Genomic DNA, 57,671 nt, shown 5'->3' on the forward strand with positions numbered 1-57,671 from the left:
CACGTCATCGGCTCCACGGTGATGCCCTGCCGCGTCGGGCGGTCCGTGCTCGGGCTGTCGTCGGTGTAGACCTGCAGGTAGCCGTGCGTGCGGTCGACCCAGAGCTCGGCGGTGATGCCGTCCGGCCGGGCGAAGCGCACCACGGCATCGCCGTCGGGACCGCGGGTCAGGTCGGTGAAGGCGGTGTCCATCTCGGTGGCGCCGATCGGCCGGGCCCGCCGGTAGTCGTACTGGGTGCCCTCCACCGAGGCCTTCCCGGTCGGGATCAGCCGGTCGTCGACCAGGTAGTGGGTGCTGGCGGGCAGCTCGAGGACGATGCCGTCGATGCGGTCCGCGCCCGCGGCCAGGTAGGTGTGGTTGGCGGTGCCGAACGGGGCGGCGGTGCGGCCGACGTTCTTCGCCGTCAGCGTGCTGCGCACCCCGGTGCCGTCCACCGCGAACTCGATCCGGAACGCCAGCTGGAACGGGTAGCCGTAGGTCGGCGGCAGCAGGTACTCCAGCTCCACGCGGTCGGCGCGGTGCGCGACGGGCTGCCACTCCACGAAGCTCATCAGCCCGTGCAGCGCGGCGTCGCGCTCCGGCTCGTTGATCGGGACCTGGAGCTCCTGGCCGTCGAAGGTGTAGCGGCCGTGGTCGATCCGGTTGGGCCACGGCAGGATCGTCTTGCCCCGGTAGCCCTCGCCGACCTCGTCGGGACCGTGCGTGAGCAGCAGCTCCCGCCCGTCGACCTGCCAGGACAGCAGCGTCGCCGACACCCCGGCGATCACCGCGCGCTGCCGCCCGGAGCGGATCTCGTACAGCCGTCCGACCGCGGTCGGCGCCCCGCCGGGCGGCCGGGCCGCGGCCGGTCCGGCCAGCGCGACGGCGGTGGTGGCGCCGGCGGCGGTGGCCAGCGCTGCGCGTCTGCTGAAGCGTCGCATCGTGCTTCCTCCAGTGCGGGTGGCCGGGAGCGAGCGGGGCTGGATCCACAGTGGCCTGCGGGGGTGGGGGTCGCCAGTCGGCGTCAGGGGGTGCCCGCGTCGATGGCCGCCAGGTTGTCGGCGCGGACCGACGCCAGGTCCGGCTTGAGGATCCGGCGGTCGTAGGTCAGGAAGCCGTTGACCTCGTTCTCCACGTCGGTGGTCTGGGTGTAGATCGCCGCGGAGAGCCCGTTGGCCCCGATGATCCGCACCAGCTCGTCGCTGACCTCGCCGTAGCGGCGGGTCAGCGCCTCCCGGCTGTCGGTCATCTCGTAGGCGCCCGGCTCGCCCGGCCACAGGTGGCCCTCCTCGACCAGCCCGAGCCCGCCGTACTCGCCGTCCACCACCGCGCGGCCGTCCCGCACCTCGGGGCGGCCCGGCCCGACGTAGGTGTGGTCGTCGTAGATGTCCCCGGCCCCGCTGTCGGGCAGCGAGTAGCAGCAGTTCACCCCGCTGCTGATGTCGATGAGGCGGGTGGGGTCGGCGCGCCGCGTCAGCTCGGCGACCTCGGCGGTCTCGAACTCGCCCCAGCCCTCGTTGAACGGCACCCACGCCACGATCGAGGTGACGCTGCGCAGCTGGTCGATCATGGCGGTCAGCTCGGTGCGGAAGTTGGCGCGCGCCTGCTCGCTCGGCGGCGGGTTGCTGCCCGGCGGGTCGGCGAGGTCGATCGGCAGCGACGGCATGTCCTGCCACACCAGCAGGCCCAGCCGGTCCGCCCAGTGGTACCAGCGGGCCGGTTCGACCTTGACGTGCTTGCGGACCATGTTGAAGCCCAGCCGCTTGGTGACCTCCAGGTCGTAGCGCAGCGCCTCGTCGGTCGGCGCGGTGTAGATGCCGTCCGGCCAGTAGCCCTGGTCCAGCGGCCCGTGCTGGAACAGGATCTCGCCGTTGAGCGCCAGCCGCGGCCGCCCCTGCTCGTCGGGCAGCAGCTCGACGGTGCGCAGCCCGGCGTAGCTGCCGACCTCGTCGCCGGAGTCGACCAGCCGCACCCGGATGTCGTAGAGGTACGGGTCGTCCGGGGTCCACAGGTGCGGCTCGGCCACCGGCAGCCGCAGCGGGGTGCCCGCCCGGCCGGTGGCCCGGGCGACCTCCTGGCCGTCGCGGTCCAGGACGACGGCTTCGAACCGCTGCCCGCCGCGGGCGGTGGTGTGCGCGGTGAGGTCGAAACCGGTCAGGTCCGGGGTGATGTCGAGCTTGGCGACGTGCTCCTGCGGCACCGGCTCCAGCCACACGGTCTGCCAGATCCCGGAGGCCCCGGTGTAGAGGATCCCGCCCGGCCGGTTGCGCTGCTTGCCCACCGGGTGCGGGTTGGCGTCGTTGCGGTCCTCCACGGCCACCTCGACCTGCTGCTCACCGCCGGGGGTGAGGGCGTCGGTGATGTCCGCGCTGAACGAGGTGTAACCGCCCTCGTGCACCGCCACCGGGCGGCCGTTGACCGACACCTCGGCCTTCTGGTCGACCGCGCCGAAGTGCAGCAGCACCCGCTGCCCGGCCCAGTCCGGCGGCAGCTGGAAGGTGCGCCGGTAGAGCATGTGGTCGTCGTGGCGCTGGATGCCCGACAGCCCCGATTCCGGCGGGTAGGGCACCAGGATCTGCTCGGTGGTCTGCTCCGGCGGCGTGCTCCCGGCGCCGTAGGCCCACAGGCCGTTGAGGTTCAGCCAGCGGTCCCGGGTCAGCTGCGGCCGCGGGTACTCGGGCAGCGCGTTGTCCGGACCGACCTGGTCGGTCCACGGCGTGGTCAGCGGCGGCGGCTTCGGCCGCCAGGGATCAGCGGCGGCCACGGCGGGCGCGGGGATCCCGGCGGAAGCCGCGAACAGCGCGGTGAGCAGCAGGGCGCGCAGCAACAAGGTTGCCTCCAGATCGGGGGAGCTGCCAGCTGGGGACCCGGCCCTCCGGAGGTGGCGCGGCGCGCGATCTCACCTGGGATCGCAGCATCGGCGAGGGGGCGGTTCCCGCCGTGGGACCGCTGCCCGCACCGCCGCTCGAGCCCATGCCGGAACCACTCCTCACCGCCGGGGCGATCTTGAACGAACACGGAGCACCATCAATCCACAACAATGACCATGAACGCACGGACAGTCAACGCGGCCGAAAGAGGGCCCGCAAATCGGAGCAGCGGCGTGGATCCGCTGGGCGCAGCGGGGTTACGTTGTTGGCCCGCTTCAGCTTTCCGGCGATGTTGCCGAGCCCAGGAGGGTGTGGACGTGACCGAGTCCCGCAGTACCGCTACCGAGACGTTCCTGACCGCACGGGACTTCCTGCTGCGGCACCGCACCGACTACGACACCGCCCGGCGGGAGTTCCGGTGGCCGCGACCGGCCGAGTTCAACTGGGCGCTGGACTGGTTCGACACCATCGGCGAGCGGCGGGACGGCACCGCGCTGTGGATCGTCGAGGCCGACGGCTCCGAGCGCAAGGTGTCCTTCCGCACCATGACGCGCCGGTCCAACCAGGTGGCGAACTGGCTGCGCGGGCTCGGCGTGGCCCGCGGCGACCGGCTGGTGCTCATGCTGGGCAACCAGGTGGAGCTGTGGGAGACGATCCTGGCCGCGATGAAGCTCGGCGCGGTGATCATCCCGGCCACGCCGCTGCTCGGTCCGGCCGACCTGCGCGACCGCATCGACCGGGGCCGCGCCAAGCACGTGGTGACCACTTCGGCCGATGCGCCGAAGTTCGCCGACGTGCCGGGCGACTACACCCGGATCGCGGTCGGCGAGCCGGTTCCGGGTTGGACGTCCTATGCGGACAGCGCCGGGGCGGCCGAGGAGTTCGCGCCGGACGGCCCCACCCGGGCCGACGACCCGATGCTGCTGTACTTCACCTCCGGCACCACCGCGCTGCCGAAGCTGGTGGCGCACACCCACACCTCCTACCCGGTCGGGCACCTGTCCACGATGTACTGGATCGGCCTGGAGCCCGGCGACGTGCACCTCAACATCTCCTCGCCGGGGTGGGCCAAGCACGCCTGGAGCAACGTCTTCGCGCCGTGGAACGCCGAAGCCACCGTGTTCATCTACAACTACGAGCGGTTCGACGCCGCCGCGCTGATGGCGCAGATGCAGCGCTGCGGGGTCACCAGCTTCTGCGCCCCGCCGACGGTGTGGCGGATGCTGATCCAGGCCGACCTGACCACCCTGGCCACCCCGCCGTCCAAAGTGGTCGGTGCGGGCGAGCCGCTGAACCCGGAGATCATCGAGCAGGTCCGGCGGGCCTGGCGGGTGACCATCCGGGACGGCTTCGGCCAGACCGAGACCAGCGTGCTGGTGGCCAACACCCCGGGGCAGCAGGTGCGGCCCGGGTCGATGGGGCGGCCGCTGCCCGGGTTCGAGGTCGAGCTGCTCGACCCGGTCACCGGCGAGCCCGCCGACGAGGGCGAGATCTGCCTGGTGCTGCAGCCGCGCCCGGTGGGCCTGATGACCGGCTACGCCGACGACACCGAGCGCACCGCGGAGGTGACGCGGGGCGGCCACTACCACACCGGTGACGTCGGCTCCCGCGACGCGGACGGCTACATCACCTACGTGGGCCGCACCGACGACGTGTTCAAGGCCTCCGACTACCGGATCTCCCCGTTCGAGCTGGAGAGCGTGCTGCTGGAGCACGAGGCGGTCGCGGAGGCGGCGGTGGTCCCGGCGCCGGATCCCATCCGGCTGGCGGTGCCGAAGGCCTACGTGGTGCTGGCCGGGCAGCACCGGCCGACCCGGGAGACCGCGCTGTCCATCCTGCGGTTCGCGCGCGAGCAGCTGGCGCCGTACAAGCGGGTGCGGCGGTTGGAGTTCGCCGAGCTGCCGAAGACGATCTCGGGCAAGATCCGCCGGGTCGAGCTGCGCCACCGCGAGGACGCCTCGGCCGACCGCGCCGGGGAGTTCCGCGAGGAGGACTTCCCCGAGCTGAAGGGGTGATGGTCGGGTGGCGCGCGCCCCGGGTGCGTGCCACCCTTCAACTCGGCCTTCCGGCGCGGTCCGGTGGGCCGGGCGGGGGAATCGAACCGGGGGGTGGTGCGGCGGGCGGGGGCCCGTCTTCGCGAAGGGGGTCGCGTCGTGAGGCCCGGCATCGTAACATCCGGGGTCCGCGTCGCGATGGAATGGCTGAAAAGGGAAGAGGTCAACCGCCGCGGCGCCGTATTTTCGAATTCTTGTCAGCGCGCGGGTTGCGGAATTTTCAGTTGTCGTGGTAAGCGGTTGCGCGCGTATTATACACAACCTGGTGACGTTCTGCACGCACCAAATCGTTACCCTCCGCGCAAATGCTCCGAATTGGTGCTGGTAGCGGCGCACTCATTTACCCTGGGTGACTTTCCGAATCACGCTATCATCGCATTCCGGTGATTAGCGTCACACGTTTGTACGCTTGCTTTGAGATCTCCTTCGCCTAGGTTGGTTAACCGACGCAGGAATTCCGCGTCAGCGCCGATCGGCAAGGGTGCCGATCGAGTGCGATCGGCGTTGCGCTTGCGGCCTTGAGCGTTTCTCGGCTGCCCGCGCCGATCTGAGGTGTTGCCTTTTTCGCAGTGGCGACCCGGCACGGCCACGGACGGGCTCGGGTGCGGATTTCGCGCGTGCTCGAGTTGTGTGCGGTGGCGCATGACCAACGTGAGTGGTGGGAGTGAAGCATGGCCAAGAGCGTGGACGACCTGGACTCCAGCGCAGGCTCCGGAACTCCGGATACCGCCGATCTGGTGGCGCGCGAGGAGCAGGTGTTCGGCGAGAACCCGTTGGAAGTGCGCGAGTCTGACCACTACACCCACGAGTACGTCGGCAGCTTCGTGGAGAAGTGGGACGAGCTCATCGACTGGAAGAAGCGCTACGAGAGCGAGGGCTCCTTCTTCATCGATCAGCTCAAGGCCCGCGGTGTGCGCTCGGTGCTCGACGTGGCCACCGGCACCGGTTTCCACTCGGTGCGGTTGCTGGAGGAGGGCTTCGACGCGGTCAGCGCCGACGGCAGCCCGCAGATGCTGGCCAAGGCCTTCAGCAACGGCCTGACCTACGGCGGGCACATCCTGCGCGTGGTGCACGCGGACTGGCGCTGGCTGAATCGTGACGTCCACGGCGAATACGATGCGATCATCTGCCTCGGGAATTCGTTCACGCACCTGTTCTCGGAGCGGGATCGGCGCAAGGCGCTCGCCGAGTTCTACGCGATGCTCAAGCACGACGGCGTGCTGATCATCGACCAGCGGAATTACGACGCGATTCTGGACAACGGATTCTCCTCGAAGCACACCTACTACTACGCCGGTGAGGACGTTTCCGCGGAACCGGATTACATCGACGAGGGGCTGGCCCGGTTCAAGTACACGTTCCCGGACAAATCTGAATTCTTCCTGAACATGTACCCGCTGCGGAAGAACTACATGCGGCGGCTCATGCGCGAGGTCGGCTTCCAGCGGATCGACACCTACGGCGACTTCCAGGAGACCTACCACGACGACGAACCGGACTTCTTCATCCACGTCGCGGAGAAGAAGTACCGGCCGGACGAGGAGCTCTCCGACGTCTACTCGACCGCGGTGCACACCGCCCGCGACTACTACAACTCGGCGGACGCGGACAACTTCTACTACCACGTCTGGGGCGGCAACGACATCCACGTCGGCATCTACCAGACACCGGACGAGGACATCGACTCCGCGTCCCGCCGCACCGTCGAGCGGATGGCCGCCAAGGTCGAGATCACCCCGGACACCCGCATCCTCGACATCGGGTCCGGCTACGGCGGCGCCGCCCGCCACCTGGCCCGGACCTACGGCTGCAAGGTGTCCTGCCTGAACCTCAGCGAGGTGGAGAACGCCCGCAACGTCGAGTTCAACCGGGCCGCCGGGCTCGACGAGCTGATCGAGGTCCGGGACGGCTCCTTCGAGGACATCCCGTTCCAGGACAACGCCTTCGACATCGTCTGGTCGCAGGACGCGATCCTGCACAGCGGCGACCGGGAGCGGGTGCTGGAGGAGGTGACCCGCGTGCTCAAGGGCGGCGGCTCCTTCATCTTCACCGACCCGATGGCCGCCGACGGGGCCCGCACCAAGGACCTCGGGCCGATCCTGGACCGGCTCAACCTGGACACCATGGGTTCGCCGTCCTTCTACCGCCGCGAGCTCGCCCGGCTCGGCCTGCAGAACTTCGAGTTCGAGGACCTGACCGAGTTCCTGGCCGTTCACTACGGGCGCGTCCTGGAGGTCCTGGAGAGCCGCGAGGCCGAGCTCGCGGACAAGATCAGCGACGAGTACCGGACCAAGATGAAGACCGGTCTGAAGAACTGGGTCTCCGGTGGCAAGGCGGGCAACCTCGCCTGGGGCATCATCCACGCCCGGGCCTGAGACCCCCCGGTGCCGTAATTGGTCACCGCCGTACGCAAGGATCACAGCCGCAGCAGTGTGAGGTGAGGAGCAGTCGTGAGTGAGATCAACCGCAGGTTGTTCACCAGTGAATCGGTGACCGAGGGACACCCGGACAAGATCTGCGATGCGATCAGCGACGCCGTGTTGGACGCGTTGTTGGCCCAGGACCCGAAGTCGCGGGTGGCGGTGGAGACCCTGGTGACCACCGGTCAGGTGCACGTGGCCGGTGAGGTCACCACCCAGGCCTACGCCGACATCCCGACCATCGTGCGGGACAAGATCCTGGAGATCGGCTACGACTCCTCCGCGAAGGGCTTCGACGGTGCGTCCTGCGGCGTCAACGTCGCGATCGGGTCGCAGTCCCCGGACATCGCCCAGGGCGTGGACACCGCGCACGAGACCCGCGTCGAGGGCGCGGAGGACGAGATCGACAAGCAGGGCGCCGGCGACCAGGGCCTGATGTTCGGCTACGCCTGCACCGACACCGACGAGCTGATGCCGCTGCCGATCGCGCTGGCGCACCGCCTGTCGCGGCGGCTGACCAAGGTCCGCAAGGACGGCGTGCTGCCCTACCTGCGGCCCGACGGCAAGACCCAGGTGACCATCGAGTACGCCGGTGACCAGGCCGTTCGCCTGGACACCGTGGTGCTGTCCACCCAGCACGCCGCCGACATCGACCTCGAGGGCATGCTGGCCGGCGACATCAAGGAGAAGGTCATCGACCCGGAGATCGAGCGGGTCGGGCTGGACTCCTCGGACACCCGGCTGCTGGTCAACCCGACCGGCCGGTTCGTGGTCGGCGGTCCGATGGGCGACGCCGGTCTGACCGGCCGCAAGATCATCGTCGACACCTACGGCGGCATGGCCCGCCACGGCGGTGGCGCGTTCTCCGGCAAGGACCCGTCGAAGGTGGACCGCTCCGCGGCCTACGCCATGCGCTGGGTGGCCAAGAACGCCATCGCCGCGGGCCTGGCCAGCCGGATCGAGGTGCAGGTCGCCTACGCGATCGGCAAGGCGGCCCCGGTGGGTCTGTTCGTGGAGACCTTCGGCACCGAGAACGTCGACCCGGTCAAGATCCAGGCCGCGATCAACGAGGTCTTCGACCTCCGCCCGGCGGCCATCGTGCGTGACCTGGACCTCCTGCGGCCGATTTACGCGCAGACCGCCGCGTACGGTCACTTCGGACGCAGTGACGTGGACCTGCCGTGGGAGCGCACCGACCGCGCCGAGGCGCTGAAGAGCGCCGCCGGCATCTGATCGATCGCCGAAGCTGGCGCGCGGACTGCGGGGCGCGGGGGACCGTGCCCCGCAGTCCGGTGTGACGGCCGTCCATGTGGAGAGCTTCGGGGCGGGCCCGCCCCCTGGTAAAGGAGTAGTGCAGTGCGGATTGCGGTGACCGGATCCATCGCCACCGACCACCTGATGTCCTACCCCGGTAGGTTCACCGAGCAGCTCGTCGCCGACCGCCTGGAGCAGGTGTCGCTGTCGTTCCTGGTCGACGAGCTGGTGTTGCGCCGCGGCGGGGTGGCCCCCAACATCACCTTCGGCCTCGGGCAGCTGGGCGTCGGCTCGATCCTGGTCGGCGCCGTCGGCCGCGACTTCGACGACTACCGCTCCTGGCTGGAGCGGCACGGCGTGGACACCGCCTCGGTGCACGTCTCGGAGACCAAGCACACCGCCCGGTTCCTGTGCACCACCGACACCGACTTCAACCAGATCGCCTCGTTCTACGCCGGTGCGATGGCCGAGGCCCGCGACATCGAGCTCAAGCCGGTCGCCGACCGCGTCGGCGGGCTCGACGTGGTGGTCGTCTCCGCCAACGACCCGGACGCGATGCTGCGGCACACCCAGGAGTGCCGGGACCGCGGCTACCGGTTCATCGCCGACCCCGGCCAGCAGCTGGCCCGGATGGACGGCGACGGGATCCGCAAGCTGGTCGAGGGCGCGGAGTACCTGTTCACCAACGAGTACGAGCACGGCCTGCTGCTGCAGAGCACCGGCTGGAGCCACGACGAGGTGCTCGACCGGGTCGGCAGCTGGGTGACCACGCTGGGCCCGAAGGGCGTCCAGGTGGAGTCCAAGTCGCACCCCACCGTGCAGGTGGTCCCGCCGAAGGAGAAGCAGAAGGGCGACCCGACCGGTGTCGGCGACGCGCTGCGCGCCGGGTTCCTGGCCGGACTTTCCCACGATCTGGGACTGGAGCGATCGCTGCAGCTCGGGTGCGCCCTGGCCACCGTCTCGCTGGAGGCCGACGGCCCGCAGGAGTACCAGGTGGAGCGCGAGTCGTTCCTCGCCCGGTTCGCCGAGGCGTACGGTGACTCGGCTGCGGGCGAGGTCGGGGCGAAGCTCCGCTGAGCAACGGGGAGTAGGCACGGCAATGGCAGATCGGCAGAACGATCCGAGCGGGTTCCTGACCGCCCTCGGCGAGCGCGTCCTCGTCGCCGACGGCGGGATGGGCACCGCGTTGCAGGGCTTCGACCTGACGTTGGACGACTTCGCCAACCTGGAGGGCTGCAACGAGATCCTCAACGTGACCCGGCCCGACGTGGTGTCCTCGATCTACCGGGGCTACCTGGAGGCGGGCTCGGACGCGATCGAGACCAACACCTTCGGCGCGAACTGGGCCAACCTCGCCGAGTACGGCATCCCGGAGCGCATCCGGGAGCTCGCGGAGAAGGGCTCGGCGCTGGCCCGCGAGGCGGCCGACGAGTACGCCGCGCCGGAGCGGCCGCGGTTCGTGCTGGGCTCGGTCGGACCGGGCACCAAGCTGCCGACGCTGGGGCACGCGCCCTACGCGCAGCTGCGCGACGCCTACCTGGAGCAGGTCCTGGGCATGCTCGACGGCGGCATCGACGCGGTGCTGGTCGAGACCTCGCAGGACCTGCTGCAGACCAAGGCCGCGATCATCGCGGCGAAGCGGGCGATGGCCCGGTCCGGGCGGCGGGTGCCGATCATCGCGCAGGTCACCGTGGAGACCACCGGCACCATGCTGGTCGGCTCGGAGATCGGCGCGGCGCTGACCGCGCTGGAGCCGCTGGGCATCGACCTGATCGGGATGAACTGCGCGACCGGTCCGGCGGAGATGAGCGAGCACCTGCGGGTGCTGGCGCAGAACTCCCGGATCCCGCTGTCGGTGATGCCCAACGCCGGTCTGCCGGAGCTGGGCCCCAACGGCGCGGTGTACCCGCTGCAGCCCGACGAGCTGGCCGAGGCGCTGGTCGGGTTCGTCAACGACTACGGGGCGCGGCTGGTCGGCGGCTGCTGCGGCACCACCACCGAGCACGTGCGCGCGGTGGCGGAGGCGGTCCGCGGCCTCAACCCCGCGCCGCGCACCCCGGAGCACATCCCGGCGGTCTCGTCGGTGTACCAGTCGGTGCCCTTCGAGCAGGACGCCTCCATCCTCAACATCGGCGAGCGGACCAACACCAACGGCTCCAAGGCGTTCCGCGAGGCGATGCTGGAGGGCCGCTACGACGACTGCGTGGAGATCGCCAAGGCCCAGACCCGCGAGGGCGCGCACATGCTGGACCTGTGCGTGGACTACGTGGGCCGGGACGGCACCGTCGACATGCGGGAGCTGGCCTCGCGGCTGGCCACCGCCTCGACGCTGCCGATCATGGTCGACTCCACCGAGCCGGAGGTGATCCAGGCCGGGCTGGAGCACCTCGGCGGCCGGTGCGCGATCAACTCGGTCAACTGGGAGGACGGCAACGGGCCGGGCTCCCGGTACGAGCGGGTCATGCAGATGGCCGTCGAGCACGGCGCCACCGTCGTGGTGACCTGCATCGACGAGGAGGGCCAGGCGCGCACCGCGGAGTGGAAGCTGCGGGTGGCCGAGCGGCTGATCGAGGACATGACCACCAACTGGGGTCTGGAGAAGTCCGCGATCATCATCGACTGCCTGGTCTTCCCGATCACCACCGGTCAGGAGGAGGTCCGCAAGGACGGCGTCGAGACGATCAACGCGATCCGGGAGCTCAAGAAGCGCCACCCGGAGGTGCAGACCACGCTCGGCCTGTCCAACGTCTCCTTCGGCCTCAACCCGGCCGCGCGCCAGGTGCTCAACTCGGTGTTCCTGCACGAGTGCCGGGAGGCCGGGCTGGACACCGCGATCCTCAACGCCTCCAAGATCCTGCCGATGAGCAAGATCGACGAGGAGGCGCGCAACGTCGCGCTGGACCTGGTCTACGACCGCCGCCGCGAGGGCTACGACCCGCTGCAGAAGCTGATGCAGCTGTTCGAGGGCCAGACCGCGAAGTCCAGCAGCGCCTCGCGCGCCGAGGAGCTGGCCAAGCTGCCGCTGTTCGAGCGGCTGGAGCGGCGGATCGTCGACGGCGAGCGCAACGGCCTGGAAGCCGACCTGGACGCCGCGATGGCCGAGAAGCCGCCGCTGGCGATCATCAACGAGAACCTGCTCGCCGGGATGAAGGTCGTCGGCGACCTGTTCGGCTCCGGGCAGATGCAGCTGCCGTTCGTGCTGCAGTCCGCCGAGGTGATGAAGGCCGCGGTGGCCTACCTGGAACCGCACATGGAGAAGGACGACTCCGGCGGCAAGGGCAAGCTGCTGCTGGCCACGGTCAAGGGCGACGTGCACGACATCGGCAAGAACCTGGTCGACATCATCGTGTCCAACAACGGCTACGACGTGGTCAACATCGGCATCAAGCAGCCGATCAGCGCCATCCTCGAGGCCGCCGAGGAGCACCAGGTCGACGCCATCGGCATGTCCGGGCTGCTGGTGAAGTCCACGGTGATCATGAAGGAGAACCTGGAGGAGATGAACTCCAGGGGGCTCGCCCAGAAGTACCCGGTGATGCTCGGCGGTGCGGCGCTGACCAGGTCCTTCGTCGAGAACGACCTGGACGAGATCTACCAGGGCGACGTGCGCTACGCCAAGGACGCCTTCGAGGGCCTGCACCTGATGGACCGGCTGATGGCCATCAAGCGCGGGGACAGCCCCGAGGAGGACGCCGCCGAGGAGGCCAAGAAGGCCGAGCGCAAGGCCCGCCGCGAGCGGTCGCTGCGCATCGCCGAGAAGCGCAAGGCCGATCAGGGCGAGGAACCCGGCTACGACGACACCACGCGCTCCGACGTGGCCGCCGACGTGCCGGTGCCCACCCCGCCGTTCTGGGGCTCCAAGGTGGTCAAGGGCGTCGCGGTCGCCGACTACCTGGCGCTGCTGGACGAGCGGGCCACGTTCTTCGGCCAGTGGGGCCTGCGCGGCGCCAAGAAGGGCGAAGGCCCCTCCTACGAGGAGCTGGTCGAGACCGAGGGCCGTCCCCGGCTGCGGCACTGGATCGACGAGCTGTCCACCGCGGGCATCCTGCAGCACGCGGCGGTGGTCTACGGCTACTTCCCGTGCGTGACCGAGGGCAACCACCTCGTCGTGCTGGACAAGGAGGAGCCGGACGCCCCGGAGCGCTGCCGGTTCTTCTTCCCGCGGCAGAAGCGCGACCGGCGGCTGTGCCTGGCCGACTTCTTCCGCACCCGGGAGCAGGCGGAGCAGACCGGCCAGGTGGACGTGCTGCCGATGCAGCTGGTGACCATGGGCCAGCCGATCGCCGACTACGCCAACGAGCTGTTCGCCAAGAACGCCTACCGGGACTACCTGGAGGTGCACGGCCTGGGCGTGCAGCTCACCGAGGCGCTGGCCGAGTACTGGCACCGCCGCGTCCGCCGCGAGCTGGCCTGGTCCAGCGGCGGCACGGTGGCCCAGGAGGACCCCGAGGACGTGCGGGAGTTCTTCAAGCTCGGCTACCGCGGCGCGCGGTACTCCTTCGGCTACGGCGCGTGCCCGGACATCGAGGACCGGGCCAAGATCGTCGACCTGCTGGAGTCCGAGCGCATCGGCGTGGTCCTGTCGGAGGAGTTCCAGCTCCACCCCGAGCAGTCCACCGACGCGATCGTCGCCCACCACCCGGAAGCCAAGTACTTCAACACGTGACGCACTGATCGGTGCAGGTCGGAGCCCCTCGGAGGGCGCTACCCTGCACAGAAGCCCGATTCGCGAAGACCTGACATGATCGGGAAACCAGAAAGGAAGCCATGAGCGCGAAGCTGCAGAAGGTCAACGGCCTGGAGTTCGCCGTCAGGGATCTGGCGCTGGCCGAGGCCGGGCGGCACCAGATCCGGTTGGCCGAGCACGAGATGCCGGGCCTGATGGCGACCCGCGAGGAGTACGCGGCCTCCCAGCCGTTGAAGGGCGCGCGGATCGCCGGCTCGCTGCACATGACCGTGCAGACCGCCGTGCTGATCGAGACCCTGGTCGCGCTGGGCGCCGAGGTCCGCTGGGTGTCCTGCAACATCTTCTCCACCCAGGACGAGGCCGCCGCGGCGGTCGTCGTCGGCCCGAACGGCACCCCGGAGGCGCCCGCCGGCGTCCCGGTGTTCGCCTGGAAGGGCGAGACGCTGGAGGAGTACTGGTGGTGCACCGACCAGCTGTTCCAGTTCGGCGAGCAGGGCCCGAACATGATCCTCGACGACGGCGGTGACGCCACCCTGCTGGTGCACAAGGGCGTCGAGTTCGAGGCGGCCGGTGCGGTCCCGCAGGCCTCCGCGGACGACCCGGAGGAGTACAAGGTCATCCTGGAGACGCTGCGCAACAGCCTGGCCTCCGACGGCAAGCGGTTCACCAAGATCGCTTCGGAGATCAAGGGCGTCACCGAGGAGACCACCACCGGCGTGCACCGGCTCTACGAGCTGGCCAAGTCCGGTGAGCTGCTGTTCCCGGCGATCAACGTCAACGACTCGGTCACCAAGTCCAAGTTCGACAACAAGTACGGCTGCCGCCACTCGCTGATCGACGGCATCAACCGCGCCACCGACGTGCTCATCGGCGGCAAGGTCGCCGTGGTCTGCGGTTACGGCGACGTCGGCAAGGGCTCGGCGGAGTCGCTGCGCGGCCAGGGCGCCCGCGTGATCGTCACCGAGATCGACCCGATCTGCGCGCTGCAGGCGGCGATGGACGGCTACCAGGTCACCACCCTGGAGGAGGTCGTCTCGATCGCGGACATCTTCGTCACCACGACCGGCAACTTCAACATCATCACCGCCGACCACATGGCGCAGATGAAGCACAACGCCATCGTGGGCAACATCGGCCACTTCGACAACGAGATCGACATGGCCGGGCTGGAGAAGATCCCGGGCATCAAGAAGCAGGAGATCAAGCCGCAGGTCCACGAGTACGCGTTCCCGGACGGGCACTCGATCATCGTGCTGTCCGAGGGCCGCCTGCTGAACCTGGGCAACGCCACCGGCCACCCCAGCTTCGTGATGTCGAACTCCTTCACCAACCAGACGATCGCCCAGATCGAGCTGTTCACCAAGCCGGGCGAGTACGACAAGCAGGTCTACGTGCTGCCCAAGCACCTGGACGAGAAGGTCGCCCGCCTGCACCTGGACGCCCTCGGCGTCAAGCTCACCAAGCTGACCAAGGAGCAGGCCGCCTACATCGGCGTGGACGTCGACGGCCCCTACAAGCCGGACCACTACCGGTACTGAGTCGTCCATGTCTTAAGGAGCCCTGCTCGTCCTGCGTGGCGGTGCGGGTAGCGGAACCTCAGAGGCTTTCTCGACTCCGGGATCCCGGACTTGAGTACCGAGGCGTACGCGGCGTCCGGGCTGTCCTCGCGAGAAAGCCTCTGAGAACCCGCGGCGGTGCAAGTGCCGTAGGTGGGTTATGCGCATGCGGCACCTAGCGGTCGGTGCCGGTCGAGCGTCGCGGTCGCTGTTTACCGCCGAAAGCGCCTTCGGCGCTTGCCTGACGGTTGTCCGCTCGGCTCGCCGCTGCGGGCTCCGTGTCCGTGAGCGGTTTGGGGCGCTATGACACCCCAAAGCGCTCACGGGCCTTGGCCGGGCCAAATCGCCTGCCGCGCTGGACGAGCGGTTCTGCCGCTTGACGAGACCAAGCTGGGAATGAGGGAGGCCAGGAATGACCAAAGTCATCGACCGGCTGCGCCCCGGCAAGACGGTGTTCTCGGTGGAGTTCTTCCCGCCGAAGACCGACGAGGAGGAACGCCACCTGTGGCGGGCCATCCGGGAGCTGGAGCCGCTGGACCCCGCCTACGTGTCGGTGACCTACGGCGCGGGCGGGTCCAGCCGGGACCGCACGGTGCGGACCACGGGGCGGATCGCCAGCGACACCACCCTGGTGCCGGTGGCGCACCTGACCGGGGTGAACCACTCGATCGCCGAGCTGCGGCACGTCATCGGGTCGTACGCGGCCGAGGGCATCACCAACGTGCTGGCGATCCGCGGCGACCCGCCGGGCGACCCGCTGGGCGAGTGGATCCCGCACCCGGAGGGCATCACCTACGCCGACGAGCTGGTCCGGCTGGTGCGCGAGTGCGGTGACTTCAGCGTGGGCGTCGCGGCGTTCCCGCACATGCACCCGCGCTCGCCGGACCTGGAGTCCGACATCAAGCACATGGTCAACAAGCTGCGGGCCGGGGCCGACTTCTCGGTGGCGCAGATGTTCCTGGAGCCGGAGTACTTCCTGCGGCTGCGGGACCGGTTGGCGCAGCGCGGCTGCCACCAGCCGCTGCTGCCGGGCATCATGCCGATCACCACGCCGAAGGTGCTGGGCATGACCACCCAGCTGAGCAACATGACGATCCCGGACGAGGTGTCCGCGGTGCTGGACCCGCTGCGCGAGGACCCGGCCGGGTTCCGCGAGGCCGGGCTGGAGATCACCACGCGGCTGTGCGAGAAGCTGATCGCCGAGGGCGTTCCGGCGCTGCACTTCTACAGCCTCAACCGGGCCAAGGCCACCCGCGAGGTGCTGGCCAACCTCGGGCTGATCGACGGCGTGCTCAAGGCCGCCTGACCAGCTGCACCGAACGACCCCGCCGCCCCGGTCCGACCGCCGGGGCGGCGGGGTTTTTCGCTTGCACCGCAGGTGAATCCGGTCACAGGTCGCTGCTCGGTCGAATGCGCGGTGTCATCGGCCGAGGTGGCCGGGACCGGATCCGCGCTGCTCGGCTGCACCATGTGGGTTACCCGGCACTGCTCCGAGCACACGCAGCGGAGCGATCAACGTCCGGGCCGCGTTCTCGTCCCGCCGGAGTGTTTTCCGTTCCGCCTCCCGCTCGGCTAAAGTCGGCGCATTCGCCGCTCGCGGGTCGGTCCACTTCGGACTCGGCTGGCGGTGCAACGGCGCACTGGCGTGAACTGGACGTGGTGGACGTCGGATTCGGAAGCGGATTTTTCCGGTCGTGCCGAACGCCGTCCGCAACAGGGGAGGACGAGAACGATGTCGGTGCCGCCAGCAGCGCCCGAACCGCGCGTCATCGCAGGTGAGGAACCCGCGGTCGAAGATGAATTGTTTTCCGAATTCGCGGATCTGCCGTTCGGCGGGCTCGCCGCGGAGATCATCGGCGGGCTGTGCCGATCGCTGGGCGTTCCCGGTTCGGGAGCAATTCGCTGACCGGCGTTCCGGACGATTCCGGTGCGTCGTCGATCGCTGAGGTGTGCCGATGATGACGAGTGGGATCAGCACGATCGACTGGGCCTTCCTCTGCGTGGAGCGGGAAACCGCGCCGATGCACCTCGGCGCGGTCGCGGTGTTCGCCCCGCGCGGCGAGGCGGACCGCTTGCGGCTGCTGGAGCTGCTGGCCGAGCGCGCCCGGCGGATCGCGCGGCTGCGGCTGCGCCTGCACCGGTCCTGGATGCAGCCGTGCTGGACCGAGGTGCCCCGGTTCGACGCGACCGCGCACGTGCACGGCCACCAGGTGCCCGCGCCGGGCGGTCGTGCGGAGCTGGCCGAGCTGGTCGCCGAGCTGACCGCCGAACCGCTGGACCGGACCCGACCGCTGTGGGAGCTGCACCTGATCACCGGGCTGGAAGACGGCCGCTTCGCGGTGCTGGTGAAGTTCCACCACGCGCTGGTCGACGGCCGCGACGCGGTGCAGGTCGGGCTCGGACTGCTCGACGGCTCCGCACCGGAGCGCAGCGCCGCCCACCCGCCGCGCAGCCCGATCGGCGAGGTGGTGGGCCTGCTCGGCCGTCCGCAGCAGCTGCTCGGCACGGTGCGCTCGACACTGGCGAAGTCGGGGGAGTCGCTGGGCATCGCCTCCTCGGTGGTGCGCAGCGTGCGGTTCCCGCCGCCGGACTCGCCCCTGCGCGCGTCCGGCTCCGCCGCGCGCCGGGTCGCGCTGGTGCCGCTGGACCTGGCCGAGCTGCGCCAGATCCGCGCCCGGCACGGCGGCACCACCAACGACGTGGTGCTCGCGGTGATCGCCGGGGCCCTGCGCCGCTGGCTGACCGCCCGCGGCCACGACCTCGGCGAACTGCCGGTGCGCGTGCTGGTCCCGGTGTGCAGGCGGCGGGCGAACCGGCCGAACGGCGGCAACAACCAGCTGTCCGGCTACCTGTGCGAGCTGCCGCTGGCCGAGCCCGACCCGGTCGCGCGGTTGCGGGCGATCCGGGCGGAGATGGCGCGCAACAAGAGCGCGGGGCCGCAGCGCGGACCGGGGGCGTTCCCGGTGCTGGCCGGGCGGGTGCCGCAGCTCGTGCACCAGGTGGCGGGCCCGCTGGCCGGGCAGGGCGCGGCGCTGCTGTTCGACGCGGTGATCACCAACGTCCCGCTGCCGAACTTCCCGGCGACCCTGGACGGTGCCGAGCTCGCCGAGCTCTACCCGGTCGCACCGCTGGCCGCCGGGCACGCGCTGGCCGTCGCGGTGTCGCAGTTCAACGGCGCGGTGCACGTCGGGGTGCAGGCCAACCGCGCCGCGGTGCCGGACCTGGAGGAGTTCCGCGAGGGCCTGCCGCTGGCGGTGGCCGAGCTGGCGGACGGCGGTTGAGCTGTGGGCGGAACCGAGCGCGCCGCGCGGCCGGACTTCAGGTGGTTGTATGGGGGCATGGACCTTGTGGTGCGGACTGAGCACGGTGCGGTGCGGGGGAGCGCCGACGGAGAGCTGAGCGTTTTCAAGGGGATTCCGTACGCGGCACCGCTGGACGGCGCGCGCCGGTTCCAGGCCCCGGAGCCGCCGGAGCGGTGGGAGGGGGTGCGGGACGCGTCCACCTTCAGCGCTGCCGTGCCGCAGCCCCCGATCCTGCCGGGCATCCCGTCGCTGTGGAATCCCGGTGACAGCGCGGAATCCCTGACGCTGAACGTGTGGACGCCCGATCGCGGCGGCGGGCTGCCGGTGCTGGTGTGGATCCACGGCGGCGCGTTCCTGGGCGGGTCGGGCAACGAGTACGACCCGTCGCGGCTGGCGCGGGCCGGTGCGGTCGTGGTGACGGTGAACTACCGCGTCGGCTACGAGGGGTTCGGCTGGGTGGCCGACGCCCCGGCCAATCGCGGGATCCTGGACCAGTTGGCGGCGTTGCGGTGGGTGCAGGACAACATCGCCGGGTTCGGCGGCGATCCGGGCAACGTGACGATCTTCGGCGAGTCCGCCGGTGGGACCTCGGTGGCGACCCTGGCCGCGGGTTCGGCCCGCCACGGGTTGTTCCGCCGTGCGATCTCGCAGAGCCTCGGTTCGCTGTTCTGGGCGGAGGACGAGTTCCGCAAGGGCAGCGATCTGGTCGTCGGGCAGCTGGGCGTGCCCGCGACGGCGGAGGCCCTGGGCGGGATCGCGCCGGAGACGATCCACGCCGCGCAGACGGCGGCGATGGCGGAGATCAACGAGAACCGGGCGGCCTGGACGAACTCGACGCCGTACGCGGTGGTCTTCGACGGCGAGGTCCTCGACGACGTCCCGTGGGAGATGCTGCGCCGCGGCTCGGGGCGGGAAGTCGACCTGATCTGCGGGTACAACACCGACGAGGCCCGGATGTTCACCGCGGACATGCCCGCGGCGGCCAAGGACCCGGCGCTGCTGGCGCGCGGCCTGCGGCTGGACCCGTCGGCGGTGGACCAGTACCGCGCCGGGTACCCGGCGGCCGACGACGCCGAGCTGTACGCGGTGATGCTCAGCGACCAGCTGTTCCGGATGCCGTCGCTGTGGAGCACCGAAGCGCACGCGCGGGCGGGTGGGCGCAGTTACCTCTACGAGTTCGCCTGGCCGAGCCCGGCCCGCGACGGCGCGCTGGGCGCGTGCCACGGGCTGGACGTGCCGTTCACGTTCGGCGTGTTCGACGACGTCTTCGGCAAGATGATGCTCGGCGACCCGCCGCCCGCCGACTTCGAGGTCCTCTCGGCGGAGCTGCGCGCCTCCTGGATCTCCTTCGCCACCACCGGTGATCCGGGCTGGCCGGAGTACGGCGATGATCGTCAGGTCCGGATCTGGAACGTGCCGTCGACGGTGGTCGCGGACCCGATCAAGGCGTCGCGGGAGATCTGGCAGACCCGCTTTTCGGCCTGACGGCGCGCGTTTCGTCCGGCCACCGTGCTTACATGGTGGTATGGATCTCGTGGTTGCCACCCGCAGCGGTGCTGTGCGGGGCGTTTCCGCCGACGACGTGAACGTCTTCAAGGGGATTCCCTACGCAGCACCGCTGGACGGCGCGCGCCGGTTCCAGGCACCGGCGGCTCCGGAACCCTGGGAAGGGGTGCGGGAGGCGACGGCGTTCAGCGCCTCGGTGCCGCAGACGACCTTGGTGCCCGGTGCGCCGCCGGTGTGGACTCCCGGCGCTGACACCGACTGCCTCAGCCTCAACGTGTGGTCACCGGACCTCGGTGCCCGGCTGCCGGTGATGGTGTGGATCCACGGCGGCGTCTACATTGGCGGCACGAGCGACAGCCCGGCCTTCGACGGCACCAGGTTGGCGAAGGACGGCGTGGTCGTGGTGACGGTGAACTACCGCGTCGGCTACGAGGGTTTCGGCTGGGTGGCCGACGCTCCGGCCAATCGCGGGATCCTGGACCAGTTGGCGGCGTTGCGGTGGGTGCAGGACAACATCGCCGGGTTCGGCGGCGATCCGGACAACGTCACGATCTTCGGCGAGTCCTCCGGTGCCAGTTCGGTGGTGACGCTGGTCGCGGGCTCGGCGAAGCAGGGGCTGTTCCGCCGCGGAATCGCGCAGAGCGTCGGTTCGGTGTTCTGCGGTGCGGAGGAGAACCGCAAGCTCGGCGAGCTGATCCTCGGGCGGGTCGGCGCGCAGCCGACCGCCGAAGCGCTGGGCGCGGTGCCCTCGGAGGCGATCCACGCCGCGCAGCTGGCCGTGATGGCCGAGCAGAACCAGAACCGCGCGGACTGGACGAACTCCACGCCGTTCGCGGCGGTGCCCGACGGCGAGCTGCTCGACGACCTGCCGTGGGTGCAGCTGCGCGCCGGTGGGGGCCGCGGCATCGAGCTGATCAGCGGGTACAACACCGACGAGGCCCGGATGTTCACCGCGGACATGCCCGCGGCGGCCAAGGACCCGGCGCTGCTGGCGCGCGGCCTGCGGCTCGCACCGTCGGTGCTGGACGAGTACCGCGCCGGGTACCCGGGAATCACCGACGCCGACCTGTTCTCGCTGATGCTCAGCGACCAGCTGTTCCGGATGCCGTCGCTGTGGTGCGCGGAAGGCCACGCGCGGGCGGGCGCGCGCAGCTACCTCTACGAGTTCGCCTGGCCGAGCCCGGCCCGCGACGGCGCGTTCGGCGCCTGCCACAGCCTGGACGTGCCGTTCACCTTCGGCGTCGACCGCAGCGACGTCACGGCACCGGTGTTCCCCGATGAGACGCCGGAGGACTTCGAGGTCCTCTCGGCGGAGCTGCGCGCATCCTGGATCTCCTTCGCCACCACCGGTGATCCGGGCTGGCCGGAGTACGGCGATGATCGCCGGACCCGGATCTGGAACGTCCCGCCGAGCGTGGTCGCGGACCCGGTCGAGGTCTCCCGGGAGATCTGGCAGCACCGGTTCTGAACCGGTGGCGAGTTCCCGCCATTCGGTCCGCAGCCGCGGCCGGGGCGGAATTCTGTGCGGCATGTCTGGGAAGGCGGTTCGCGCGGCAGCCGTGCTCGCGCTGGCGTTGTCGGTCGCGATGGTGCCCGGGACGGCAGCTGCCGCACCGCACTGCCAGAGCATCACCGAGGCGTCGAACCCGGACTGGATGGCCGGGCTGCCCGACGACGCGAGCCTGGCGCAGCTGTCGATCCCCGGCACGCACCAGACGCTGTCGCTGCACGGCGGTGAGCTGACCCAGACGCAGGAGAACCACGGCGACAGCGCGGAAACCCTCGCCGTCCAGCTGCAGTCGGGCATCCGCGCCATCGACATCCGGGTGCGCCGGTACGACGACCGGTTCACCCTGCACCACGGGCCGTTCTACCAGAACGCGAACTTCTCCGACGTGCTGCAGAAGGCCGGTGACTTCCTGGCCGCGCACCCCGGCGAGACGGTCCTGCTGCGGCTGAAGGCCGAGTGCACCGGCGAGACGGGCTCGTGCACCGACGAGAACAGCCAGCTCGACGAGACGCAGATCTTTGACTGGTACCGCGACAACGACCCCAACGGCAAGTACCTGCTCGACCCGGCGGGCGGCGCGGTCCCGACCCTCGGCGAGGCGCGCGGCAAGATCGTCCTGGCGGTGCTGCAGGGTGCGCGCGGTGGTCTGCACGAGGGGCGCGGCGTCGGCCAGCTCACCAACGACACCTGGGGCGAGCGCGTCCAGGACGCCTACACCGTGCCGACGCTGTTCGACATCGACGACAAGTGGGCCAAGGTCCGCGACCACCTGGACAAGACGGTGTCGGCGGACCCGGGCGATCTGTTCCTGAACTTCACCAGCGGCTCCAGCCCGGCGGCCTTCCCGAACGCGGTGGCCTGCGGCGCAGCGGGCTTCCGCGGCGTGAACGACTACGCCCTGGAGCACCTGACGACCAACGACCTCCCGCGCACCGGCGTGATCATGATGGACTTCCCGGGCGCGGACCTGGTGAACACCATCATCGCCGCCAACGGCTGACCCGCGCCACGCTCGCGCACGGTTGCAGTTTCAATGAGGTTTTTCCAACCTCGTTCTGCGTGGCGGTGCCGGTGGCGGAACCTCAGCGCCCGCCTGGACTGCGGGTGCCCTGACTTGTGTATGACCCGATACACGGCGTCAGGGCCGTCCTCGCCGGAAGGAACCCCGGAGGGGTGGGCACCGTGAACCCGCGGCGGTGCGAGTTGCGAGGGTGGGTTATGCGCCTGGCGGCGCATGCGGCACCTGCCGGTCGGTGCAGTTCGCCCTTCGCGGCTGCGGTCCACGGGCAGGATGAAAAAGGCTCAATTGAAACTGCGGTCCGGGGTCGGATCGTTGCCTCGGCTAATGGCTCTCGGGCGGCGTTGTTAACGTGGGGGCGGTTCGACGCGGACGGAGGGCGACATGTCGGAGAATGCGCTGGCGGCACTGCGCGCGGAACTGCCGGAGTCGGTGCTGCTGACCGACCCCGACTCGACCAGTCGGTTCGCCCACGACGAGGCCGAGTGGGCCCCGTTCGGCAAGCCCCTGGCCGTGGTCCGCGCGCGCAGCACCGAGGACGTGGTGGCCACCGTCCGGATCTGCGCCGAGTTCGGTGTCCCGGTGGTTCCGCGAGGTGCGGGAACCGGGCTGTCCGGCGGCGCCAACGCGATCGACGGCTGCGTGCTGATCTCGCTGGCGGACATGAACCGCATCCTGGAGATCAACCCGCGCGAGCAGCTGGCGGTGGTGCAACCCGGAGTCGTCAACGACGACCTGCGCGCGGCCTGCCGCGAGCACGGCGCCTGGTACCCGCCGGACCCGGCGAGCTCCCCGTGGTCGACCATCGGCGGCAACGCCTCCACCAACGCGGGCGGCGTGTGCTGCGTGAAGTACGGCGTGACCCGCGACTACGTGCTGGGCCTGGAAGCGGTCGTCGGCAACGGCGAGGTGGTCCGCCTCGGCCGCCGCACCGCCAAGGGAGTGGCCGGTTACGACCTGTGCGGCCTGTTCGTGGGCTCGGAGGGCACCCTCGGCGTGATCACCGAGATCACGGTGAAGCTCCTGCCCGGCCTGCGCGCCCCGGAGCGCACGGTGGTCGGCTACTTCGATTCGCTGGTGGAGGCCGGGGAAGCGGTCGCGGCGGTGGCGGCGGCCGGTGTGGTCCCGTCGGCGCTGGAACTGCTCGACCAGCACTGCCTGCGCGCGGTCGACGAGTGGAAGAACATGGGCCTCAGCGCGGAGGCGAACGTGCTGCTCCTGGGCCGCTCGGACACCCCGGGCGCGGCGGGGGAGCAGGAGGTCGACACGCTCCTGCGCTGCTTCGACGAAGCCGGAGCTACCTGGAGCGCCCGCTCCACCGACGAGCACGAAGCCGACGCCCTGTTCGCGGCCCGCCGCCTGGCCTACCCGGCGCTGGAACGCCTCGGCCCGGTCCTCACCGAGGACGTCTGCGTCCCGAGGGCCAAGGTCCCGGAAATGCTGTCCCGAATCGAAGCCTCGGCCCAACGCCACAACACCCAGATCGCCAACATCGCCCACGCCGGGGACGGCAACCTGCACCCCCTGATCATCACCCCACCCGGAGACGAAGCAGCCCGAGAACGAGCCCAGCGAGCCTTCGACGACATCGTGACGGACGCGATCGCCCTGGGCGGCACGGTGACGGGAGAGCACGGAGTGGGCCTCCTCAAGCGAAAAGGCCTCCACGCCGAACTGAGCCCCACCGTGGTCGCCATGCACCACGCGATCAAACAAGCCCTCGACCCGGCGGGAATCTTCAACCCGGGCAAGGTCTTCGGCGATCCGGACGCCTGAGTCGCTTCCTGGGACGCGAGCGAGGGCTGTCGTGAGTCAGCCGTTGGCCAGCTTGAGGGCGGCGGTTTCGATGGTTTCTTCGTCGAGGAGGACGTGGTAGGCCGCCGCGCCGAGGGGGATGAAGCTGTCCTCGCTGGTCACCCGGGCGATCGGGCCCGTGAAGCCGCCGTCGACCAGGGCCGTCACCACCGGTTCGGAGACGCCGCCGGTGCGGCGGGTTTCGTCGACCACGAGGACTCGGCCCGTTGCTTCCGCTGCCGTGAGGAGGTCGTCGACCGGGAGCGGGGACAGCCAGCGGAGGTCCAGGACCCGGGCGTCGATTCCGCGCTCGCGCAGGCGCTTCGCCGTTCGGAGGCTCATGGGGACTCCGTTGCCGAAGGTGACCAGGGTCAGGTCCGCGCCTTCGCCGTACTGGCGGGTTCGGCCGATCGGGACGTGGTGCGTGCCCGGTGCCGGGTACGGTGCCAGCCAGCCGCCGTCGCCGGGTTCGTGCAGGTCGCGGGTGTGGTAGAGGGCGATGGGCTCCAGGAACACGCAGACCCGGCCGTCCTCGTGGGCCGCCGCCACGCAGGTGCGCAGCATCGCTGCGGCGTCGTCCGGGCGGGAGGGTGACGCGAGCACCACTCCCGGCAGGTCGCGCAGGGCCGCGATGCTGTTGTCGTTGTGGAAGTGGCCGCCGAAGCCCTTCTGGTAGCCGTAGCCCGCGATGCGCACCACCATCGGGTTCCGGTACTGGCCGTTGGAGAAGAAGCTCAGCGTGCTGGCTTCGCCGCGCAGCTGGTCGGCCGCGTTGTGGACGTATGCCAGGTACTGGATCTCCGGGATCGGCACCAGACCGGCCAGCCCGGCCCCGAGCGCGGTGCCGAGGATGCTCTGCTCGTCCAGCAGGGTGTCGAAGACCTTGGTGGCGCCGAACTTCTTGCGCAGACCGCGCGTCACCCCGTACACGCCGCCCTTGCGGGAGACGTCCTCGCCGAAGACGATCACGCCCGGGTCGCGGCCCAGCTCCTCGGCCAGGGAGCGGTTGATCGCCTGCGCCAGCGTCAGCGGGCCTTCGTCCTCGGGCAGCTGGTCGCCGAAGTGCTCGCGCGGCGGGACTTCCAGCGCCCGGCGCTCCACCGCGTCCGGCCGGTCCTGGTAGATCGAGGCCATGACCTCCGCGGCGCTGGCGAGCTTGCGGCGTCCCAACGCCTCCTCGGCGACGCGGGCGACCTCCGCGCGCTTGTCCTCGTAACGCGCCAGCACTTCGCCCGGGCGCAGGATCCCGTTGTCCACCAGCGCTTTCGCCGTGCCCAGCAGCGGATCGCGCTGGTAGTCGGTGGTGATCTCGGTGCGCGACCGGTAGCCGGACTCCACGTCCGAACCGGCGTGGCCCATCAGCCGGACCGTGCGCAGGTGCAGGAACGCCGGAGCGCGGTGCTGGCGGACCCAGTCCGCGGCCTCCCGGGCCACCGACAGGCACTGCACCGGGTCGGTGCCGTCGGCGGTGAAGTAGCGGAGTCCGGTGCGGTCGGCGTAGGTCGACTCGATCCAGCCCTTCGGCGTCCGCACGCTGATCCCGATGCCGTTGTCCTCGCACACCAGCAGCAGTGGCATCGCCAGGCCCTGGAAGGAGCAGTGCAGCGCGGCGTTGATCGCTCCGGTGGTGGTGGAGTGGTTCGCCGAGGCGTCGCCGAAGCTGCACACCACGACCGAGTCCTCCGGCCACCCGCTGTCCACCCCCAGCTTGTCCGCGCGGCCCAGCGAGAACGCCAGGCCGACCGCGCGCGGCAGGTGCGAGGCGATGGTCGAGGTCTGCGGGATGACGGCCAGCTCGGCGTTGCCGAACACCTTGTGGCGACCTGCGGAGATCGGCTCGTCCGCGGAGGCCACCACGCCGAGCAGCACGTCGCGCAGCGGGTGCTGGCCCGGCACCTGGCGGGCGCGGTGCACGTAGAAGCCGCCGGAGCGGTAGTGCAGCAGCGCCGGGTCGGTCGGGCGCAGCGCGGCGGCGACCGCGGCGTTGGACTCGTGGCCGGACGAGCCGATGCTGTAGAAGCCGCGGCCCTGCTTGCCCAGCTGCCGGGCCTGCAGGTCGAGGTGTCGGCTGCCCGCCTGCGAGTCGAACAGCGCCAGCAGGTCGTCGGCGAGGTCCGAGCCGGTCGCCGGGTGCGCGGACCAACCGGCCACGGTGCGCTGGAAGAATTCGTCAACCGGCTCAGTGCTCACAGGCAGTTCCGCCTCTCCGCGATTCACAGTGGTGGTTGCGTTTGGGGGTGTTCTTGCGTTTTCGGGGTTTCTCGTGGCTGGGTTGCGTCACGGTCCCCTGAGGTGCGGTTGCGCAGCACTCGGGTTGGCACAGGACTGCTCAGGTCGCGATTTCCGCGCCAGCCAAGGTTGCTGGGTTGTTGCTGTCGCAAGCTCTTGTGTGCTGGTGTGGGGACGCGGGGGCATGGTTGTTCCGCTCATGACTCAGGTGGTTCGGCGTGCCAGTCGTTGGCGACCTGGGCGCAGGACTTGGCCAGGCACTCCAGGGCTACCGGCAGCAGCGGGTTGGTGTTCTGCTTGCGGTAGAGGGCCTTCACCCTGCGGTAGGGCTGCCATCCGGCGATGCGGCAGATCCGCACCGCCTGGTCCGGCAGTGCCAGGCCGGGCAGCACCGCCACCCCGAGCTCGCGGGCCACCAGGTCGCGGATCACCGAGTAGTCGTTGCTGCGGAAGGTGATCCGCGGGACGAACCCGGCCGCGGCGGCCAGCCGGACCAGCGACCGGGCGCCCGCCGTGTCCTGCCGGGTGCATATCCAGGCGTCCTCGGCGAGGTCGCGCAGATCCACCTCGGCGGCCCGGGCGAGCCGGTGCGTCTCGGGCAGCGCGAGCCGCAGCGGCTCGGCCATCAGCTCCTCCACGCACAGCTCCACCGGCCACTGCCGGGGGTCCAGGTCGTACTCGAAGACCACCGCCGCGTCCAGGGTTCCGTCCAGCACCCCGCCGAGCACCTCGTCCGGCTCGCCCTCGTCGAGCTGGACCTCGGCGTTCGGCCGCTGGGCGACCACCGCCGCGAGGACGTCCGGCAGCACCCGCGCGTTGGCGGTGGCGAAGCTGGCCAGCCGCAGGCTGCCCTCCTCCCCGGCGACCATCGCGCGCACTTCGCGCTCCAGCGCGTCTAACGCGCCGAGAGCGTCGCGGCTGCGGTCCGCGAGCCGCACGGCCAACGCGGTGCTCCGGGCGCTGCGCGCGGAGCGCTCGAACAGGGGCGAGCCGATCGCGCGTTCCAGCAGCACCATCTGCTGCGAGACGGCCGAGGCGGTGTAGCCGAGCGCCCGCCCTGCTTCGGCGAACGAACCGGTGCGCACGCATTCCTGGAGGGTTCGCAAGTGGATCGGGTTCAGCATGCCGGTCCCTTCAACTCTCGAGGTTCGAAGCAACGTTCGGCCTTCGGGGTGCTCGGGCGCAACACCCGGAACGGTTCCGCCTGGTCAGGCCCGGTGAGCGCGGCGAGGACCGCACCCCACCACGCTCACGGGCGTTGACCTGCGGAAACCAATGCCTCAGGCGGGCTGGGGGACCCGGCCGCGCAACTCCATCGCGGTGCGCACCCGCTGCTTGGCCAGGTCCAGCGCGGCCTCGTGCGGGAGCCGCCCGCTGCGGTGGGCGGTGTCCAGCACCAGCACCGTGTTGTTGCGGGTGCGCTCGGCGACCGCCGCCAGGATGGCCGTCGGCTCCGGGCGGAACGCGGAGTGCCGGGCGTCCATGGCGAACCCGGCCGCGATCGCGCCACCGGCGTTGGCGATGAAGTCCGGGACCACGGTGATCTCGCGCCCGGCCAGCAGCACCCGCGCCTCGGGAGTCGTGGGCAGGTTCGCGCCCTCCACGATCAACCCGGCCCGGATCTTCGCCGCCACGTCCTCGTCGATGACGTCCTGCCCGGCCGCCGGGATCAGCACGTCGCAATCCACCAGCAGCTCGTCGCCGCGCGGAATGCGGTGCGCCGCGGAGGCTTTTGCCACGCAGGCGTCACCGAAGTCGGCGCGCGCGTCGAGCCACTTCGGCACGTCGAGCCCGTCCGGGTCGTGCACCGATCCGTCGATCGTGGACAGCGCGACCAGCTGCGCGCCGAGCTCGTGCAACCGCTTGGCCGCGGCGGCGCCCACCGCGCCGAAACCCTGCACCGCGACCCGGGCGCCCGCGATGCTGCGGCCCTGGTGCGCCAGCGCGGCCTCGACGGCTTCGGCCACGCCGTGCCCGGTCACGCCCAGCTGGTCGTAGGGCACCCCGCCCAGCGGTTCCGGCACGCCGACCGCAGCACCGCGGTCGCCCAGCTCGTCCTGGATGATCGCCGCGTCGTGCTCGGTCATGCCCATGTCCAGACCGGCGACGTAGCTGGCCGGGATCTGGTCGGCCAGCCGCCGCGCGAAGGCGCGCACGATCCGCTCCTTGTCCGGGGAGTCCGGGTCGGCGAAGATGCCCGCCTTGGCACCGCCGTGGAACAGGTCGACCGCGGCCCACTTCCAGGTCATCACCCGCGCTAGCCGGGCGATCTCGCCGACGGTGACGGTCGGGCTCATCCGGGTGCCGCCCTTGCCGGTGCCGCGGGCGGTGTTGTCGATGACCAGCACGCCCCGCATCCCGGTCCGCGCGTCCGAGACGCACACGACCTTCTCCGGGCCCCACTCGTCGATCTCCTGCAACAGATCACGCACGTTCGTGCTCCTCGTCGAGAATGCGGAACTTGTCCTGCCCAGCGGTGCTGATCACCGTCCGGCGTGCGACTTCAAAGGGAATTTCCGTTGAGATCGCGTCACCGGGGCCGCCGGTCACACGCAGTTGTGCTCGGGTCGGATCTCGGCGGCGGCGAACCGGCGCACGTCCAGCGCCGAGACGTCGACCACCGGGGACCGGCCCAGCACCAGGTCGCGCAGCACCTCGCCGATGGCGGGGCCCTGCAGGAACCCGTGCCCGGAGAACCCGGTGGCGTACAGGAAGCGGCCCGGTCCGTCGGCCTCGCCGACCAGCGCGTTGTGGTCGGGGGTGATCTCGTAGAGCCCGGCCCACCCGTGCGCCACGCCGACCTCGGCCAGCCGGGGTGCCCGCCGGGCCACCGCCTCGGAGAGCCGCCCGAGCCAGCGGTCGTCGGTGCTCAGGTTGAAGCCGTACTCCTCGTCGGGGTCGGACATCCCGATGAGCAGGCCAGGACCTTCGTCGTGGAAGTAGAAGCTGGTGGCGAAGTCGATGGTGAACGGAAGCCGGGGCGGCAGGTCCGGGACCGGCTCGGTGACCAGGATCTGCCGCCGCAGCGGGCGGACCGGCAGCTCGACGCCGACGAACCCGCCGACTTCCGCCGACCAGGCCCCCGCCGCGCACACCACGGTCGAGGTCGCCACCGACCCGTGCTCGGTGCGCACTGCGGTGATCTGCCCGCCCGCGACCTCGATCCCGGTGACGGCGCAGTGCCGTCGGATCACCGCGCCGTGCTGCCGGGCGGCCTGCGCGTACCCCTGCACCACCGCCTCCGGGGTGCAGTGCCCGTCGGTGGGGGAGAAGGCCGCCGCCAGCAGCCCGTCGGGCACCGCGTACGGGGAGAGCTCGCAGGCCTCGGCGACGGTCAGCATCCGGCTCGGCACCCCGAACTCGTTCTGCAACCGCACGCCGTCCTCGAACGCCGCGACGTCCTCGGGGTCCGACAGCAGGAACAGGTAGCCGAACTGCTTGAGGTCGATCTCCCCGCCGGGACGCCGCGCGAAGTCCTCGAACGCCCGCAGGCTGCGCTGCCCGAGCTCGATGTTGACCGGGTCGGAGAACTGCGCCCGCACCCCACCAGCGGCTTTGCTGGTGCTGCCCGAACCGAGTTCGTCGCGCTCGAGCAGCAGCACGTCCACACCGGCCTCGGCGAGGTGGAAGGCGGTGCTCACGCCCACCACCCCGCCGCCGACCACGACGACCTCCGCCCGAGCGGGCAGCGTCACCGCGCACCGCCGAGCTCGGGCGGCAACCGGAAGTCCAGCTCCGGCTCCACGGTGTCGACGTCCATCTGCGCCTTCTGCAGCTTGCCGGAGAAGTCCCAGTTCAACGACTGCCAGCGGGTGAACTGGTCGAGCACCCACACCCCGGACTGGCGGCTGCCGTTGCCGGACTTGCCGTTGCCGCCGAAGGGCAGGTGCGCCTCGGCGCCGGAGGTGGAGTTGTTCACGCTGACCATGCCCGCGCCGATGCCCTGCCGGAACCGGAACGCGGTGGCCGGGTCGGTGGTGTAGATCGCCGCGGACAGCCCGTAGCCCGGCGCGTTGCCCAGCTCGATCGCCTCGTCCAGCGTCTCGTAGGTGCTGACGCCGACGATCGGCCCGAACGTCTCGTTGCGGAAGATGTGGTCGTCCGGGCGCAGCCCGTCCAGCAGCACCGGGTGGTAGTACAGGCCGCTGGCCGGGTCGCCGTGGAATCCCTTGCGCGGCGCGGATTCGGTGATCCGCCCGACCGATTCGGAGCCGAGCACGGTGTGGTGGTCGCCGATCTCGCCGAGGATGCGCTCGAAGTTGTCGGCGAACTTCTGGTCCAGCAGCGGCCCGTAGAGCACGTCGCCGGTCGGGTCGCCGATGGTCGCCGAGCGCAGCGCCGCGTCCAGCCGCCGCACGAACTCGTCGTGCACGTCCCGGTGCACGATCAGGTTGCCCAGCGAGGTGCACCGCTGCCCGGCGGTGCCCCAGCCGGAGAACAGCGCGCCCTCGACCGCCAGGTCCAGCTCGGCGTCCGGTGCGACGATCATCGGGTTCTTGCCGCCCAGCTCCAGGCACGGGCTCTGCAGGTGCTTGCCGCACAGGGCGCCGACCTGCGAGCCGACCGCGCTGGACCCGGTGAACCCGACCTTGTTGACGGTGCCCGCCGCCAGCGCGGTCTCCAGGCCCTGGAAGGTCGCCTCGCCGTCGGCGTAGACCAGGTTCAGCACGCCCTTGGGCACCCCGGCCCGCCAGGCCAGCTCGGCCAGCGCGCGAGCTGCGCCCGCGGCGTACTCGGCGGGCTTCCACACCACGGCGTTGCCGCACAGCAGCGCGGGAACCAGGTACCAGGACGGGACCGCGACCGGGAAGTTGCCCGCGGTGATCACCACCGCCACGCCCACCGGGACCCGGAAGGTGAACAGCTGCTTGTCCGGCATCTCCGAGGGCACCGTCTGCCCGTAGAGCCGCCGCCCCTCGCCAAGGAAGAAGTCGCAGGTGTCGACGATCTCCTGGACCTCGCCCAGCGCCTCGGCGTAGGGCTTGCCGATCTCGCGCGTCACCAGCCGCGCCAGCGACTCCTTGTTCGCCTCCACCAACCGGCCCAACCCGGCGATCACGCGCCCGCGCACCGGCGCGGGCACCTGCGCCCACTCGCGCTGCGCGCGCTGCGCCTGCTCGGTCGCCGCGGGCAGCACTTCGGGACCCCCGAGCGAGACCCGGGCGACCACGTCCTCCAGGTTCGCCGGGTTGCGCGAGAGGTACTCGCCCCCGCCGTCGACCCGTGCCGGGGTGTCCGGACCGATCACGGAGTTCAACGTCGACTGCACCGACATGCACCTCTTCCTGCTCGAACGGCTCGCTGTCCAGCGGTGGCGCCGCGGTGTGCCGCACGCCACCCTCGTCGCACGGCTCACCGTAGTTCGTCGGAGGGGCGTTCGCGGAGGATCAGGAGAGTGATTTCTCCTCCAGCTGAGCGCCAGCGGCGCTGTCGCTCGTCTGCGGTGGACGGCCTAGCGGTTCGGACTCGCCTGCCGTGGCCCGAAGGTGCTTGACCGGAGGTTGGTGGTGGTACTGGGGTGGGGTTGGTGGGGAGGGGTGCTGTTGGGTGTGGGGTTGCTTTTGGGGTCAAAGCGGTGGGTGGTTGCGTTGGGTGACGCAATTTCAATTGAAATTGGCTGCGTTGCGGTTGTTGACGGAGCCTGCGGTGGTGAGGTGCGCCAATTTCAATCGAAATTGCGGCCCTCACCACCGCGCCCTAGGTCGTGGTACAGGGGCGAGGATGACGGTGAGTTGCAGTCGTGGAGCCAGGGCCACGCTTCGCAGGGCCGTCGGTCGTTGTCCGTGCCGAGACGATCTCTACCGTTGCGGGCGGTGGTGTGGCAGCGTGGCCGCGCATGAGGATGTGGAGCGACGCCGATGTTGCCGCGGCACTGGACCTGGACACCGCGATCGCCTCGCAGCGGTTGGCGTTCGAATCGCTCGGTCGGGGCGAGGCGCAGCTCGCCGACAAGGTCGCCATCCGGACCGGTGACGACACCACCCTGTGCTACCTGAGCCGCCTGTCGCCGCGGCACGGTGCGGTGAGCAAGCTCGTCGCGGTCCACCCCGGCAACGTCGAGCGCGGGCTGCCCTCGATCTCGGCGACCGTCCTGGTCATGGATGCGGCGACCGGGCAGCTCGCGGCCACGATGCAGGCCACCGCCCTCACCGAGATCCGCACCGCGGCGGGCAGCGCCGTCGCCGCGGACGTCTTGGCGCTGGCCGACGCCGACGAACTCGCGATCCTCGGATCCGGCGTGCAGGCGCGCGCCCACGTGCGCGCGATCGCGCGCGTGCGGCAGCTGCGCGAAGTGCGGATCTTCAGCCGCGACGCGGCGCGGCGCGAAGCGGCGGCAGCGGAGCTGGCCGCGGAGCTCGGGCTGGCGGTGCGAGCCGTGGCGAGCGCGGAGGAAGCGGTGCGCGAAGCGCCGCTGATCGCCGCGTGCACCCTGAGCGCGGAGCCGGTCGTGCCGACCGCCGCGGTAGCGGCGGGAGCGACCGTGATCAGCGTGGGCAGCTTCGAGCACCACCGGTGCGAGGTGGACGCGGAGCTCGTCCGGCGCGCCGGAGCGGTCGTCGTCGACGAAGTCGACGCGGCCGCGACGCACGCGGGGCCGATCGCCGGAGCGCTGGAGCGCGGCGACATCGCGCGCGAGCAGCTGCGAGCGCTGGGCGCGGTGCTCGTCGGAGCGGCGCCGGGGCGCCGCGACGCGACGGAGGTCGTGTTCTACAACAGCGTCGGTCTGGGCGTCCAGGACGCTGCCGCGGCCCACGCCGTGCTCGGCACGCTCTGAGGGATTCCGGGGCTCGCATCCGGCGACTTCGCGCGGGAGAGCCCGCACGAGCACGGAGGCCCCAGCCGAAGGTCTGCTGGGGCTCAGGGGAAGGCATCCGCGCGCTTCGGCGTCTTTCCCGGGTCGGTTCCATGGACGAGCATCCCCGCATCGCTAGCGCAATCGGGCGCAGCTCGCGGGGAGGTACTCATGCGCGATGAGACTGCCGCGACGGGTGGGTCGCTGTTCGGCACCGGGCCGAACGGCATCTTCCGCCGCACCGTCCCGAAACCCGAGGAGCAGACCGACCGGCGGATGCTGCGCGTGCTGGGGTTGCCGCAGCTGACCATGATCGGCGTCGGGGCCATCATCGGCGCCGGGATCTTCAGCCTGGCCGGTGCCGTGGCGCGGGACGTGGCCGGGCCAGCCGTGCTGGTGTCGTTCCTCATCGCCGGGGCCGCTTCGCTGTGCGCGGCCTTCGCCTACGCCGAGTTCGCCGGGATGGTGCCGCGCGCCGGGTCGTCCTACACCTACGCCGCCGCGGTGCTCGGCGAGGTCGTCGGCTGGATCATCGGCTGGGACCTGCTGCTGGAGTACACCGCCATCGTCGCGACCGTGTCCATCGGCATGTCCGGCTACGCCGGGTTCCTGCTGGAGTCCGTCGGGGTCGAGCTGCCGGTGTGGATGCTCGGCGCTCCCGGCACCGGCGAGGGCCACCGGGTGGACCTGATCGCGATGCTGATCTGCCTCGGCGTGGCCTGGCTGCTCAACCGCGGCACCAGGACCTCGGCGAAGGTCGACGTGGTGCTCACCGTGGTCAAGATCGCGGTGGTGCTGCTGGTCGTCGTGGTCGGCCTGTCCCAGGTGGACTTCGGGAACCTGACGCCGTTCGCGCCGTTCGGCTGGGGCGGTGCGGTCACCGGGGCGGCGACGGTGTTCTTCGCGGTGTTCGGCTACGACGCGCTGTCCACCGCCGCGGAGGAATCCGTCGAGGCCCGCAAGCTGCTGCCCAAGGCCATGCTGCTGTCGCTGGTCATCTCGATGGTGCTCTACGTCGGCGCCTGCATCGTGCTCACCGGCATGGTGCCCTACGACCAGGTCGACCCGGACAGCGGTTTCTCCAGCGCGTTCGCCGGTGTCGGGATGTCCGGCGTGGCCGTGGTGATCGCGGTCGGGGCGGTGCTGGGCATCGTCACGGTCAGCTTCTCGTTCATGATGGGCGCCTCCCGGCTGTGGTACGCGCTCAGCCGCGACGGGCTGATGCCGAAGTGGTTCGGCGAGCTGCACCCGGTGCGCCGCGTGCCGCACCGCGCGACCTGGATCCTCGGCATCGTCTCGGCCGTGCTCGCGGGCCTGCTGCCGGTGCAGGAGGCGGCCGAGCTGACCAACATCGGCGTGCTGTTCGCCTTCGTGCTGGTCTGCGCCGCGGTCGTGGTGCTGCGCTACCGCAGGCCCGACCTGCCGCGCGGGTTCCGCTGCCCGGGCATGCCGGTGGTGCCGGTCCTCGGCGTGCTGTTCTCCGCCTGGCTGATGTCGTTCCTGGCCGCGGAGACCTGGCTGCGCTTCGGCGGCTGGCTGCTGCTCGGCCTGCTGGTCTACTCGCTCTACAGCTACCGCAGCACCCGGCGGGTCATGCCGGGCGGCTCGGTCGACCTCACCTCGCTCGACGAGCCCGGCCGATGACGGCCTGGAAACCGCGCGCGGCGGCGGTCGTCTTCGGCCTCGCGCTGATCACCGCCGCGGTGGTCCTGGCGACCGGCACGGCCGGAACCCTGTGGGGCCTCACCCCGATCGTGGTCTACGCGATCCTGGTGCTGCTCGACGTGGACGTGGTGCTGGCGACGGTCGGCGCGCTCGTCGTGGCGGCGCTGCAGACCGGCACCGCGCCGCTGGAGCTGGGCGAGCTGATGGGCGAGTCGCTGGGCTCGTTCATCGCGGTCGTCGGGCTGATCATCCTGCTCGGCGGCGGCCTCGGCCGGGTCGTCACCGAGACCGGCGCGGCCGCCACCACGGTCCGGGCCGTGCTGCACGGCATCGGGATCAGCACCCGGTTGCGGTTCCGGATCGGCGTGATGGCCTCGGCGACGCTGCTGGCCGCCGCCCTCGGCACGCTGTCCGGCGCGAGCGCGCTGCTGGCGCCGATCGTGCTGCCGATCGCCGCCGCGCTGCGGCTGACCCCGCCGTCGGTGGCCGCGATGTTCCACGCGGGCACCGCCGCCGGACTGGTCATCGGACCGTTCACCCCGCCAGTGGTCACCATCACCGGCGCGGCGCAGATCGGCTACGGCGACTACCTGCTCAACGCGGGCATCCCGATGGCCGCCGCGGTCTGGCTGACCGGGCTCGGCATGTCGCACTGGATCCAGCGGCGCACCGAGGGCACCGAGTCCTACCCGGACGAGATCGGCGAAGACCTGGCGAGCGCACCGACCGCGGCGAAGCGGGCGACGGTCGGGTTCCTCGGCAGCATGGCGGTCCTGGTGGTGCTCGGCATCGTGTTCCAGGCGAGCTACACCTACGTGCTGATCGTGATGCCGGTCAGCGCCGCCGTCACCGCGCTGCTCGGGCGCATGCCGCCGAACGCCGCCCTGCAGGCGATGTACCGGGGCGCGCAGCCGCTGCTGTGGCTGTTCCTGCTGTTCTGGCTGCTCAACCCGATGCTGGAGCTGCTGGAGAAGTCCGGTGCCTACGACGCGATGCAGCGGTTGATGGCGCCCGCGCTCGACGACGTCGGACCGTGGTTGTTCTGCATGATCGTGCTGCTGGTGGGGTGGCTCGGCATCTCCGGCGCGGCCGTGGCGCAGGTGGTGCTGCTGCAGAAGCTGTTCGGCCCTGCGCTGGCCGCCGCGGGGGTCCCGCCGGGCGCGTGGGCCGCGGTGCTGCTGGGGTCGTCGCAGATCGACTGGTTCGGGCCGTTCCCCGGTCCGGACATGATCGGCCAGATGGGGCTGGCGCGCTCCCGCAACCTGCGGATGATGATGTACAACGGCTGGGCGATCATGATCGCCAACTTGGCGCTGTTCGCGGTGCTGTTCCTGGTGCTCGTCTGAGGCGGGCCTTCACCCGATGGGAGCGCGGTTTTGGGGTTTGCGGAGCGGTTGCGGGCGGACCTGGCGGCGGCGGACCTGCCCGGTCGCGTCGGGTTCGCCGCGTGGGACCTGGCCGAGCGCGAGCCGGTGCTGCTCGGCGCTGAGCGGGTGGTGCCCGCCGCGAGCACGATCAAGGTGCTGGTCATGATCACCGCGCTGCGCGCCGTGCAGGCCGGGCGGATCGGGCTGGACGACCCGCTGGACCTGCCCGCGGAGCGCGTCGGCGGCGCCGGGCTGCTGCGCCAGCTGCGCAGCATCGAGCGGATCTCGCTGCGCGACCTGATCACCCTGATGATCGTGATCAGCGACAACGCCGCCACCAACGCGGTCATCGACGCCGTGGGATTCGACGCGATCCGGGATTGCGCGGCGGATCTGGGCTGCACCGGCACCCGCGTGGAGCGGCGGCTCATGCACCACCACGAGCCGGGCCGCAACGAGACGACCGCGCTGGACCAGGCCCGGGTGCTCGACCGCCTGGCCGGGGGAGCGGCGCTGCCGCCGGACCTGACCGAGCACGCGCTGGGCGTGCTGGCCGAGCAGCAGGTCCGCGACCGGCTGCCCGCGCGCCTCCCGGCGGGCGCGACGTGCTGGAACAAGACGGGCGAACTCCTCGGCCTGCGCCACGACGTCGGCCTGATCGGCGCCGACCGCCCGAGGGCGGTGATCGCGGTCCTGGTCGACGAGCTCACCGACGAGCGCTCGCTCAGCGACTACCGGGGCGGCCCGGCCTGCGACGCCATCGCAGCCCTCGGCCGCAGCGCCTTCGACGCCCTGAGCTGACCGGATCCTCAGGGGTGGCGGCCCGCGAGGACGCAGAACTCGTTGCCCTCCGGGTCGGCGAGGGTCACCCAGCTCTCGTCGCCGGTCTGGCCGACGTCGGCGTGCCGGGCACCCAGGTCGAGCAGCCGGCGGACCTCCTCGTCCTGCTCCGCGTCGGTGGTGTTGATGTCCAGGTGGACCCGGTTCTTGACCGCCTTGCCCTCCGGCACCCGCGCGAACGTCAGCACCGGTGGCACCGGGCCGCGGCGGATCCTGCCCTCGGGCACCTCGGGGGAGCCGATCGTGATCGTTTCGTCGTCCATGTCCTGCACCACGTAGTCGAGGACCGCGCACCAGAACCGCGAGAGCACGGCGGGATCGGCGCAGTCGATCGAGATCTCGGTCAGCTTGCTGGTCATGCCGGGGTCCCCTCGTCGGACGACGGGTTCGTCGAAGGACGCACCGTAGCCGCGGCCGCCGTTGTGCCGCAACAGGTTTGATCCGGCACCGCGGCTGCGGCGAGCCGAGGTCGGCAGGCATCGCACAGCGCGTCGATATGACCGAAATGTCCGCTGCCTCGGTGTCGAGATCACTCGAATGCGTGTTCTAAAACGTGTCCTGACGTGGTAAGATCTTGTTGTCGGGCAGGGGAATCGGGCGCATCGCGACCACTGTGGACTGTCATGCTCCGGGCGTGCGGTTCGTGGTGGCGCTGGATGCTGCCCTCGGCCGCGGAGGGGTACTCGTGGACGGTGTGCACATCGGTCTCGGTTCGTTCCTGGACTACGCGCGCAGCACGCCGCGCGGCTGCGCGGGCATCGTTCGGAACCAGTGGGAGATCTACATCGACGAGACGAGCATGGCCTGGACGTTCTACGCACCGTTCCGGTCGGCGCTGCGCAGGGCGGTGAACTCGCCGAACGCCTCGGAAGTCGTGGCCGAGGCCGTCCGGCAGGCGCGCCCGGTGCAGCAACCGCACTTCCAGCAGCTGCACGAGGGGTTCCAGCGCTGGTGGGGCAAGGTCAAGGCCACCGGGGTGCCGATGGAGTCGGCCGCCTGGGACTCCGGCGAGCTCTCGGTCACCGTCTCCAGGCGCAGCGCGCTGGCGCTGCGCCACCAGGACGGGCGCACCGAGGTCGTCCTGCCCTACCTGAAGGAGCCGGTGCTCGAAGCGGATTCGGCGAACCTGGCGCTGCGGGTGCTGGAACACCTGATGCCGGTCCTGCTGCCGGGAGCGACCCCGGTGGTCCTCGACGTGCGGCGCGGTAAAGCGCTGCGGTTGCGCCGGAACACCAACCGTGCGGAGCTCGACGCCCTGCTGGCCGCGGAAGCGGCCAAGTACCTCGCGCACTGGACGGCCATGGCCGAGGTCCGCCGAGCCGAGTGACGAGCGGCCCTGGATCCGCACGCGGTGCGGCGTGCTTTCGCGCGCCGCACCGCCCGTTCAGCCGCGGCGCGGTTGGCGGTGCATCAGGCCGAAGCGCGACCACTGCTCCTCGGCGGCTTCGATCGACCTGCGGGTCCTCTTGGGATCCACTGTGGACAACTGCGCGACGATGGCCTGCGCGACCGCCAGCCCCGGCGTCAGCGACGGGAAGAACGCCGCGCCCTCCGCGGGGATCAGCAGCACTTCCTCCGCCGTGGCGACCAGGGCCGGGCTTGCCGCGTCGGAGAGCACGAACACGCGCGCGCCGCGGGCGTGCGCCTCTTCGGCTGCGGTGACGGTGTTCTGGTACAGCCGCCAGAAGCTGATCGCCACCAGCACGTCGTCGGGGCCGATCCGGGAGACCGCGTTGGCCAGGTCGGCGTCGTGCACGACGGTCGCGTCGTACCCGGCGAGCCGGACGTTGTGGGCCAGCGCCGTGCCGATGGCGACGTAGCTGCCGTGGGCCACGATCAGGATCCGCCGCGCTCGCGCCATCGCCTCGGCGACGGTGCGGATCTGCGACTCCTCGAGCCGCCGGGTGAGCACGGCCAGTGATTCCAGGTCTCGCCGAAGCGAGGCGGCGCCCAGGTCGCCCTCGGTGCGCTGGGCGGCGGCGACCTCCGGCGCGCTCAGCGAGGACAGGAATCGCGCGCGCAACTCCTGCTGCAGGTCCGACCAGCCGCTGAAGCCGAGCGTCTGCGCGGTCCTGCTCACCGTCGCGACGTTGACACCGGCCAGCTCGGCGGCCTCGGCGGCGGAGCTGTAGGACACCCGTCGCGGCTGCGTGAGCAGGACCTCCAGCACCGCGGCGCCCTTGGGGCGCAGGCCGCGCTCGGGTACGCGGGCGCGCAACCAGGACTCGAAGCCATCGGCTTCCGCGGTGGTGCTCTCGGTCATCGGCCGTCCTTCCTCGTGTTCGCTGGCCGATACACACTGTAATCGGGATTCAACGCAACAGATATTGCAAATGGCGAGATACGCACTATATGTTGCCCATCACTCGAATCCGGTGCTGGACGACCTGGAGGCACCCCTTGTCCCTGCTAGCGAGGCTGGACCGGCTCCCGCTGAGCCGTCCGCACTACCTGTTGCTGCTGCTCGGTGGCCTCGGCTACACCTTCGACGGGATGGACGCCGCCGTGGTGGCCTTCCTGATGCCGAGCGTGCAGGAGGTGTGGGGCCTGACCAACACCCAGCTCGGCCTGGTCGGCTCGGCCGCCCCGTTCGGCTTCCTGTTCGGCGCCACCTGCGCAGGCCTGCTGGGCGACCGGATCGGCCGCCGCAAGGTGATGATGTGGGCGCTGGCCGCCTACGCGCTGTTCTCCGTCATCGCCGCGGTCGCCCCGAACTACGAGGTCTTCCTGGTGGCCCGGGTGCTCGCCGGGTTCGGCACCGGTGCCGAGAGCGCGATCATCGCGCCGTTCCTGGCCGAGTTCGTCCCGGCCGCCCGGCGCGGCTGGTTCGTCGGTGCGCTGGCCGGGTTCTTCTCCTTCGGCTTCGTCGGGGCCGCGCTGCTGGGCCGGTTCGTGGTGCAGCCGCTGCCCGAGGGCTGGCGCTGGGCCCAGGTGATCACGGCGCTGCCGATCCTGATGCTGCTCTGGTGGCGGCGTTCGCTGCCGGAGTCCCCGCGCTACCTGCTGGCCACCGGCCGCACCGCCGAAGCCGAGCAGGTCGTGGTCGACCTGGAGCGCAAGGTGCAGGCCGCGACGAAGCAACCGCTGCCGCCGGTGCCCGAGGCGGTGGTGGACAAGCCCGCCGAGGCGCGCAAGATCGGCCTGTTCTCCGCGCTGAAGTACCTGTGGAGCGGCGGGATGGCCGGGCGCACCGCGATCACCTGGCTGATCTGGTTCGTGATCACCTTCTCCTACTACGGGTTCTTCACCTGGATCCCAACCCTGCTGGTGCAGCAGGGGATCACGGTCACCAAGAGCTTCGAGTTCTCCATCATCATCTACCTGGCCCAGGTGCCGGGGTACTTCTCGGCGGCCTGGCTGGGCGAGTACCTGGACCGCAAGAACACCATCGCCCTGTACCTGGCGGGCGCGGCGGCCAGCGCGTTCTGGATGTCGCAGATGACCGACCCGGTGCTGATCACCTTCTCGGCGGCAGTGCTGTCGTTCTTCCTCAACGGCACCTACGCGGCGGTGTACTCCTACACCCCCGAGGTGTTCCCGACCTGGATCCGCGCCTCCGGTACCGGCCTGTCCAGCGCGTTCGGCCGGTTCGGCAGCATCATCGCGCCGTCGGTGATCGGCGTCTTCGCCGCTTCCCTCGGGTTCGCGGGCGTTTTCGGCATCACCACCGCGGTGCTCGCCGTCGGCGTCCTCTGCACCCTGGTCTTCGGCCTGTCCACCGCGGGGCGGTCCTTGGAGGACCTGACCGAACCCGGCTCGCGGAAGGAGGTCGTCCGATGAACCTGTCCACTGTGGAGGAGAGAGTCCGGCGGGAGGTCGGCGTCCGGCTGTTCACCGTGCTGGCCTGGCTTCCCGGACGGCGCGTGCTGCACCGGGCGCACACCAGCCACCCCGACCAGTACCCGGTGGGCGGCGAGAAGTCCGTCGAGATCGCCGCGGATTGGCTGGACCGCTGCATCAACCGCCAGCAGCCGTTCTTCGGGCCCGACGCCGAATCGGTCCGCCAGGTCTTCGCCGATCACGCGCTGATCGCCGAACTCGGCTGCGGCTCGGTGATCAACGTGCCGGTGATCGGCCCCGACGGCATCACGCTGGGCGCCCTCGCCCTGCTCGACGCCGAGCACGCCTACGGCCCGGCGCAGGTCGACCGCGCCGTCGAGCTGGCCGAGCTCGCCGTCCCCGCGCTGGCCGAACTGGTCCAGCGCCTCGACACCAACCAGGAGGATTCGTGACCGCACTGCTGCTGCGCTCCGGCAAGCTGCTCGACGTCGAGACCGGCGAGTACGCCGAAGGCGATCTGCTGTGCGTGGACGGCCGGATCGCCGAGTCCGGCCCCGGCCTGACCGCTCCGGACGGTGCGCGCACCGTGGACCTGGCCGGTGCCGCCGTCCTGCCCGGACTGATCGACGCGCACGTGCACGTCACCGCGGCCACGGCGGACCTCGGCGCGCTGCCGTCCTGGTCGCCCTCCTACGCCACGGCCCACGCCGCGCGGATCATGGGGCAGATGCTCGACCGCGGCTTCACCACGGTCCGCGACGCTTCGGGCGCCGACTTCGGCCTGGCCGACGCGCAGGCCGAAGGCCTGATCCGCGGTCCGCGCCTGGCCTTCTGCGGCAAGGCGCTGAGCCAGACCGGCGGTCACGGCGACAGCCGACCGCGCGGGACCCGGGTGCACGACGGCCACCAGTGCTGCGCCGGGCTCGGCCGGATCGCCGACGGGGTGGACGCGGTGCGGGCCGCCGCCCGCGACGAGCTGCGCAAGGGCGCGCACCACATCAAGGTGATGGCCGGGGGAGGGGTGGCCTCGCCGACCGACCGCATCGACTCCACCCAGTACTCGCTGGACGAACTCCGCGCCGTCGTGGAGGAGGCCGACGCCGCCAACCGCTACGTCGCGGCGCACGCCTACACGGCGCGCTCGGTGAGCCGGGCGCTGCAGGCGGGCATCCGGTCCATCGAGCACGGCAACCTCATCGACGAGTCCAACCTGCCCGAGTTCCTCGAGCACGACGCCTTCCTGGTGCCGACCCTGGTCACCTACTGGGCGCTCAAGACCGAGGGCCGCGAGTTCGGGCTGCCGGAGGACAGCTGGCGCAAGGTCGACGAGGTGCTGGGCGCGGGCCTGGCCGCGCTGGAGATGGCGCACCGGGCCGGGGTCAAGATCGTCTACGGCAGCGACCTGCTCGGCGGCATGCACCGCCACCAGAACGAGGAGTTCCGGATCCGCAGCGAGGTCCAGCGGCCGCTGGAGGTCATCCGCTCGGCTACCAGCACCGCGGCCGACCTGCTCGGCATGACCGGCGAGATCGGCACCCTCCGGGTGGGCGCGCTGGCCGACCTGGTGGTGGTCGACGGGGACCCGCTGGCCGACATCGCCCAGCTCGCCGACCCCGAGCACATCCGCCACGTCGTGCAGGGCGGCCGACTGGTCTGAGCTCGGTGTCGTCAGCTGGGCTCGACGAGCACCGACCGGCGGGGCGTCCAGCGCATCGGCGCGGAGACGGTGCACGACAGCTGACCCGTCTCCGCGCACCAGGCCTAACCCACCACCGGGTCCCAGCTGATGCGTGCGGCGGAGGTGCCGAGGCCGGTGGGGCGGGGCAGCGGGATGCCGAGCGGGACGTTGTGGCGGAGCTCGGTGTCGAAGTACCGGCGGCACTCCCGGTGCCAGTTGAGGATCCCGGCCATCCAGTCCTGCAGCTCCGAGGCGTAGCGGGTGAGGGTCGCGCGGGTTTCGGCGTCCAGGTCCTGCTCCTCGAACAGGGCGGGCAGCTCGACGTCCACGGTGCGCTCGAACTGCCGCAGGCGCGCGTCCATCAGGTCGTGCACCACCTGGAACGCCCGGTCCAGGTCGCAGTCCAGGAAGTTCTGCACCACCAGGACCGCGTTGTGCACCTCGCCTTCGTACTGGATCTCCTTGCGGTAGGAGTACACGTCGTTGACCAGCGTCGCGAAGTCGGTCGCCGAGTTCTCCATCGCCCGGATGGTGCGCGTCCGGTAGATCTCCGGCGGCACGGTCGCGCCGTGCGAGAACCGCGAGAGGCTCATGGTGAGCTCCGAACCGAAGGTGCGGCGGCGCATCTCGACGTAGTCGACCGGGTCCGGGATCCGGTTCTGGTGCTGGTTGGCCAGCTCCCACAGCCAGCTGTCCAGCATCACCTCCACCGAGTCGCGGAACGTCCGGCGCTCGTCCACCGGCAGCGGGTCCGCGGTGCGCTGCCACAGGTCCGCGAGCCCGCGCTCCAGCGCGTTGGCCGGGATGACGGGGCTGGCGCCCTCGACCGGCATGAGCTCCTTCAGCCGCGCGGTGAGCGCTTTGGCGCCGGCCATGTCGCGGGAGTGCCCGAAGACCTGCGGGTAGTAGTCGTCGCCGTAGGTCCCCCAGGTCAGCCACGCCGAGGCCAGCTCGATCTCCTCGGCGGTGGCGTCCGGGTCCAGCCCGGCCGCGCAGTGCGGGAGGTCGATGGCGCGCAGCATCCGCTCGTCCCACACCAGCGGGATGTCGGTGAACAGGCCGATGGAGCGGGCCCACTCGACGTTGCGCTCGCGGGCCAGGTCCAGGTGCGGGGACAGCGAAACCGGGTACGGCATCCGGATCTCCCGGCGCGGCACGTGGCCCACCGGCTGGAACGGGGTCCGCGCGTAGCTGCGCATCCGCTGCGGCGCGGTCGAGACCAGCGAGGAGATGATCCGGGCCGCCGAGGTGCCCAGCCCGGTCGGTCCGGCCAGCACGCTGCCGCCACCGCCGTCGGGGTAGCGGCCGGACTGCACGTGCCACTCGTGGCCGCCGGACTGCCAGTCCTGCAAGCCCTTGACGTAGCCGAGCACGGCCAGCCTGCCCATCGGGTCGATGCCGTGCTCGTCGAGCAGCTGCGGCACCTCGGTCAGCGCGGTGTGCTCGAACTGGTGCAGCCGCGAGGTCAGCAGGTCGTTGACCGCTTCCGCGGCCTCCTGCGTGGAGCAGCCGAGGAACTTCTCGAAGACCAGCACGCCGTTGCTCAGCTCGCCCTCGTCCTGCACCTCCCGCTCGTAGGAGAACAGGTCGTTGCGCAGGTGCACCGCGTCGGAGAAGGTGTCGCGCAGCACCTGCATCGGCCTGGTCGCGGCGATCTCGGCGGGCACCTCGGCGCCGACGGCGTGCTCCACCAGGTTCGCCGACCACGGCGCCCCGCCGACCTTGCGGCGCATCTCGACGTACTCGATGGGGTTGGACAGCCGGTTCTCGCTGATGTTGGTCAGCTCCCACAGCGATTCGTCCAGCAGGTGCTTGGTGTTCTCGGCGAACCGCCGCCGCCAGTCGGCGCTCATCGACGGCACGGTGCGCTCCCACAGGTCCGCCAGCCCGCGCTCAACCGGGTTGGTCGGCTCCGCGGTGATCGGGCCCTCGACCGGCATGAACGCGGGCAGCCGGTCGAGGTGCTCGCGCGCGCCCGCCAGGTCCGGGTTCCGCTTGTACAGCTCCACGAAGTGGTCGTCGAAGTAGAACACCCACACGTACCAGTCGGTGATCAGGTCCAGTTCGGGGCCGTCGGCGTCCGGGTGCGTGTAGGCGCACAACAGCGCGTAGTCGTGCCGGTCGAGATCCGATTCGTCCCAGATCGCCACCCCGTGCTGCGGGACGTCGATCATGTCCATCCGCCGCGCCCAGGTCTTGGTGTGCTCCCTGGCCCGCTCCAGGTTCGGGTTCAGCCGCGCCGGGTAGGACAGGTAGAACTCCGGCAGTCGGAAGGCCTGCATGGTCCGCGCACCTCTCTGCGATGGTCACCGACGCTGCGCACGAAACCAGCCGCGCCTGCGGCGGCCAATGCCCCCGAACGCCCTTCCACACGATCGGGAATCCGCGTCGCCCGCCCGGCCCAGCGCGATGTCGCGCTCGGTCACCTCCGCTCGTGCACGACTCCTCCGTCGACCATGGTCAGATCCACCTCGCACCGCCAGATCTCCTGCGGCGGCAAGGAGAACGGGTTGCGGTCCAGCACCACGAGATCGGCGGCCTTGCCGACCTCGACGGTCCCGGTCTCGCGGTCGGCGTGGTTGACCCACGCGCTGCCCGCGGTGTAGGCGGCGAGCGCGTCGACGAGGTCGAGCGACTGCTCGGGCAGGAACGGCGGGTCGTCGGTGCCCGGTTCGCTCCGGTTGACCGCCACGTGCACCGCCAGCACCGGATCGGCCTCGGACACCGGCCAGTCGCTGCCTGCGGCCAGCACCGCGCCCGCCGCGCGCAGCGACCGGAACGGGTACTGCCAACCGGCCCGGCGGTGCCCCAGCCGCGGCGCGGTCAGCTCGGTCATCGCCGCGTCGTTGACCGCCCACCGGGGCTGGATCGTCGCCACCACGCCGAGTTCCCGGAAGCGCGGGACGTCGGAGGGGTGCACCACCTGCACGTGCGCGATCTGGTGGCGCAGGTCCCGCTCGCGCGCCCCGGCCAGCGCGTCCAGCACGTCGCGCACCGCCCGGTCGCCGATGGCGTGGAAGTGCAGCTGGAACCCGGCGGCGGCCAGCTCCGGCACCACCTCGGCGAGCAGCTCGGAGTCCACGAAGGACAGTCCGCTGCCGTGGCTGCCGAGGTAGGGCAGCAGCAGCGCGGCGGTGAAGTTCTCGCACACGCCGTCCTGCATGATCTTCACGGTGTCGGCCCGGAACCGGTGCCCGCGCGCCTTCTCCCGCCGGTGCCGCAGCTCCTCGACCTGCTCCCGGCCGCGGCCGCGGTCCCACCACAGCGCGCCGCGCACCCTGCCGGTCAGCAGCCCGCGCCGGTCGGCGTCGAGGTAGGTCGGGAGCAGGTCGTCGTAGCCGAGGTAGGGGCCGACGATCGCGTCGTGCCAGGACGTCACGCCGCGGGAGTGCAGGTGCCGCTGGCCCTCCAGCAGTCCGGCGAGGTACTCCTCAGGCCCGGTGGGCGGCAGCACTTCCTCGACCAGCCGGGTGGCTCCTTCGTGGAGGGTGCCGGACGGTTCGCCGTCGGCGTCGCGCTCGATCCGGCCGTCCGGCGGGTCGGGGGTGTGCCGGTCGACCCCGGCCAGCCGCAGCGCGGCGGTGTTCACCCAAGCCCCGTGGTGGTCGCGGTTGAGCAGGTACGCCGGGCGCGCCCCGGTCACCGTGTCCAGCGCGGCGCGGTCCGGTGCGCCGCCGGGGAACTGCCCCATGTCCCAACCGCCGCCGAGCACCCAGTCCGCGTCCGGGTGCGCGCGCTGGTAGGCCTCGACCTGCCGCAGGCACTGCGCGGCGTCGAGGCAGTCGGTGAGGTCGCAGCGGAGCCGCTCGATCCCGCCGTAGACCGGGTGCACGTGCGCGTCGTGGAACCCCGGCAGCAGCAACCGGCCGCGCAGGTCGACGAACTCGGTGCGCGCGGACCAGCGCTCCCGCACGGCGTCCCGGCCGACGGCGACGATCCGGCCGTCGCGCACCGCCACCGCATCGGTGAACGACCGGGCGGCGTCCATTGTGGCCACCGGGCCACCGGCGAACACCACATCGCGCATACCGGGATTGTGTCAGGTCCGGCGAACCCGCACCCCGGTCGATTGTGAGGACCACCGGAATCCCGGCCTGCGGCCGGGCGCGGACCGCAGTTTCAATTGAAACTGCGACCTCGCGGTGTGTCCGGCGCACGACACGCCGGAGGCAGCGGACAGCTCCGCCCTCCGGCGGAGACTTCCGCGATTTCAATGGAAATCGGACCTCCGATTTCCATTGAAATCGCGGTCTCCCGGGGTGGTGTCAGGCGCGCTGTTCGCCGGTGATGAGGGCGACGGCCTGCTCCCGGACCGGCTCGGCGACCTCGGGGACCCGGAAGCCCCGGCCGCGGATGTGCGCCACCAGGTCGGCCTCCGGGGCGACGCCGTGCTGGCGCAGGTAGTAGCCGACCGCGCCGGGCCAGACCCAGGAGCCGTCGGTGTGGAAGGTCATCGGCACCGCCGGGCTGCGGTTCGGGTCGAGCCGGTCGGTGTCGTAGCTGCGCGCGGCCAGCACGATCGGGGCCCGCTCCAGGTAGTCCGCGATGGGCTCCAGCTCGGCGGGGTCGAGCTCCGGGCGCTCGGTGATCGGCCGCCCCGAGTCGTCGAAGACCTCGGCGGTGCGCAGCTGCGCCGCGGGACCGGGGGCGAGCCAGGCCGGGGTGGCGGCGGCCGGGCGCGGGAAGCGGCTGAGCTCGTCGGCGAAGGCGGCGGGCGGGGGAGCGGTGCGCCAGTTCGGCTCGTAGTCCCCGTTGAAGTCGACGGTGTAGCTGCCGGGGCGCTCCAGCCGGTACAGCGCGCTCACCCAGGTGCCGCGGTCCGGCTGGTACATGCCCCGGCGCAACCGGGTGAACAGCTCGGCGGCCTCCGGGGGAGCGGCCAGCGGGACGGCGGTGCCGTTGGGCGCGATCAGCTGCGCGACCAGCTCCTGGTGGTCGCCGAGCGCGCGGTACTCGACCGTGGCCTCACGCCAGCCAGGGGGCAGGGAGCGCACGATCAGCCGGCCGATCTCCTGGATCAGCTGCTGCTGCGTCGCCTCGTCCAGCGATCCCGGCAAGTCATGGGGTCGTCCCGGTTGGCTCATGCTCCGCATCCTTCCAGCCGCGCGGTGATCTTGGGAGTGGTTTGGGCCAAGTCCCGGCGCGGTTCGCGCTGCGCCCGCGTCCGTCGCGATCGGAAGCTTAGGACCGCCCATCCCCCGTTCGTGTGGCCTGGTGTCCGGAGGTCCTTTCGGTGCTGGTCGGAGGCGGTTCGGGCAGCTGGGAAACAGGGGGACACGCACCCGTTCCGATGATGTAACCCTTGTCCGAGAAGTCGATTGTTGACAATCAGATCCGGCCGCCCTTAACTTCGAGCCAACCGGGCGGACATGCGGGAGGTGGGCCATGCGAACCGAGTCCTTCCGCAACCCACGCCCCGCCCGTTGGTTGTCCTCTTCCTCGCTCTGGCTGCGACATCACTGACCGGCCGATTCCGGCCGATGGGCGAGCACCGCGGTTGAAGCGGCTCGCCGACAGCTCTCGATCACTGGTTGCACTCCCCGCGCGGGCTCTCCGCAGCGGGTTCACGCGTTGAAGGAAGGAGGTTCGGCCCGTGGCACTCGTCGACCGCGACCCGATGATGCGGGTGATCTGGACGGACCCGGTGACCGGCCGCAACGGTTACCTGGTGGTGCACAGCCTGGTGTCCGGTCTGGCCACCGGCGGGACCCGGATGCGCGCCGGGTGCACCCTGTCGGAGGTGGAGGACCTGGCGCGCGGCATGGCGCGCAAGACCGCCGTGTTCGACCTGCCGGTCGGCGGGGCGAAGGGTGGCATCGACTGCGACCCGAAGGACCCGGAGGCCAAGGGCGTCCTGCGCCGCTTCGTGCAGGCGATGCGGCCCTACCTGGACGCGCACTGGGTGACCGCCGAGGACCTCGGGGTCCCGCAGCACCTGATCGACGAGGTGTTCGCCGAGGTCGGGCTGCACCAGTCCTACCACGCCGCGATCCGCCGGGCCCCGGACGCGGAGCGCACGCTGCGCCGCGTCCGCGCCGGGCTCAACGCCCCGGTGCCGGGCGGGCTGCTGCTCGGCGACGTGGTCGGCGGCTACGGCGTCGCGCAGAGCTGCCTCGGCGTCGTGCACGCGAAGGGCTGGGCTCCCCAGGACACCACGGTCGCGGTGCAGGGCGTCGGCACGATGGGTGGCGGTGCGGCCTACTACTTGCACGAGGCCGGGCTGAAGGTGGTGGCGATGGCCGACGCGGCCGGGACGCTGCACGACCCGGACGGCCTGGACGTCCCGGCGCTGCTGGACGCCCGCGACCGGTTCGGCGAGATCGACCGCAGCCAGGTGCCCGCGCACGTGCGGCGCGCGCCGCGCGAAGCGGTGCTCGGCGCCGAGGTCGACGTGCTCATCCCGGCCGCGGTGTCCTACGCGATCAAGCCGCCGCAGGTCCCGGAGGTCAACGCCAGGGTGATCGTCGAGGCGGCCAACACCCCGGTGACCGCCGACGCCGAGGAAATGCTGGCCACGCGCGGCATCCCGGTCGTCCCGGACTTCGTGGCCAACGCGGGCGCGGTCGCCTGGGCCTGGTGGCTGCTGCTGGGACGGGTGGACGCCGACCCGGTGCTGTCGTTCCAGGTGTTGCGGGAGGAGATGCTGGCGAAGATCCCGCCGCTGCTGGCGGCTTGGGACGCCGAGGGGCTCACCCCGCGGGCCGCGGCGCTGCTGCTCGCCGAGCAGCGGACCGAGCAGAACCTGGCCGCGGAAGCCCGCGGGCAGGGCCTGCTGAGCATCCCGTGAACCGGTGCTCACGGCGGCGTTGACATGCAGCGATCGAGGTGTGACAACCCGCAGTCGGAGTGCTAGCGTTGCGGTGGTTGCAGTTTTGGCCCCAGCAGTACTGGAAAGTGCCTGCCAGAACGCAGGCACTTTTTTTGTGCCGTGGTGCCGCACCGGCACGAGGGTGATCAGCTCGGCGACCGCGGGTCTGCGCAGTGTTGACCCTGGCCAGCAGAATCAGGAGAAACAAGGAATGGCTACCGGTACGGTCAAGTGGTTCAACGCGGAGAAGGGCTACGGGTTCATCACCCCCGACGGCGGCGGCGCCGACGTCTTCGCCCACTACTCCGCCATCGACGCCACCGGTTTCCGCACGCTGGAGGAGAACCAGCGGGTGGAGTTCGACATCGCCCAGGGCCCGAAGGGCCCGCAGGCCGCGGGTATCCGCACCATCTGACGAAGGGTCGTGCCGTTCTGGCACGGCGGCGCATCGGAGTGTGCTCTGATGCCGCCTCGCGGGGGCGGCAGGTCCGGGCCGTCCGCGGTGCCGGTCTGCCGCCTAGGAGGACCGCGGTTTTCACCCGTTCCGGGGTATCCCATCGGGGTAGGCTTTCCAGCCGCTGACGTCTAACCCGGTGCGAGGTCGAAGTGCCCCTGCGTGTGGTTGTCGCCGGTGCGACCGGCGTGGTCGGAAGAACGCTCCTGCCGCTGCTGCGGGAGAGAGGTCACCACGTCACCGCGCTCGTCCGGCGCGTTGATCGGCTCGACTGCCCGACGTCGGTGGACGACGTCGCCGTCGCCGACCTGCTGGATCCCGACGGGGTGCGGCGCGAGCTGCGCCGCGTCGCACCGGATGTCGTGGTGGACCAGACCTCCGGGATCGGCCGGACCGATCTCACCGACGGCCAGCGGCGCGCCGCGCGATCGCGCGAGCGGGCGTCGAAGAACCTGGTCGCGGCGTCGGTGGCGGCCGGCGCGACGCGCATCATCGGGCAGAGCACGACCGCTGCCTACCGTCCGCACGGCCACGACGTGCTGGACGAGGAATCACCACTGTGGACGGACGCGCCGGGCTGCTGGGGCGAAGCCGTCCGGGCCCAGGTGGCGATGGAGGAAGCGGTCCTGACCTGTTCGGACATCGAGGGCGTCGCGCTGCGCTACGGCACCCTCTACGGCCCGGGCACGCAGTACGCGCCGGGCGGTGCGATCCACTCGCGGGTGTGCGGCAGCGAGCTGCCGGTGGTCTCCGACGAGGTCGGGCTGACCTCGTTCACGCACGTCGAGGACGCGGCCGGAGCGGTGCTCGAACTGCTGGCGGGCGGTGAACCGGGCGCCTACAACGTGGTGGACAACGAACCGGCGGAAGCGACGGAGTGGCTGCCCGCCTACGCGCGGATGGCGGGCGGCCCGGCTCCGGTGTCGCTGACCCTGGAGCAGGCCAGGACCCAGCTGGACTGGCTGACGGTCCACCAGCTGACCGAGCAGCGCGGCGCGACGAACTTCCGCCTCCGCGAAACCCTGGGCTGGCGCCCGAAGTGGCCCAGCTGGCGGGAGGGCTTCGCCGACCTCTTCGGCCACTGGCCGGGCTAGCGGCCGTCCCGCACTGTGACCAGGTCCATCCCGCGGGCTGGACTTCGGGGCCGTTCGGCGGGTTAGGTTCTAGCGGCAAGACCGTTCCCACCCCAGGTCGGAGAGTTGACCCGATGACCACCGCCGATGTGCGCGCCCTGCGCGACCTGCTGCCCGAGGGCCGCGTTTTCGACGACGTCGACGTGCTGGAGGCCCACCGCCGGGACCGCGCCGGGTTCTGCCCGGCGGGCACCCCCGCGGTGCTGGTCCGCGCGCGGTCCACAGAGGATGTTTCGACGACGCTGGAGTGGGCGCACCGCAACCGGGTTCCGGTGGTGCCGCAGGGCGCCCGCTCCGGGCTGTCCGGCGCGGCCAACGCGCTGGACGGCTGCATCCTGCTGTCGCTGGAGAAGATGGACCGCATCCTCGACATCGACGTGTCGGAGCAGGTCGCCGTCGTCCAGCCCGGCGTGGTGAACGGGGTGCTCGCGGCGAAGGTCGCCGAGCACGGGCTGTTCTACCCGCCGGACCCCGGTTCGCGCAGCATCTCCACGATCGGCGGCAACGTGGCCACCAACGCCGGTGGCATGTGCTGCGTGAAGTACGGCGTGACCGGCGACTTCGTCCGCGGCCTGGAGGTCGTGCTGGCCGACGGGCGGGTGATGCGCACCGGTCGCCGCACCGCCAAGGGCGTGGCCGGGTACGACCTGACGCACCTGGTCGTCGGCTCCGAGGGCACCCTCGGCGTGGTCACCGAGGTCACCGTGGCGCTGCGCCCGGCCGCCGCGCAGCCGCTGACCGCGGTCGCGTTCTTCCCGACCATCGCCGACGCCGTGCGCACGGTGGCCGGGTACCTGGGGGAGGGCTACCGGCCGTCGGTGCTGGAGTTCATGGACCGGCCCACGGTCAACGCGGTGCAGAAGATCGCCGACCTGGGTTTCCCGGACGGCATGGCGGGGATGCTGCTGGTGCAGTCGGACCGGGGTGACGCGGCGCCGGGCGAGCTGGCGGCCTTCGAGGAGGTGGCCCGCGCGAACCAGGCCTCCGAGGTGGTCGTCGCCGACGACCCGGCGGAGGGCGAGCTGCTGATGCAGGCGCGGCGGCTGGTCGGCGACGCCCACGAGCAGCTCGGCCTGACGGTGCTGGTCGACGACGTGTGCGTGCCCCGCCGAAACCTGGTGAACCTGGTCGAGGGTCTGGGGCGGATCGCCGAGCAGTACCGGGTGCAGGTGCTCTGCGCCGGGCACGCGGGCGACGGCAACATGCACCCGGTGGTCGCGTTCGACTCCGACGACGCCAAGGAGACCGTCCGCGCGCACCAGGCGTTCGACGCGATCATGGAGCTGGGCCTGGACCTCGGCGGCACCATCACCGGTGAGCACGGCGTCGGCCACCTCAAGCGGCGCTGGCTGGGCGAGGAGCTGGACGAGGCGGCCTTGAGCGCGCAGCGCGCGATCAAGGCCGCCCTGGACCCGCACAACATCCTCAACCCCGGCCGCGTCTTCCCCGATCAGGAGGAGTTCACCGCGTAGCGGCGCGGGTCAGTCGTGGTCGTAGGAGTCGTCGATCGGAACCTCGCGGTGCTGGTCGGCGAGATCGGCCGGATCGGCGTCGAGGGGAACCTCGACCTGCTCCGACTCCTCGTCCTCGACCAGTTCCTCGGCCTGCCGGGCCTGCTCGACCGCGTCGGCTTCGGGGGTCTCGGGGCTCATCGAACCTCCAGTCGGTCGCTGGGCGGAACACCCGCCACGGTAGCCATCCGAGCCGGTTCGGTCATCCCGAACACGAGGTCGTGCGCGGTGGTGGTCGCAAAGGACCACCACCGCCCCTCCCGCACCAGCGGTCAGCCGATGGACCGACCGGCGTACTCCGGCAGCGGCTCGACCAGCGCGGCCAGCCGCTCGGCCACCGCTGCGGGGAACGGCGTGGTGCCGCCCTGCGCCTGGTCGACGTGCAGCGCCATGATCTCCTCGGTGGCCACGACGGTGCCGTCCGCGGACATCTCGTGGCACAGGCGCACCTTCTTCGCGCCCGCGTCCACCACGCGCGTGGTGATCACCAGCTCCGCGTCCGGCCCGACCTCCCGCAGGTACCGCACGTGGGCCTCCACTGTGTACAGCGAGCAGCCGGTGCTGGTGCGGTAGGCCTCGTCCAGGCCCACCTGGTCCATCACCGCGTCGGTGGCGAACCCGAAGACCAGCACGTAGTAGGCCTCGCTGAGGTGGCCGTTGTAGTCGATCCACTCCGGACGGACCGGCTGGCGGAACTCGGCGAGCCCGGTCACGGCTTGCCCTTCCGCACCTCGTCGACCGCCCGCATCACCGCGATCACCGCGCGGTCGCGGTCGGCGACCAGCTCGGCGATGCTGCGGCCGTCGGCGGCCTCCTCGCAGCCCTGCACCATCGCGTCGCGCAGCTCGGGGGTGAGCTCGGGCGCCTCCAGCCGGGTCCACGGCGACTTCAGCGACGGGCCGAAGTGGTCCAGCATGTGCGCCATGCCGCCCTCCCCACCGGCCAGGTGGAAGGTCAGGCACGGGCCGAGCAGCGGCCAGCGCAGGCCCGGCCCCTCGGTGATGGAGGCGTCGATCTGCTCCACCGTGGCCTCGCCGTTGGCGACCATGTGCAGCGCCTCGCGCCAGATCGCCTCCTGCAGCCGGTTGGCGATGAAGCCCGGCACCTCGCGGTCCATGGTGATCACCGACTTGCCGGCGACCTCGAAGAACTCCGAGGCCCACCGCACGGCCCAGGACTCGGTCCGCTCGCCGCCGACCACCTCGACCAGCGGGATGAGGTACGGCGGGTTGAAGGGGTGCCCGACCACCAGCCGCTGCGGGGTCGGGCAGTCCACCTGCATCTCGGTCATGCCGTAACCGGAGGTAGACGAGGAGACCACCACGCCCGCCGGGGTGGCCGCGTCGATGCGGGCCAGCAGGTCCCGCTTGAGCGCGAGGTCCTCCGGCGCGCTCTCCTGCACGAACTCGGCGTCGGCGACGGCGTCCTCCAGCGTCGCGGCGATGACGAGGTTGTCGCGGGAGGCGCCGTCGGCCAGGCCGAGCTCGGTCAGCGCGGGCCACGCGGCGTCGACCAGGCGGCGCAGCTTCGCCTCGAACTCCGGCGCCGGGTCCCAGGCGGTCACCTGGTAGCCGCGCGCCAGGAAGTGCGCGACCCAGCCACCGCCGATGACACCGGCACCGATGCAGGCGACCCGCCGCACCGAAGCGGGGGAGGGGGTGTGCTCGTTCAACTCAGAATTCCCTTTCGACGTCGACCGCTCGCGTTTCCGCTGGTGGCGGCCCGTGAGTGTTTTGCGGTGCTATGGCCCCGCAAAACACTCACGGGTTCTGACCGGGGAGAACGGAGCCGGGGGCGGTTTCGCGCGGAATCGCTCAGCGCTTCTTCAGGCCGAGCTGCTCGCGCGCCTGGTCGGGGGTGGCGATCGGCATGCCCATGCCCTCGACGATGGTCACCGCGCGCTCGACGAGCTGGGCGTTGCTGGCCTTGACGCCCTTGCTCAGGTAGAGGTTGTCCTCCAGGCCGACGCGCACGTTGCCGCCGAGCGCGGCGGTCAGGCCCACCCAGCGCAGCTGGTTGCGGCCGATGGCGAAGCTCGCCCAGTTCGCGCCCTCCGGCAGCATGTTCACCATCGCCTGCAGCAGGCCCGGCTCCGGCGGCGCGCCCCACGGGATGCCCGCGCACAGCTGGAACAGCGGCGGGGCGTCGAGCAGGCCCTCGGCCAGCAGCTGCTTGGCGAACCACAGGTTGCCGGTGTCGAAGATCTCCAGCTCCGGCTTGACGCCCAGCTCCTGGATCCGCTTGGCACCGGCCCGCAGCATGTCCGGGGTGGAGATGTAGAGCTGGCTGCCCTCGCCGAAGTTCAGCGAACCGCAGTCCAGCGTGCAGATGTCCGGCAGCAGCTCCTCGACGTGCGGCAGCCGGTCCAGGCCGTTGACCAGGTCGGTGCCGTCCACCGGCTTGAGCGGGTCGTCGGGGTCGATCACCAGGTCGCCGCCCATGCCCGCGGTCAGGTTGATGACCACGTCGACGCCCGTCTCCTTGATGCGCTCCACGACCTCGCGGTAGAGCGCGGTGTCCCGCGAGCCCTGGCCGGTCTCGACGTTGCGGACGTGGATGTGCACCACGGCCGCCCCGGCCTCGGCGGCCTCGACCGCGTCCTTGGCGATCTGCTCCGGGGTCACCGGGACGAACTCGCTCTTGCCGGTGGTGTCACCGGCGCCGGTGAGCGCAGCGGTGACGATCACTTCGTTGGCCATCGGGCTCTCCTCTCGTGGGCAGGTTCCAGCGCCCGGGCACCGGTGCGGTGCCGGGTGGGGTTCTGGGGGATGTCAGTGCCGGACGATCTCGCGTTCGACGTACTCGCGCAGCGCCTTGCGCATCCGCTCCACGGACCGGCCGGGGCGGCCGGCGAGCACCTGGATGCCCAGCCCGTCGATCAGCGCGGTCAGCGTGACGGTCAGCTCCTCGGCGTCGGTGTCGGCGAACACGCCCTGCTCCTGGCCCTGCCGGATGGTGCGGGCGATGGTGTCGTGCCAGCGCGTGTAGGAATCGCTGTGCAGCACCTGGAGATCGGGGTTGAGCGCGCTCTCGTTCCACACCTGCAGCCAGATCGACCACTCGTGGCGCAGCAGTCCCGGCGTGGGCAGCTGCAGCTCGACCAGGCGCAGCAGGCGCTCGTGGGCGTCCTCGATGGCGTGCAGCTCGGCGACCTGCCGGTCGAAGGCCTGCCGCACCGAGTAGCGCAGCGTCTCGGTGAGCAGGTCGTCGCGGCCGGGGAAGTAGTAGTGGATGGTCGCCGCGCTGGTGCCGCACTCCTTGGCCACGTCGGACACGCGCACCGAGTGGTAGCCGCGCTCGGCGATCAGGTGCCAGGCGGCGTCGAGGATCTGCTGGTAGCGGCTGGCCTCCCGGAGGTCGCCGGGGTCGCGCACCGGCCGGGCGGTGCGCTGCGGTGCGGCGGCCACCGTCTCGACGTCGTCGCCGCCGTTGATCAGCCAGTTCACCGTGACGCCGGTCAGCTCGGCGATGCGGGTGAGCTCGGCCGGGGTGAAGCGCCTGGTGCCGGTCAGCGACTTGGACAGCTTGGTGGGGTCCAACCCGATCTGCTCGGCGAACGCGCGTTGGCTCCCGGGGTACTGGCGCAACACGTCGCGCACCCGTTGGCGCAACGCAGCCGTCGTGTCCTGCACAGCACGGAACGCTAACAGCACATTGCGAGAATCGCAATGATCGGGTCGTGTTGCGATCGCTGGCCGAGGTGTCGATCCGGACTGATTATGCCTAGCCAGCGGCATCTGGGCGAAGTCTCGGCGAGGTCGTCCGGATGGCGGACGTGATTGATAAGTCAGTCGGTCGCAATGCTGTGGCGCATCGGGTAGTGCGAGCCTAGAACGAACGTGCTGAGCTGAGCCCGTGGACCCGACCAAGTCGAAGGCGCCGACCGGTGAACCGCCCGCGACCCGCTGGCGGGTGCTGGCGATCTGCCTGATCGCGGGTTTCATGACGCTGCTGGACGTCAGCATCGTCAACGTCGCCCTGCCGTCCATCCAGCAGGGCCTGGACGCGCCCGCCGCCGCGCTGTCCTGGGTGGTCTCCGGCTACGCGCTGACCTTCGGCCTGGTGCTGGTGCCCGCCGGTCGCCTCGGCGACGACCGCGGCCGCAGCCGGATGTTCCTGCTGGCCCTGGCGGCGTTCACCGCGGCCAGCGCACTGGCCGGGTTCGCGATGACCCCGCTGTGGCTGGTGGTGGCCCGCCTGCTGCAGGGCGTGGCGGGCGGTCTGCTCAACCCGCAGGTGCTCGGTCTGATGCAGCAGCTGTTCCACGGCCGCGAGCGCGGGAAGGCATTCGGGCTGTTCGGTGCGGTGGTGGGGATCTCCACCGCGATCGGCCCGCTGCTCGGCGGGCTGATCATCCAGCTGGCCGGTGCTGAGCACGGCTGGCGCTGGGTGTTCTTCGTGAACCTGCCGATCGGCGTGGCGGCGATCCTGTACGGGATGCGCGTCCTGCCGCGCGACCGCGTGCGGGAGGCGCGCCGCAGCCTCGACCTGGTGGGAGTGCTGCTGCTCGGCGGCGGGTTGCTGTGCCTGCTGCTCCCACTGGTCGAGCAGGAGGGCGGGCGCGGAGGTTCCCCGTGGTACCTGCTGATCGTCGCGGCGGTGCTGCTGGCGTCGTTCGTGGTGTGGGAGCACTGGTACCGCAAGCGCGGGAACCACCCGCTGGTGAACCTGCGCCTGCTGCGCATCCGCAGCTACTCCTTCGGTGCCACCCTCGGCCTGCTGTACTTCGCCGGGTTCACCAGCATCTTCTTCGTGCTGGCGGTGTACTTCCAGCGCGGCCTGGGCTACTCGGCGCTGCAGGCCGGGTTGGCGCTGACGCCGTTCGCCGTCGGCTCCGCGGTGTCCTCCGCGCTGGGCGGCCGGATCGTGCACCGCATGGGCCGCCACCTGGTGATCATCGGCCTGCTGGCGGCGCTGCTCGGCCTGCTGGCCACGGACGTCCTGCTGGCCACCCACCCAGGCCCGATGGCGGGCGCGGTGACGGCGGCACCCCTGCTGGTGGCGGGCATCGGCAGCGGCCTGGTGATCTCCCCGAACCAGACGGTGACGCTCAGCGAGATCGACGCGGCCCACGGCGGAACGGCGGCGGGAGTGCAGCAGACGGGCCAGCGCATCGGCTCGGCGGTGGGCACGGCGGCGGCCTCGGGCCTGTTCTTCGCGGTCCTGAGCACCAGCGGCTTCGACGCGGCGATCAGCAGCGGCCTGATCGTCTCGATCACCTTCGTCGGAGCGGCCCTCCTGGTGGCCCTCACCGAGGTGCTCTTGGCCCGGCGCACTGCTTCCGCAGAGTCGTGAGCGGATCGGGCGGGTGTCACACCTGTCCCGCAGGATGGCGCCGGACGTACTCGCGAGCCTCGTCGAGGCGGAAAGGAAGCGGCTCGTCACCCGAGCCCAGGTGCCCGATGCCGGACAAGACCGACTTCAAGAAGACGCTCGACTCCTACCGGGCGCAACGCGGCCGGT

Annotated in this window: 44 protein-coding genes (2 of these 44 cut by a window edge); 27 read left to right on the top strand and 17 right to left on the bottom strand. The window is 71.1% G+C overall.

The features are described from left to right. A protein-coding gene (locus F1721_RS02595) for an aldose 1-epimerase family protein (protein WP_150064849.1) crosses the window boundary here: on the bottom strand, positions 1 to 920 show its 5' portion. Its footprint begins 94 nt before the window's first position; 920 of the gene's 1,014 nt are visible here — the first part of the coding sequence; its start codon is at positions 918 to 920; its stop codon lies off the left edge, out of view. An 83-nt stretch (positions 921 to 1,003) separates the two neighbouring features. Next, a complete protein-coding gene (locus F1721_RS02600) occupies positions 1,004 to 2,809 on the bottom strand; it encodes a glycoside hydrolase family 2 protein (protein ID WP_150064850.1) in 1,806 nt (601 codons plus the stop codon). A gap of 357 nt (positions 2,810 to 3,166) precedes the next feature. On the opposite strand from F1721_RS02600, the gene F1721_RS02605 reads away from it, so the two are divergent. The 13 genes from F1721_RS02605 to F1721_RS02665 all read left to right on the top strand — a co-directional run bounded on the left by F1721_RS02605 (position 3,167) and on the right by F1721_RS02665 (position 23,932). After that, the gene (locus tag F1721_RS02605; protein WP_150064851.1) at positions 3,167 to 4,864 is read left to right on the top strand and encodes an AMP-binding protein; all 1,698 of its coding nucleotides are present in this window, start codon (positions 3,167 to 3,169) and stop codon (positions 4,862 to 4,864) included. A 710-nt stretch (positions 4,865 to 5,574) separates the two neighbouring features. Continuing rightward, positions 5,575 to 7,278 (top strand): glycine/sarcosine N-methyltransferase, encoded by a 1,704-nt coding sequence (locus F1721_RS02610; RefSeq protein WP_150064852.1) that lies wholly within the window; start codon positions 5,575 to 5,577, stop codon positions 7,276 to 7,278. Positions 7,279 to 7,353: 75 nt separating this feature from the next. Then, positions 7,354 to 8,556: a methionine adenosyltransferase gene (metK, locus tag F1721_RS02615; protein WP_150064853.1), complete on the top strand. Its 1,203-nt coding sequence runs from the start codon at positions 7,354 to 7,356 to the stop codon at positions 8,554 to 8,556. A 123-nt stretch (positions 8,557 to 8,679) separates the two neighbouring features. After that, complete coding sequence (locus F1721_RS02620; RefSeq protein WP_150064854.1) at positions 8,680 to 9,654, top strand: carbohydrate kinase family protein; 975 nt, start codon at positions 8,680 to 8,682, stop codon at positions 9,652 to 9,654. A gap of 22 nt (positions 9,655 to 9,676) precedes the next feature. After that, entirely contained in the window at positions 9,677 to 13,243 is a 3,567-nt protein-coding gene (gene metH / locus F1721_RS02625) for a methionine synthase (protein WP_150064855.1), read from the top strand. 101 nt (positions 13,244 to 13,344) lie between these two features. After that, on the top strand, positions 13,345 to 14,802 hold the full coding sequence (gene ahcY, locus F1721_RS02630; protein WP_150064856.1) for an adenosylhomocysteinase: 1,458 nt from the start codon (positions 13,345 to 13,347) through the stop codon (positions 14,800 to 14,802). 430 nt (positions 14,803 to 15,232) lie between these two features. Continuing rightward, a complete protein-coding gene (locus tag F1721_RS02635) occupies positions 15,233 to 16,126 on the top strand; it encodes a methylenetetrahydrofolate reductase (protein ID WP_150064857.1) in 894 nt (297 codons plus the stop codon). Between the two features lie 339 nt (positions 16,127 to 16,465). After that, on the top strand, positions 16,466 to 16,726 hold the full coding sequence (locus tag F1721_RS02640) for a hypothetical protein (RefSeq protein WP_150064858.1): 261 nt from the start codon (positions 16,466 to 16,468) through the stop codon (positions 16,724 to 16,726). Positions 16,727 to 16,778: 52 nt separating this feature from the next. Beyond that, positions 16,779 to 18,101 carry a wax ester/triacylglycerol synthase family O-acyltransferase gene (locus F1721_RS02645; protein WP_342782912.1) on the top strand — a complete coding sequence of 441 codons (1,323 nt, stop codon included), beginning with the start codon at positions 16,779 to 16,781 and terminating at the stop codon, positions 18,099 to 18,101. Positions 18,102 to 18,170: 69 nt separating this feature from the next. Then, positions 18,171 to 19,607, top strand: a complete 1,437-nt coding sequence (locus F1721_RS02650) for a carboxylesterase/lipase family protein (protein ID WP_246154066.1) — start codon at positions 18,171 to 18,173, stop codon at positions 19,605 to 19,607. A gap of 40 nt (positions 19,608 to 19,647) precedes the next feature. Continuing rightward, positions 19,648 to 21,096 carry a carboxylesterase/lipase family protein gene (locus tag F1721_RS02655; RefSeq protein ID WP_150064861.1) on the top strand — a complete coding sequence of 483 codons (1,449 nt, stop codon included), beginning with the start codon at positions 19,648 to 19,650 and terminating at the stop codon, positions 21,094 to 21,096. Between the two features lie 61 nt (positions 21,097 to 21,157). Then, positions 21,158 to 22,138, top strand: coding sequence for a phosphatidylinositol-specific phospholipase C (locus F1721_RS02660; protein ID WP_170301327.1), 981 nt, complete (start codon positions 21,158 to 21,160; stop codon positions 22,136 to 22,138). A 402-nt stretch (positions 22,139 to 22,540) separates the two neighbouring features. Further along, the gene (locus F1721_RS02665) at positions 22,541 to 23,932 is read left to right on the top strand and encodes an FAD-binding oxidoreductase (protein ID WP_150064863.1); all 1,392 of its coding nucleotides are present in this window, start codon (positions 22,541 to 22,543) and stop codon (positions 23,930 to 23,932) included. Between the two features lie 36 nt (positions 23,933 to 23,968). On the opposite strand, the gene F1721_RS02670 is transcribed toward F1721_RS02665, so the two are convergent. The 5 genes from F1721_RS02670 to F1721_RS02690 form a co-directional block, all read right to left on the bottom strand. Then, a complete protein-coding gene (locus tag F1721_RS02670) occupies positions 23,969 to 26,140 on the bottom strand; it encodes a thiamine pyrophosphate-dependent enzyme (RefSeq protein WP_246154067.1) in 2,172 nt (723 codons plus the stop codon). A 236-nt stretch (positions 26,141 to 26,376) separates the two neighbouring features. Then, positions 26,377 to 27,303, bottom strand: a complete 927-nt coding sequence (locus tag F1721_RS02675) for a LysR family transcriptional regulator (protein WP_150064864.1) — start codon at positions 27,301 to 27,303, stop codon at positions 26,377 to 26,379. 156 nt (positions 27,304 to 27,459) lie between these two features. Then, positions 27,460 to 28,611: a Glu/Leu/Phe/Val family dehydrogenase gene (locus F1721_RS02680; protein ID WP_211840288.1), complete on the bottom strand. Its 1,152-nt coding sequence runs from the start codon at positions 28,609 to 28,611 to the stop codon at positions 27,460 to 27,462. Positions 28,612 to 28,725: 114 nt separating this feature from the next. After that, positions 28,726 to 29,874 (bottom strand): NAD(P)/FAD-dependent oxidoreductase, encoded by a 1,149-nt coding sequence (locus F1721_RS02685; protein ID WP_150064865.1) that lies wholly within the window; start codon positions 29,872 to 29,874, stop codon positions 28,726 to 28,728. Next, positions 29,871 to 31,454 carry an aldehyde dehydrogenase family protein gene (locus tag F1721_RS02690; RefSeq protein ID WP_150064866.1) on the bottom strand — a complete coding sequence of 528 codons (1,584 nt, stop codon included), beginning with the start codon at positions 31,452 to 31,454 and terminating at the stop codon, positions 29,871 to 29,873. Before F1721_RS02690 ends, F1721_RS02685 begins: the two co-directional genes overlap by 4 nt. 561 nt (positions 31,455 to 32,015) lie before the next feature. On the opposite strand from F1721_RS02690, the gene F1721_RS02695 reads away from it, so the two are divergent. From F1721_RS02695 to F1721_RS02710, 4 genes are all read left to right on the top strand, one after another. After that, on the top strand, positions 32,016 to 32,954 hold the full coding sequence (locus F1721_RS02695; RefSeq protein WP_150064867.1) for an ornithine cyclodeaminase family protein: 939 nt from the start codon (positions 32,016 to 32,018) through the stop codon (positions 32,952 to 32,954). A gap of 189 nt (positions 32,955 to 33,143) precedes the next feature. Further along, entirely contained in the window at positions 33,144 to 34,616 is a 1,473-nt protein-coding gene (locus F1721_RS02700; protein ID WP_150064868.1) for an amino acid permease, read from the top strand. Continuing rightward, entirely contained in the window at positions 34,613 to 35,983 is a 1,371-nt protein-coding gene (locus tag F1721_RS02705) for an SLC13 family permease (RefSeq protein WP_211840289.1), read from the top strand. The genes F1721_RS02700 and F1721_RS02705 overlap by 4 nt, the downstream gene beginning before the upstream one ends. Positions 35,984 to 36,013: 30 nt before the next feature. Next, positions 36,014 to 36,805: a serine hydrolase gene (locus tag F1721_RS02710; protein ID WP_150064869.1), complete on the top strand. Its 792-nt coding sequence runs from the start codon at positions 36,014 to 36,016 to the stop codon at positions 36,803 to 36,805. A gap of 8 nt (positions 36,806 to 36,813) precedes the next feature. Here the strand turns inward: F1721_RS02710 and F1721_RS02715 are convergent, their stop codons facing one another. Beyond that, positions 36,814 to 37,203: a VOC family protein gene (locus tag F1721_RS02715; protein WP_150064870.1), complete on the bottom strand. Its 390-nt coding sequence runs from the start codon at positions 37,201 to 37,203 to the stop codon at positions 36,814 to 36,816. Positions 37,204 to 37,478: 275 nt separating this feature from the next. Between F1721_RS02715 and F1721_RS02720 the strand changes: the two genes are divergently transcribed. Next, positions 37,479 to 38,171, top strand: a complete 693-nt coding sequence (locus F1721_RS02720; RefSeq protein ID WP_150064871.1) for a hypothetical protein — start codon at positions 37,479 to 37,481, stop codon at positions 38,169 to 38,171. 57 nt (positions 38,172 to 38,228) lie between these two features. Here the strand turns inward: F1721_RS02720 and F1721_RS02725 are convergent, their stop codons facing one another. Further along, positions 38,229 to 39,107, bottom strand: coding sequence for a MurR/RpiR family transcriptional regulator (locus F1721_RS02725; RefSeq protein WP_150064872.1), 879 nt, complete (start codon positions 39,105 to 39,107; stop codon positions 38,229 to 38,231). Between the two features lie 137 nt (positions 39,108 to 39,244). Between F1721_RS02725 and F1721_RS02730 the strand changes: the two genes are divergently transcribed. The 3 genes from F1721_RS02730 to F1721_RS02740 are packed head-to-tail and all read left to right on the top strand — an operon-like array spanning position 39,245 to position 42,281. Beyond that, entirely contained in the window at positions 39,245 to 40,624 is a 1,380-nt protein-coding gene (locus tag F1721_RS02730; protein ID WP_150064873.1) for an MFS transporter, read from the top strand. Continuing rightward, positions 40,621 to 41,076 carry a GAF domain-containing protein gene (locus F1721_RS02735; protein ID WP_150064874.1) on the top strand — a complete coding sequence of 152 codons (456 nt, stop codon included), beginning with the start codon at positions 40,621 to 40,623 and terminating at the stop codon, positions 41,074 to 41,076. The genes F1721_RS02730 and F1721_RS02735 overlap by 4 nt, the downstream gene beginning before the upstream one ends. Then, a complete protein-coding gene (locus tag F1721_RS02740; protein ID WP_150064875.1) occupies positions 41,073 to 42,281 on the top strand; it encodes a metal-dependent hydrolase family protein in 1,209 nt (402 codons plus the stop codon). The genes F1721_RS02735 and F1721_RS02740 overlap by 4 nt, the downstream gene beginning before the upstream one ends. A 104-nt stretch (positions 42,282 to 42,385) precedes the next feature. On the opposite strand, the gene F1721_RS02745 is transcribed toward F1721_RS02740, so the two are convergent. The 3 genes from F1721_RS02745 to F1721_RS02755 all read right to left on the bottom strand — a co-directional run bounded on the left by F1721_RS02745 (position 42,386) and on the right by F1721_RS02755 (position 47,386). After that, positions 42,386 to 44,584, bottom strand: coding sequence for a terpene synthase family protein (locus F1721_RS02745; RefSeq protein WP_150064876.1), 2,199 nt, complete (start codon positions 44,582 to 44,584; stop codon positions 42,386 to 42,388). A gap of 140 nt (positions 44,585 to 44,724) precedes the next feature. Continuing rightward, positions 44,725 to 46,329: an amidohydrolase gene (locus F1721_RS02750; protein ID WP_150064877.1), complete on the bottom strand. Its 1,605-nt coding sequence runs from the start codon at positions 46,327 to 46,329 to the stop codon at positions 44,725 to 44,727. 238 nt (positions 46,330 to 46,567) lie between these two features. Continuing rightward, positions 46,568 to 47,386 carry a hypothetical protein gene (locus F1721_RS02755; protein WP_150064878.1) on the bottom strand — a complete coding sequence of 273 codons (819 nt, stop codon included), beginning with the start codon at positions 47,384 to 47,386 and terminating at the stop codon, positions 46,568 to 46,570. 533 nt (positions 47,387 to 47,919) lie between these two features. Between F1721_RS02755 and F1721_RS02760 the strand changes: the two genes are divergently transcribed. The 4 genes from F1721_RS02760 (at position 47,920) to F1721_RS02775 (ending at position 52,169) form a co-directional block, all read left to right on the top strand. Then, positions 47,920 to 49,089 carry a Glu/Leu/Phe/Val family dehydrogenase gene (locus tag F1721_RS02760; RefSeq protein WP_170301335.1) on the top strand — a complete coding sequence of 390 codons (1,170 nt, stop codon included), beginning with the start codon at positions 47,920 to 47,922 and terminating at the stop codon, positions 49,087 to 49,089. Positions 49,090 to 49,321: 232 nt separating this feature from the next. Then, entirely contained in the window at positions 49,322 to 49,525 is a 204-nt protein-coding gene (locus tag F1721_RS02765; protein WP_150064880.1) for a cold-shock protein, read from the top strand. 227 nt (positions 49,526 to 49,752) lie between these two features. Beyond that, positions 49,753 to 50,658 carry an NAD-dependent epimerase/dehydratase family protein gene (locus F1721_RS02770; RefSeq protein ID WP_246154070.1) on the top strand — a complete coding sequence of 302 codons (906 nt, stop codon included), beginning with the start codon at positions 49,753 to 49,755 and terminating at the stop codon, positions 50,656 to 50,658. Positions 50,659 to 50,771: 113 nt separating this feature from the next. Further along, on the top strand, positions 50,772 to 52,169 hold the full coding sequence (locus F1721_RS02775; RefSeq protein WP_150064881.1) for an FAD-binding oxidoreductase: 1,398 nt from the start codon (positions 50,772 to 50,774) through the stop codon (positions 52,167 to 52,169). Between the two features lie 9 nt (positions 52,170 to 52,178). Here the strand turns inward: F1721_RS02775 and F1721_RS34280 are convergent, their stop codons facing one another. The 5 genes from F1721_RS34280 to F1721_RS02795 form a co-directional block, all read right to left on the bottom strand. Further along, positions 52,179 to 52,349, bottom strand: coding sequence for a hypothetical protein (locus F1721_RS34280; protein WP_170301328.1), 171 nt, complete (start codon positions 52,347 to 52,349; stop codon positions 52,179 to 52,181). A 131-nt stretch (positions 52,350 to 52,480) separates the two neighbouring features. Beyond that, positions 52,481 to 52,921: a thioesterase family protein gene (locus F1721_RS02780; protein ID WP_150064882.1), complete on the bottom strand. Its 441-nt coding sequence runs from the start codon at positions 52,919 to 52,921 to the stop codon at positions 52,481 to 52,483. After that, positions 52,918 to 53,880 carry a 3-hydroxyacyl-CoA dehydrogenase NAD-binding domain-containing protein gene (locus F1721_RS02785; RefSeq protein ID WP_150064883.1) on the bottom strand — a complete coding sequence of 321 codons (963 nt, stop codon included), beginning with the start codon at positions 53,878 to 53,880 and terminating at the stop codon, positions 52,918 to 52,920. Before F1721_RS02785 ends, F1721_RS02780 begins: the two co-directional genes overlap by 4 nt. 142 nt (positions 53,881 to 54,022) lie before the next feature. Then, a complete protein-coding gene (locus F1721_RS02790; RefSeq protein ID WP_150064884.1) occupies positions 54,023 to 54,907 on the bottom strand; it encodes a beta-keto acid cleavage family enzyme in 885 nt (294 codons plus the stop codon). Positions 54,908 to 54,979: 72 nt separating this feature from the next. Next, positions 54,980 to 55,840 carry a TetR/AcrR family transcriptional regulator gene (locus F1721_RS02795; protein WP_150064885.1) on the bottom strand — a complete coding sequence of 287 codons (861 nt, stop codon included), beginning with the start codon at positions 55,838 to 55,840 and terminating at the stop codon, positions 54,980 to 54,982. 223 nt (positions 55,841 to 56,063) lie between these two features. On the opposite strand from F1721_RS02795, the gene F1721_RS02800 reads away from it, so the two are divergent. Then, on the top strand, positions 56,064 to 57,503 hold the full coding sequence (locus tag F1721_RS02800) for an MFS transporter (RefSeq protein ID WP_246154071.1): 1,440 nt from the start codon (positions 56,064 to 56,066) through the stop codon (positions 57,501 to 57,503). A 107-nt stretch (positions 57,504 to 57,610) separates the two neighbouring features. Then, on the top strand, positions 57,611 to 57,671 hold the beginning of the coding sequence (locus tag F1721_RS02805; protein WP_150064886.1) for a GyrI-like domain-containing protein. The gene runs 557 nt beyond the window's last position; only the first 61 of its 618 coding nucleotides appear in the window; its start codon is at positions 57,611 to 57,613; its stop codon lies off the right edge, out of view.

This window comes from Saccharopolyspora hirsuta, from assembly GCF_008630535.1.
Classification (GTDB): domain Bacteria; phylum Actinomycetota; class Actinomycetes; order Mycobacteriales; family Pseudonocardiaceae; genus Saccharopolyspora; species Saccharopolyspora hirsuta.

What these genes read in the sequence shown, in the direction of transcription:
- F1721_RS02610 (WP_150064852.1), top strand. Translation starts at nt 5,575, where the DNA reads ATGGCCAAGAGCGTGGACGACCTGGACTCCAGCGCAGGCTCCGGAACT.
- metH (WP_150064855.1), top strand. Translation starts at nt 9,677, where the DNA reads ATGGCAGATCGGCAGAACGATCCGAGCGGGTTCCTGACCGCCCTCGGC.
- ahcY (WP_150064856.1), top strand. Translation starts at nt 13,345, where the DNA reads ATGAGCGCGAAGCTGCAGAAGGTCAACGGCCTGGAGTTCGCCGTCAGG.
- F1721_RS02635 (WP_150064857.1), top strand. Translation starts at nt 15,233, where the DNA reads ATGACCAAAGTCATCGACCGGCTGCGCCCCGGCAAGACGGTGTTCTCG.
- F1721_RS02645 (WP_342782912.1), top strand. Translation starts at nt 16,779, where the DNA reads ATGACGAGTGGGATCAGCACGATCGACTGGGCCTTCCTCTGCGTGGAG.
- F1721_RS02655 (WP_150064861.1), top strand. Translation starts at nt 19,648, where the DNA reads ATGGATCTCGTGGTTGCCACCCGCAGCGGTGCTGTGCGGGGCGTTTCC.
- F1721_RS02660 (WP_170301327.1), top strand. Translation starts at nt 21,158, where the DNA reads ATGTCTGGGAAGGCGGTTCGCGCGGCAGCCGTGCTCGCGCTGGCGTTG.
- F1721_RS02665 (WP_150064863.1), top strand. Translation starts at nt 22,541, where the DNA reads ATGTCGGAGAATGCGCTGGCGGCACTGCGCGCGGAACTGCCGGAGTCG.
- F1721_RS02675 (WP_150064864.1), bottom strand. Translation starts at nt 27,303, where the DNA reads ATGCTGAACCCGATCCACTTGCGAACCCTCCAGGAATGCGTGCGCACC.
- F1721_RS02690 (WP_150064866.1), bottom strand. Translation starts at nt 31,454, where the DNA reads ATGTCGGTGCAGTCGACGTTGAACTCCGTGATCGGTCCGGACACCCCG.
- F1721_RS02695 (WP_150064867.1), top strand. Translation starts at nt 32,016, where the DNA reads ATGAGGATGTGGAGCGACGCCGATGTTGCCGCGGCACTGGACCTGGAC.
- F1721_RS02700 (WP_150064868.1), top strand. Translation starts at nt 33,144, where the DNA reads ATGCGCGATGAGACTGCCGCGACGGGTGGGTCGCTGTTCGGCACCGGG.
- F1721_RS02705 (WP_211840289.1), top strand. Translation starts at nt 34,613, where the DNA reads ATGACGGCCTGGAAACCGCGCGCGGCGGCGGTCGTCTTCGGCCTCGCG.
- F1721_RS02715 (WP_150064870.1), bottom strand. Translation starts at nt 37,203, where the DNA reads ATGACCAGCAAGCTGACCGAGATCTCGATCGACTGCGCCGATCCCGCC.
- F1721_RS02725 (WP_150064872.1), bottom strand. Translation starts at nt 39,107, where the DNA reads ATGACCGAGAGCACCACCGCGGAAGCCGATGGCTTCGAGTCCTGGTTG.
- F1721_RS02735 (WP_150064874.1), top strand. Translation starts at nt 40,621, where the DNA reads ATGAACCTGTCCACTGTGGAGGAGAGAGTCCGGCGGGAGGTCGGCGTC.
- F1721_RS02745 (WP_150064876.1), bottom strand. Translation starts at nt 44,584, where the DNA reads ATGCAGGCCTTCCGACTGCCGGAGTTCTACCTGTCCTACCCGGCGCGG.
- F1721_RS02750 (WP_150064877.1), bottom strand. Translation starts at nt 46,329, where the DNA reads ATGCGCGATGTGGTGTTCGCCGGTGGCCCGGTGGCCACAATGGACGCC.
- F1721_RS02755 (WP_150064878.1), bottom strand. Translation starts at nt 47,386, where the DNA reads ATGAGCCAACCGGGACGACCCCATGACTTGCCGGGATCGCTGGACGAG.
- F1721_RS02760 (WP_170301335.1), top strand. Translation starts at nt 47,920, where the DNA reads ATGATGCGGGTGATCTGGACGGACCCGGTGACCGGCCGCAACGGTTAC.
- F1721_RS02765 (WP_150064880.1), top strand. Translation starts at nt 49,322, where the DNA reads ATGGCTACCGGTACGGTCAAGTGGTTCAACGCGGAGAAGGGCTACGGG.
- F1721_RS02775 (WP_150064881.1), top strand. Translation starts at nt 50,772, where the DNA reads ATGACCACCGCCGATGTGCGCGCCCTGCGCGACCTGCTGCCCGAGGGC.
- F1721_RS34280 (WP_170301328.1), bottom strand. Translation starts at nt 52,349, where the DNA reads ATGAGCCCCGAGACCCCCGAAGCCGACGCGGTCGAGCAGGCCCGGCAG.
- F1721_RS02790 (WP_150064884.1), bottom strand. Translation starts at nt 54,907, where the DNA reads ATGGCCAACGAAGTGATCGTCACCGCTGCGCTCACCGGCGCCGGTGAC.